General features: G+C 50.6%; 43 protein-coding genes, 1 tRNA gene, 1 rRNA gene and 1 riboswitch (1 of these 46 running past the window's edge). Of the genes, 24 read left to right on the forward strand and 21 right to left on the reverse strand.

The features are described 5' to 3' along the window. Positions 1-114, forward strand: a 23S ribosomal RNA gene (locus tag NDI52_RS18630); the annotation flags it as partial. Between the two features lie 372 nt (positions 115-486). Here the strand turns inward: NDI52_RS18630 and NDI52_RS18635 are convergent. The 7 genes from NDI52_RS18635 to NDI52_RS18665 all read right to left on the reverse strand — a co-directional run bounded on the left by NDI52_RS18635 (position 487) and on the right by NDI52_RS18665 (position 6,725). After that, positions 487-1,122 carry a peroxiredoxin gene (locus NDI52_RS18635; RefSeq protein WP_190772278.1) on the reverse strand — a complete coding sequence of 212 codons (636 nt, stop codon included), beginning with the start codon at positions 1,120-1,122 and terminating at the stop codon, positions 487-489. A 232-nt stretch (positions 1,123-1,354) separates the two neighbouring features. Further along, complete coding sequence (locus NDI52_RS18640; RefSeq protein WP_190772277.1) at positions 1,355-1,576, reverse strand: hypothetical protein; 222 nt, start codon at positions 1,574-1,576, stop codon at positions 1,355-1,357. A 48-nt stretch (positions 1,577-1,624) separates the two neighbouring features. Next, entirely contained in the window at positions 1,625-2,353 is a 729-nt protein-coding gene (sfsA, locus tag NDI52_RS18645; protein WP_190772276.1) for a DNA/RNA nuclease SfsA, read from the reverse strand. Between the two features lie 8 nt (positions 2,354-2,361). Continuing rightward, positions 2,362-3,333, reverse strand: coding sequence for a glutaminase A (glsA, locus tag NDI52_RS18650; RefSeq protein ID WP_347280045.1), 972 nt, complete (start codon positions 3,331-3,333; stop codon positions 2,362-2,364). Positions 3,334-3,514: 181 nt separating this feature from the next. Then, positions 3,515-4,027 (reverse strand): isoprenylcysteine carboxylmethyltransferase family protein, encoded by a 513-nt coding sequence (locus tag NDI52_RS18655; RefSeq protein WP_190772274.1) that lies wholly within the window; start codon positions 4,025-4,027, stop codon positions 3,515-3,517. After that, a complete protein-coding gene (locus tag NDI52_RS18660; protein ID WP_190772273.1) occupies positions 4,011-5,609 on the reverse strand; it encodes a bifunctional pantoate--beta-alanine ligase/(d)CMP kinase in 1,599 nt (532 codons plus the stop codon). Before NDI52_RS18660 ends, NDI52_RS18655 begins: the two co-directional genes overlap by 17 nt. A gap of 165 nt (positions 5,610-5,774) precedes the next feature. Further along, the gene (locus tag NDI52_RS18665) at positions 5,775-6,725 is read right to left on the reverse strand and encodes a pentapeptide repeat-containing protein (RefSeq protein ID WP_190772272.1); all 951 of its coding nucleotides are present in this window, start codon (positions 6,723-6,725) and stop codon (positions 5,775-5,777) included. A gap of 13 nt (positions 6,726-6,738) precedes the next feature. Between NDI52_RS18665 and NDI52_RS18670 the strand changes: the two genes are divergently transcribed. The 4 genes from NDI52_RS18670 (at position 6,739) to NDI52_RS18685 (ending at position 8,793) form a co-directional block, all read left to right on the forward strand. After that, positions 6,739-6,906, forward strand: coding sequence for a hypothetical protein (locus NDI52_RS18670; protein WP_190772271.1), 168 nt, complete (start codon positions 6,739-6,741; stop codon positions 6,904-6,906). A gap of 68 nt (positions 6,907-6,974) precedes the next feature. Next, positions 6,975-7,394: a VOC family protein gene (locus NDI52_RS18675; protein WP_190772270.1), complete on the forward strand. Its 420-nt coding sequence runs from the start codon at positions 6,975-6,977 to the stop codon at positions 7,392-7,394. Positions 7,395-7,678: 284 nt separating this feature from the next. Further along, a complete protein-coding gene (locus NDI52_RS18680) occupies positions 7,679-8,392 on the forward strand; it encodes an NnrU family protein (RefSeq protein WP_190772286.1) in 714 nt (237 codons plus the stop codon). Between the two features lie 41 nt (positions 8,393-8,433). Further along, positions 8,434-8,793, forward strand: a complete 360-nt coding sequence (locus NDI52_RS18685; protein WP_190772269.1) for a thioredoxin domain-containing protein — start codon at positions 8,434-8,436, stop codon at positions 8,791-8,793. A 125-nt stretch (positions 8,794-8,918) separates the two neighbouring features. Here NDI52_RS18685 and NDI52_RS18690 read toward each other — a convergent pair whose 3' ends face one another. Both NDI52_RS18690 and NDI52_RS18695 read right to left on the reverse strand, forming a co-directional pair. Next, positions 8,919-9,323 carry a single-stranded DNA-binding protein gene (locus NDI52_RS18690; protein WP_190772268.1) on the reverse strand — a complete coding sequence of 135 codons (405 nt, stop codon included), beginning with the start codon at positions 9,321-9,323 and terminating at the stop codon, positions 8,919-8,921. Between the two features lie 364 nt (positions 9,324-9,687). Continuing rightward, the gene (locus NDI52_RS18695; RefSeq protein ID WP_242035820.1) at positions 9,688-11,142 is read right to left on the reverse strand and encodes an alpha-amylase; all 1,455 of its coding nucleotides are present in this window, start codon (positions 11,140-11,142) and stop codon (positions 9,688-9,690) included. Positions 11,143-11,620: 478 nt separating this feature from the next. Between NDI52_RS18695 and NDI52_RS18700 the strand changes: the two genes are divergently transcribed. After that, positions 11,621-12,214, forward strand: coding sequence for a cold shock domain-containing protein (locus NDI52_RS18700; protein ID WP_190772266.1), 594 nt, complete (start codon positions 11,621-11,623; stop codon positions 12,212-12,214). A 63-nt stretch (positions 12,215-12,277) separates the two neighbouring features. Here NDI52_RS18700 and plsY read toward each other — a convergent pair whose 3' ends face one another. Genes plsY through NDI52_RS18715 form a run of 3 tightly spaced genes read right to left on the reverse strand, consistent with a single transcriptional unit; the run spans position 12,278 to position 14,616 of the window. Then, entirely contained in the window at positions 12,278-12,910 is a 633-nt protein-coding gene (gene plsY / locus NDI52_RS18705) for a glycerol-3-phosphate 1-O-acyltransferase PlsY (RefSeq protein WP_190772265.1), read from the reverse strand. Positions 12,911-12,921: 11 nt separating this feature from the next. Further along, complete coding sequence (locus tag NDI52_RS18710; protein WP_190772285.1) at positions 12,922-14,214, reverse strand: DUF3086 domain-containing protein; 1,293 nt, start codon at positions 14,212-14,214, stop codon at positions 12,922-12,924. A gap of 12 nt (positions 14,215-14,226) precedes the next feature. Further along, on the reverse strand, positions 14,227-14,616 hold the full coding sequence (locus tag NDI52_RS18715) for a DUF3119 family protein (protein ID WP_190772264.1): 390 nt from the start codon (positions 14,614-14,616) through the stop codon (positions 14,227-14,229). Between the two features lie 205 nt (positions 14,617-14,821). On the opposite strand from NDI52_RS18715, the gene NDI52_RS18720 reads away from it, so the two are divergent. The 4 genes from NDI52_RS18720 (at position 14,822) to NDI52_RS18735 (ending at position 21,881) form a co-directional block, all read left to right on the forward strand. Then, positions 14,822-15,730: a CoB--CoM heterodisulfide reductase iron-sulfur subunit B family protein gene (locus NDI52_RS18720; RefSeq protein ID WP_190772263.1), complete on the forward strand. Its 909-nt coding sequence runs from the start codon at positions 14,822-14,824 to the stop codon at positions 15,728-15,730. 464 nt (positions 15,731-16,194) lie between these two features. Further along, positions 16,195-18,993 (forward strand): EAL domain-containing protein, encoded by a 2,799-nt coding sequence (locus NDI52_RS18725; protein ID WP_190772262.1) that lies wholly within the window; start codon positions 16,195-16,197, stop codon positions 18,991-18,993. A 189-nt stretch (positions 18,994-19,182) separates the two neighbouring features. Next, positions 19,183-19,860 carry a Fe-S cluster assembly protein HesB gene (locus NDI52_RS18730; protein ID WP_190772284.1) on the forward strand — a complete coding sequence of 226 codons (678 nt, stop codon included), beginning with the start codon at positions 19,183-19,185 and terminating at the stop codon, positions 19,858-19,860. An 89-nt stretch (positions 19,861-19,949) separates the two neighbouring features. Further along, a complete protein-coding gene (locus tag NDI52_RS18735) occupies positions 19,950-21,881 on the forward strand; it encodes an EAL domain-containing protein (protein WP_190772261.1) in 1,932 nt (643 codons plus the stop codon). Between the two features lie 338 nt (positions 21,882-22,219). On the opposite strand, the gene crtH is transcribed toward NDI52_RS18735, so the two are convergent. Then, positions 22,220-23,779 carry a carotenoid isomerase gene (gene crtH, locus NDI52_RS18740; RefSeq protein ID WP_190789400.1) on the reverse strand — a complete coding sequence of 520 codons (1,560 nt, stop codon included), beginning with the start codon at positions 23,777-23,779 and terminating at the stop codon, positions 22,220-22,222. 530 nt (positions 23,780-24,309) lie between these two features. On the opposite strand from crtH, the gene NDI52_RS18745 reads away from it, so the two are divergent. Then, positions 24,310-24,391 (forward strand) — tRNA-Leu (locus tag NDI52_RS18745). A gap of 823 nt (positions 24,392-25,214) precedes the next feature. After that, positions 25,215-34,592, forward strand: a complete 9,378-nt coding sequence (locus NDI52_RS18750; RefSeq protein WP_348256490.1) for a cadherin domain-containing protein — start codon at positions 25,215-25,217, stop codon at positions 34,590-34,592. 429 nt (positions 34,593-35,021) lie between these two features. On the opposite strand, the gene NDI52_RS18755 is transcribed toward NDI52_RS18750, so the two are convergent. Beyond that, positions 35,022-36,368: a class I SAM-dependent methyltransferase gene (locus NDI52_RS18755; protein ID WP_190772258.1), complete on the reverse strand. Its 1,347-nt coding sequence runs from the start codon at positions 36,366-36,368 to the stop codon at positions 35,022-35,024. A gap of 101 nt (positions 36,369-36,469) precedes the next feature. On the opposite strand from NDI52_RS18755, the gene NDI52_RS18760 reads away from it, so the two are divergent. The 6 genes from NDI52_RS18760 (at position 36,470) to NDI52_RS18785 (ending at position 42,981) form a co-directional block, all read left to right on the forward strand. Then, a complete protein-coding gene (locus NDI52_RS18760; protein WP_190772257.1) occupies positions 36,470-37,753 on the forward strand; it encodes a pitrilysin family protein in 1,284 nt (427 codons plus the stop codon). A gap of 117 nt (positions 37,754-37,870) precedes the next feature. Further along, the gene (locus NDI52_RS18765; protein ID WP_190772256.1) at positions 37,871-39,154 is read left to right on the forward strand and encodes a pitrilysin family protein; all 1,284 of its coding nucleotides are present in this window, start codon (positions 37,871-37,873) and stop codon (positions 39,152-39,154) included. Between the two features lie 330 nt (positions 39,155-39,484). Beyond that, positions 39,485-40,798, forward strand: coding sequence for an AAA family ATPase (locus NDI52_RS18770; RefSeq protein WP_190772255.1), 1,314 nt, complete (start codon positions 39,485-39,487; stop codon positions 40,796-40,798). Positions 40,799-41,108: 310 nt separating this feature from the next. Further along, positions 41,109-41,309: a hypothetical protein gene (locus tag NDI52_RS18775; RefSeq protein WP_190772254.1), complete on the forward strand. Its 201-nt coding sequence runs from the start codon at positions 41,109-41,111 to the stop codon at positions 41,307-41,309. A 268-nt stretch (positions 41,310-41,577) separates the two neighbouring features. After that, on the forward strand, positions 41,578-42,249 hold the full coding sequence (locus tag NDI52_RS18780; RefSeq protein ID WP_190772253.1) for a Fe2+-dependent dioxygenase: 672 nt from the start codon (positions 41,578-41,580) through the stop codon (positions 42,247-42,249). A gap of 174 nt (positions 42,250-42,423) precedes the next feature. After that, positions 42,424-42,981 carry a PepSY-associated TM helix domain-containing protein gene (locus NDI52_RS18785; protein ID WP_190772252.1) on the forward strand — a complete coding sequence of 186 codons (558 nt, stop codon included), beginning with the start codon at positions 42,424-42,426 and terminating at the stop codon, positions 42,979-42,981. A gap of 92 nt (positions 42,982-43,073) precedes the next feature. On the opposite strand, the gene NDI52_RS18790 is transcribed toward NDI52_RS18785, so the two are convergent. Next, positions 43,074-43,718, reverse strand: coding sequence for a hypothetical protein (locus tag NDI52_RS18790; protein WP_190772251.1), 645 nt, complete (start codon positions 43,716-43,718; stop codon positions 43,074-43,076). 322 nt (positions 43,719-44,040) lie between these two features. Between NDI52_RS18790 and NDI52_RS18795 the strand changes: the two genes are divergently transcribed. Together NDI52_RS18795 and NDI52_RS18800 are read left to right on the forward strand one after the other, a co-directional pair. Next, a complete protein-coding gene (locus NDI52_RS18795) occupies positions 44,041-46,047 on the forward strand; it encodes a sodium:proton antiporter (RefSeq protein WP_242035816.1) in 2,007 nt (668 codons plus the stop codon). A gap of 127 nt (positions 46,048-46,174) precedes the next feature. Further along, positions 46,175-46,492 (forward strand): TMEM14 family protein, encoded by a 318-nt coding sequence (locus NDI52_RS18800; RefSeq protein WP_190772250.1) that lies wholly within the window; start codon positions 46,175-46,177, stop codon positions 46,490-46,492. Positions 46,493-46,641: 149 nt separating this feature from the next. Here the strand turns inward: NDI52_RS18800 and NDI52_RS18805 are convergent, their stop codons facing one another. Next, positions 46,642-47,217 (reverse strand): Npun_F5749 family FMN-dependent PPOX-type flavoprotein, encoded by a 576-nt coding sequence (locus tag NDI52_RS18805; RefSeq protein ID WP_190772249.1) that lies wholly within the window; start codon positions 47,215-47,217, stop codon positions 46,642-46,644. Next, a complete protein-coding gene (locus tag NDI52_RS18810) occupies positions 47,214-47,693 on the reverse strand; it encodes a hypothetical protein (RefSeq protein WP_190772248.1) in 480 nt (159 codons plus the stop codon). Before NDI52_RS18810 ends, NDI52_RS18805 begins: the two co-directional genes overlap by 4 nt. 792 nt (positions 47,694-48,485) lie before the next feature. Here NDI52_RS18810 and NDI52_RS18815 point away from each other — a divergent pair. Further along, positions 48,486-49,454: a calcium-binding protein gene (locus tag NDI52_RS18815; protein ID WP_190772247.1), complete on the forward strand. Its 969-nt coding sequence runs from the start codon at positions 48,486-48,488 to the stop codon at positions 49,452-49,454. Positions 49,455-49,596: 142 nt separating this feature from the next. On the opposite strand, the gene NDI52_RS18820 is transcribed toward NDI52_RS18815, so the two are convergent. Next, entirely contained in the window at positions 49,597-51,000 is a 1,404-nt protein-coding gene (locus tag NDI52_RS18820) for a HAMP domain-containing sensor histidine kinase (protein WP_190772246.1), read from the reverse strand. Between the two features lie 258 nt (positions 51,001-51,258). Between NDI52_RS18820 and NDI52_RS18825 the strand changes: the two genes are divergently transcribed. Further along, on the forward strand, positions 51,259-51,570 hold the full coding sequence (locus NDI52_RS18825; RefSeq protein ID WP_190772245.1) for a DUF3155 domain-containing protein: 312 nt from the start codon (positions 51,259-51,261) through the stop codon (positions 51,568-51,570). Positions 51,571-52,013: 443 nt separating this feature from the next. On the opposite strand, the gene NDI52_RS18830 is transcribed toward NDI52_RS18825, so the two are convergent. After that, positions 52,014-53,522 carry a Na+/proline symporter gene (locus tag NDI52_RS18830; RefSeq protein WP_190772244.1) on the reverse strand — a complete coding sequence of 503 codons (1,509 nt, stop codon included), beginning with the start codon at positions 53,520-53,522 and terminating at the stop codon, positions 52,014-52,016. 241 nt (positions 53,523-53,763) lie between these two features. Further along, positions 53,764-53,885: riboswitch (TPP riboswitch) on the reverse strand. Between the two features lie 354 nt (positions 53,886-54,239). Here NDI52_RS18830 and NDI52_RS18835 point away from each other — a divergent pair. Beyond that, positions 54,240-54,650 (forward strand): hypothetical protein, encoded by a 411-nt coding sequence (locus tag NDI52_RS18835; protein WP_190772242.1) that lies wholly within the window; start codon positions 54,240-54,242, stop codon positions 54,648-54,650. Positions 54,651-54,726: 76 nt separating this feature from the next. Here NDI52_RS18835 and NDI52_RS18840 read toward each other — a convergent pair whose 3' ends face one another. Both NDI52_RS18840 and gntT read right to left on the reverse strand, forming a co-directional pair. After that, entirely contained in the window at positions 54,727-55,647 is a 921-nt protein-coding gene (locus tag NDI52_RS18840; protein WP_190772241.1) for a LysR family transcriptional regulator, read from the reverse strand. A gap of 306 nt (positions 55,648-55,953) precedes the next feature. Next, positions 55,954-57,291 carry a guanitoxin biosynthesis MATE family efflux transporter GntT gene (gntT, locus tag NDI52_RS18845; protein ID WP_347280044.1) on the reverse strand — a complete coding sequence of 446 codons (1,338 nt, stop codon included), beginning with the start codon at positions 57,289-57,291 and terminating at the stop codon, positions 55,954-55,956. Positions 57,292-57,585: 294 nt separating this feature from the next. Here gntT and NDI52_RS18850 point away from each other — a divergent pair, with 294 nt between their 5' ends. After that, positions 57,586-57,671: the beginning of a fasciclin domain-containing protein gene (locus tag NDI52_RS18850; RefSeq protein WP_190772240.1), read on the forward strand. It continues 316 nt past the right edge of the window; only the first 86 of its 402 coding nucleotides appear in the window; its start codon is at positions 57,586-57,588; its stop codon lies beyond the right edge, outside the window.

Consider the following 57,671-nt stretch of genomic DNA (forward strand, 5'->3'; position numbering starts at 1 on the left):
CTCTCATCCCATAAGGGAGTAAGGTCACCCGCAGAACACGGGTTAATAGGTTCTAGATGGAAGTCCAGTAATGGGCGAAGTCGAGGAATACTAACAGACCGAGGGCTTGTCCTAGCTTCAGGTCAGCATGCTGGATAAAAAACAGCAGTTGGTTTTGTTGAAGACTCAAGCCAAGCAGTTACGCAACAACCAAAATTTCTTCCTCTTCACTTGACAGGTTTGAACATCAAATATAGTTAATTCAATAAAAGCTTTCCTGGTGCTAATGGCGGTTTGGCCCCACTCTCATCCATCCCGAACTGAGGTGTGAAACAGACCAGCGGCGAAGATACTTTGGGGGTTGCCCCACGGGAAAATAGCTCAGTGCCAGGATAATATTTAAAGCAAGACTCCTGCCTCGTGTGATGCAGGAGTCTTGCTATTTGTCATGAGTAAAATACTATAAAAAGGTTCAGGTTTCGGACCTGAACCTTTTTAAGGCCTTACTTATTTATTAGGTTGCGGGGTCATGCGCAGATAAGGCTTAATTTCGGTAACGCCTTTGGGGAACTTCTGCTTGGCTTCCTCAGTGGGAATGGAGGGAACCACAACAACGTCTTCACCATCCTTCCAGTTAACGGGGGTTGCAACGCCATAGTTGTCGGTTAGTTGCAGGGAGTCAATAACGCGAAGGATTTCTTCGAAGTTACGTCCGGTGCTGGGGGGGTAAGTGATGGTCAGACGGAGTTTATGTTGAGGGTCAATGACAAAGACGGTCCGAACGGTAACTTTGGCGTTAGCGTTGGGGTGGATCATCCCATATAGGTCAGAAACGCTCTTGTCAGCGTCAGCCAGGATGGGATAGTTGACAGTAGTGTTTTGAGTTTCGTTGATGTCGCTGATCCAGCCCGTGTGGGAATCAGCATCGTCAACACTAAGAGCAATGACTTTGGCGTTGCGCTTCTCAAATTCGGGAACCAGCCGGGAAACTTCACCCAATTCGGTGGTGCAAACGGGCGTGTAATCGGCGGGGTGAGAGAAGAATACAACCCAGCTATCACCAGCCCAATCGTAAAAGTTGATTTCGCCTTGAGAGGACTGTTGAACAAAATTGGGTACGGTGTCCCCAAGTTGAAGTGCCATAGGTGTCGTTCCTGTAGTCAATAGAACAATGTAGGGCTTTAGTGCTATCTTCTCATAAACTACACAATCCCGAGCGGGGTTTAGGTTATTTTTCCCAATCTTTAATGAAGGGATAAGAACAGCTATTCTCCATACCTTGACATTGATAGTCTAAAGGCCCTTCTCATGCATTATTGAATAGTGGGATACAGGTGTAGATTGATGAGATTGGAGGTTCATTCTTCTCTAAAGCTTAGAGATCATTAGGCTGGATGCCACCCTCGGGGAAGACCCATTTAGATCCCTCCATCATTTTGCGACGGCGTGCTGCCTCGGCTATTTCATGCATTTTGTCTAGAGAGGTTTCGTGAATAAAGCGAGATGCCTGGTCACGGTATTCGGTGTTAGGGCATTGATCGCCAAGGACACAGCCGTCTTTACATGCTTCAGCGCAGTTAATTTGGGTTGATTCCATAAGTTCGCTATCCTGATTTGATCTTTATGGTTATGGTATCGCAGGTAGCTAAAGAGACAATTCTGCCAGGCCCAGGTAGGTGATGCCTAAAGGAGTATTTTTGAAACGACAGGGGAGAATTTGAACACCTTTAGCGATCGCCTCCCGAAACAGGCGTCCATATTCAGCATCAGCCACGTCACCCGGCGCAAAGTGGGTGCAATCATCTCGATTGATGTAATAGAGCATGACAGCCTGCTTGTCTGGCAAGAGAGCCGTCAATTCTTGTAAGTGCTTTTGCCCTCGTGTTGTGACGGTGTCAGGGAAAAGGGCAAGAGTTTCCTTCGTCCAAGTAGTGTTTTTAACTTCGACATAGGTTGGTGGGGTTTCAGCATCTGGCGCTGTCAGTAGGAAATCGATGCGGCTTTTGCTATCTTGGCCGTATTTTACTTCGGCACGAATTTCTGTATAGCCGTCCAATTCGGGAATGGCATGGGCTTGGAGAGCTGCTTTGATGACACGGTTGGGGAGAGCTGTATTGGTACCGACCCAGGTTGGAGTTGTGTCGTTGATTTCGATTAATTCCCAAGTGTAGGCCAGTGCACGATTAGGGTTGTCGCTTTTGGAAACAAGAACGCGGTTGCCTGGGATGTTGACGCCGGACATGGGACCGGTATTAGGGCAGTGGGCTGTGATAATTTCCCCTGTTTCTAGTTCGATGTCAGCGAGAAAACGTTTGTAGCGTTTGAGAAGAATGCCGGGGTAGAGGGGAGGGAAAGGATAAAAGAAATCGGGCATGGGAGAGATCAGGCTTTGAGGCTTTGGAGAAAGTGGTTGCAGTTGCGGGAGGAGTCAAAAAGATGGAGCCCAAGAACCTGGGAGAGCGTTTCACAGACTCTGACACCTCGGATACTGTTGCCCCTTTCATCTAAAGGCGGTGAGAAAATGGCAATGCCAATTTGTTCGGGAACGACAGCAATGATACCGCCGCAGACGCCGCTTTTGGCAGGAAGACCCACACGGTAATTCCATTCACCTGCGAAATTGTACATGCCGCAAGAGGCCATGACGCTGAGGATGTCGCGAATATAGCGGGGACTGACGGCGCGATCGCCCGTCAACGGGTTCACACCTCGATTTGCAAGGGTTGCTGCCATGACCGCCAGATCTCGGCAGTTGACCATGACAGAACATTGTTGAAAGTATAGGTCGAGGGCATCTTCCACATTGGCTTCGATCATGCCAAAATGGCGCATCAGGTAGCCCATCGCGCGATTGCGATCGCCTGTAGACCGCTCCGACACATACGTTGCCATGTCGACAAAGATGTCATGGCCAGTGTAGCGCCGGAACATATCTAGCAGGCGATTGAGACGTTCGGTGAGATCGCGGCCTTTGATGAGGCTGGTGGTGGCGATCGCCCCTGCATTCACCATGGGGTTATAGGGCCGCTTCGATTGCTCGTCCAAAACGATGGCATTAAAGGCATCTCCTGTCGGCTCAACTCCGACTCGGCTCAAGAGTACATCTCGCCCATGGTCTTCTAGTGCAAGGCCATGGACGAAGACCTTAGAGATGGATTGGATGGTGAAAAGAGGGTCAGTGTCACCGACTTCGAAAATTTGGCCATCTACGGTGGCGATCGCTATCCCAAACAACTCAGGATTTACCTTGGCAAGTTCGGGAATATAGGACGCCACCTTTCCCTCACGTAAGGTGGAATACCGTTCATGTAAGTCTGCCAAAAATGTTTTGAATTCTTGAGCTGACCGAACCATTTCTGGATGATCGGCAGACGATAAATCGTCAGGGTTCGTCATAGAGTTCTTCAGGGAAGCAGCTTATCCTTAGGCATCTTATATCCTTAAGACTGACGCAAGTCCACTCAAGTCCACTATAGATATGGCAGATATGGCATTTTTGTTGTGGGATCTGCTTCGCACATCCCACAACAAAAATCTAATAGATCCAGGGAATCAGTTTCTTTGCCCGCTGTCGATAATCCGCATAATCAGGATACTTCTCCGTCAGCCAGATTTCTTCGCGGCTGGCTTTAGCATTAAAAAAGAGGATAAAAATAAAGGCCGCAAGCAAGTGAGATAGGCTTTGCTGGGCGATCGCATAACTCAAGATTCCTAGAATTAAGCCACTGTAGATGGGATGGCGCACCAAGCCATACACTCCAGTTTGCACAAGCTGACCGTCTTCCCGGGGAAACGGCAAAGGAGTCAGGCTCTGTCCCAGATCGAGCAGCCCTTTGCCCAGCAAGATTATAGCCAGGAGGGCGATCGCCCCGGCTATGCCCCAAAGACCATAAAGGCCAGGAGGGATAATCGTCAACGAAGGCAATCGGTAAACAGGCAACAGGACAACGCCAAGCAACAGGAAGCCCTGAAGAAGAACCCAGTACTCACCTCGTTGCCCCGTGCGCCAGCCCTCGCGGGTAAACCCCCAATCAGACAGCAGTTTCATGGGCTGGCTGAACGTCTACTTTTTCACAATAGAGCGCAATGATCTGCTCGATAACGGCTTCAGCGGTGAGCTGATCGGTGTTGATCTCGATCGCGTCAGCGGCCTTGCGGAGAGGGGCGATCGCCCGACTACTATCCTTTAGATCTCGTTCGTAAATGCTTTTCTCCAACTCCTCTAGGCTAAACTCTCCCAGGCCCCGTTCCTTCAGCTCAAGTTGACGACGGCGGGCACGCTCTTGAACGGAAGCCGTAAGAAAAATCTTGAGCTCAGCATCGGGGAAGACGTGGGTGCCAATGTCGCGGCCATCCATCACGACACCACCGCGTTGGCCGTACTCCTGCTGCTGTTTCATAAGAGCCTGACGGACGGCTTTTTGGGCAGCGATCGCTGATACCTGCGCTGTCACGTTTGGCGTCCGAATTACTGTTGTGACGTCCACATCATTGATCCAAACCTGGAGAGTGGGAATGCCAGAATCTAAGTCCTGACGTTCCAGGCGAATCTTGCACTGGCTGACGAGTTCAGCGATCGCCGCCTCATCCTCGACTGCTATACCAGAATCCAACACTAGCCAGGTAACTGCGCGGTACATGGCGCCTGTGTCGAGATAAAGCAGACCCAGCTGCTGAGCGACCTTGGGAGTAACCGTACTTTTGCCAGAACCTGCAGGCCCATCAATGGCAATGATCGGTTTACGGGTGCGGAGCAGGACGTTGTCAATCAGGCGGGCAGAACCAAGATGGGCAGCGATCGCCAATAGGCCGGTGTCTTGAATGGATTGCAGGGAAGTCATGGTGATGGGATCAACCAGATCGATATATTGAGGTTTGATAGAGGGGGTTGTAGCCAGAGCCGTTTGTACTGCTGTGAGCAAGGGTTCTCGCTCGACAATGCCAGACCGATATAAGGCTTCTGCTTGCTGGAGACTTTGGTAGATGCGGGGAGCCTGAGCGCGTTCTTCTGCTGAAAGGTAGCGGTTGCGCGAACTCATGGCCAGTCCATCAGATTCCCGTACGGTTGGGCAAGCAACAATATCTACGGGGATGCTCAAGTCTTGTACCATACGCCGCAATATGGCCAGTTGTTGTGCATCTTTCTGGCCAAAGTAAGCACGATCGGGTTGAATCAGGCTAAACAGCTTAGTCACAACCGTAGCGACACCTTCAAAGTGCCCTGGGCGAAACTTCCCACAAAGTTCTGCCATCATACTCGTTGGAGGAATGACCTGAAACAGATGAGCTTCTGTGGTCGGTTGTTCTGTGTGGTATAGCTCTGCTACCGATGGCGCAAAGATGACATCTACGCCTGCCTCTTTGCAAAGAATCTGATCTGCTGCCAGGGTTTTCGGATAGTGGTGAAAATCTTCGTTTGCCCCAAATTGTAAGGGGTTCACAAAAATACTGACGACTACAAGAGCATTTTCCTGGCGGGCGCGCTGGATCAAGCTGAGATGGCCTGCATGCAAAGCCCCCATGGTCGGTACCAGACCCACAGTACCGGGGGGATGAACACAGGGAACCGCCTTTTCCCAGAATTGCTCCAGGTAAGTACGGAGCCCAGCTACGGTTTGAAACAGACGCACGAGATCCTCCGGGCTGCCAAATTATATTGTTTGGAAGCAAGCTAACCTTGATAGTTTACAGAATTCCCATTCCAATCGCAGGCGATCGCTCCCATCTTCCTGATTTGTTGGCCTACATCCTTGGAGGGGAAATCGTGGGTTCAGGATCTAAAAACCTGAAAACTGTCAGCATCCGCTGCTTTCGATGCGGCCATCGGGCATGATCGTATTGCAAAAGAGTGCCCCTTCCATCCGAGCCTCTTGCAAGCTTGCTCCCCGCAGATTCGTATTGGTCAAATTAGCGTTTCGCAGGTTTACTCGCCTCAGAATAGCTTGCTGAAGGTTTGCCCCTGTCAGGTTTGCATGAGTTAAGGAAGCACGCGTCAAACTGGCCCGGGTCAGGTCGCTCTGCTCTAGATTGGCATTGGACAAATCAGCCATGGTGAGATCGGCTTCTCCAAGCTGAGCACCCTTGAAGTTGGCTCCACTAAGGTTCGTGCGAGACAAGTTAGCGCGAAGCAGCATTGCTCTTACTAAGCGAGCATCTTTGAGACTGGCATCACCCAAATACGAACGTCGTAAATCCGCTGCTTCCAAATTGGCTCCGCTCAGGTTTGCTTCAGCCAGATTAGCCCCCAGTAAGATAGCGCCATCCAGGTCTGCCTTGCCCATATCAGCACGGCTCAGCACGGCATCAGCCAGATGTGCTCCTTCTAAGTTGATTCCTCGCAGGCTAGCATCTCCTAAATAAACCTGCCGTAGGTCAGCTCCTTCAAGGTCAGCTTCGTCCATTTTTGCCCGCGTCATAACGGCGTCTACCATGTGAGCCTCTCGCAAATCGGCCTCCGATAGGTTGGCATCATCTAGCCGGGCCCCTACTAAATTGGATTTCCGCATCTGAGCGCTAAACAGATAAGCGTTGCTGAGATTGGCATATTCCAGGTTCACTTCCTCCAGGTTGCTATCCCGCAATCGCACAGATTCTAGCTCACACCCTCCACACTCGCGGGTTGTGAGCAGCTGATTAACGCGGCTCAGCTTCGCGGCGTTAGCAATCCGTACGGCTCCAACCACCATGGTTATGGTGGCCAGGAAAGATGCAATGGTGAATAGGGCTGTAATATCTTTCCGATCCATAGTCTGAAGATGAATGCCTTTAGGAAAGCAGTGCGATCGCCAAATGAGCAGTCTTCAGTTTAGCGAGAAGCTTGCCTCTATTGGTGAAGTAGGGGGTAAGCTAGGACGGGCTGAACCTATGGCCTTTGCCACTAGAACAGAACATGATGGTAGAACAGGGGTACCCTCCACCTTGCCATAATCCTCTACTCTAATGGCCATACTATAGATCAACCTGTACGCTATATCCCTCGGCGCCATTCTGAAATCATGACTGTTCGTCCCTTTCATATTGCTTTTCCTGTTCGTGATTTGGCTGAAACTCGGCACTTTTATGAGATGATTTTGGGATGCTCTGTGGGGCGTACCAGTGATGCCTGGATTGATTTCAACTTTTTTGGTCATCAAATTACGGCCCACCTCAGCCCCGAGGAAGTGAGTGCTGTGGAAACAAACCCGGTTGATGGAAAATCGATTCCGGTAAGGCACTGGGGGGTGATTTTGGAGATGGAATCCTGGGAACGTCTGGCTGATTCGCTAAAAGACCAGGGGATTGTATTTGAGATTGGGCCTTACATTCGGTTTCGAGGAGAGGTGGGAGAGCAGGCAACAATGTTTTTTCGTGATCCTAGTGGCAACGCGTTAGAGTTCAAGGCTTTTCGTGATGATGCCTCGATTTTTGCTGCTTGAGGGCTGAGCAAAGAGATAAAATTCCGGAGAAGGGGGTGCCGGTTTTGCCTGCACCCCTTCTCCAGAATTTTATTCGATAGCAAGTTCTTAAGCCTTGGTTAACCTCAGTTTCGGATAAGCTGATGTGCCCATTTTCGCGTGTGCAAAGTACAGGCAAAAATGCTTATCGCTTAGTATCAGGGATATTGTGTGGAGCCTTCGTGAATCAATGGTTTCAAGCAAAATTAGGTCACGTCTCACGGTAGGCTAGAAGCTGGAATGATTGAAACGGGATCACCATGCCCATGATGACAGAGTGGCTGACTCCCAGCCATGGAATTATGTTTGGCTTGCTAGTTGGGTTTGCGATCGCTCATAGTGGTTTAGCCGCCTTACGCCCCCGAGCAGAGAAATACATCGGCCCACGGCTTTATCGAGTGTTGTTTGCACTGGTCAGTATTCCTTTTGCAACAACGCTAATTATCTACTTCATTAATCACCGCTACGACGGGTTACAACTCTGGAATTTACAGGGAACTCCCGGGATACAGGCAACGGTCTGGATTCTCTCGGCTATTTCGTTTTTGTTTCTCTACCCAGCGACATTCAATTTATTAGAGATTGCTGCTGTCCAAAAGCCTCAGGTTCATCTTTATGAAACTGGGATTATCAGGGTTACGAGACATCCACAGATGGTGGGACAGATTATTTGGTGTGTGGCCCATGCACTTTGGTTGGGAACGAGCTTCATGCTGGTAACCTGTGCAGGGCTAATTTTGCATCATCTGTTTGGTGTGTGGCATGGCGATCGCCGCCTGACCTTACGCTATGGAGCAGCCTTTGAGGCGGTTAAGGCCCGTACCTCCGTGATTCCCTTTCTGGCTATCCTTCAGGGGCGCCAATCCTTAAAACTGCAAGAGTTCCTTCGTCCGGCATATGTTGGGGTCGCTATTTTTGTGGGCATACTTTGGTGGGTACATCCCCTAATGATCCGTGCAACAAGTAACGTTGCCTGGTAAAGTAGTGCCAAATAGAAACTCTCTTCAACGCCTACTATTCAATGATCCCAACCATTAACGAAAGCACCTTTCCACAAGAAGTTTTAGATTCACCTTTTCCCGTCATTGTGAGCTTTTGGGCTCCCTGGTGTGGCCTGTGTCGAATCATCAACCCATTGCTTCATGGTTTACAGAGTGAGCAGGGAGAGCAGGTGAAGTTTGTCAGTGTTAATGCAGATGAAAACTTTAGGCTCGCGAACACCTATCGGCTGACGAATCTGCCCACCCTTCTGCTCATCGATCGGGGTCAAGTTCTCTGCCGCTTTGATCATTTTACATCTCACGATGACGTCAGAGCAGCTTTTGCTACGTTAGGCAAAATTTTGGGTGGTCTTGCTAACACATATAGCTACACAGCTTAATCTCACCTAAATAAGAAGGGAGGGGGGCAAAGCCCCCCTCCCTTCTTATTTAGGTGAGATAACAGGATGTGTTTTTGAAAGCTGTGCTTCGCGCAGTTTTCAAAAACACATGAGTTATTCGAGTATTAAGAGGCTATCAATTCGGGCTGAGCACTGGTCTCAGAAATAAGCTCGTCTGTTTCGGTATCCGAGTTAGGGATGATGTCTAGATCCACATCCAGAACCGTCATGTTTAGCCCAGCACGAGGTTGTTGGTCAACATTGGAAAGATAAGGGCTAGGTTCAAGATTACCTGTGCAGATGACAAGTGCTCCTTTCTTGAGAAAGGAAAGCTTCCGCCATGCAGCAGATCGCTCCCAAATACTCAGGCGCACGGTAAAAGAATCTTTGTAATCCCGTGGCTTTTGAACAAATAGGGTTACTTCGGCTAGTTGAGCCTGCTCACCGTTACGGAGAGTAACAGTTTTTACCTGAGCATCGGCACCTAAGTTACCGCTAACGATCCACTTGTTCAAACCTTTGCTAGACATGAATAGATGCTCCTGATTAGGAATGATGACTTTATAGAAGTAGCATCCCTTGATCTATGAAAACGTCCGTAGTCTTGTGTAAAAATAGACCGGCTCCTATATTCAGTACCGTAATTCTTCTTGGAGCCTAAATTTGACTTCAATACGAACTCTGCTTCATACAGGAACGGTCTGTTTTTCGCTGGAATGTCCGTATAGCGGATATCCCAACGAAAAACAGACTGCTGCTCTATGGGCAGGTTTCGTATTATGTAGCAGTATGCAAGTACGTTCAGTACAGCGCTGTACAAATTTTTCTGAGAAAGCTTTTGGAGATTTTACAGGGGGCTGTACAGCTAGACCCCTGTAAAATCAGCTGCTTGCTTTACTTCTGAACCCAGACAGAAACTGAGCCTCCTTCACAGCGGAATTCTCCCCAGCCGTATTCGTTAGTTTGAACCAGGCTAGAAATATGTCCCGTTACGTCATAGAAGGTGGTGTTGGGCTTGCCAACTTCCATCCACTTGCTGCCACCAGGGCCATCGCTCATGATGACCGCCATCGCTTTGGGGTTGGCTTCCGTACCCAGGCGAGTCCATCCAATCACATCCCAGTGGTCGAAGTAGTCGTACTGGGGGCCATGGGCAAAGTTATGGCGAGCGTAGAGAAGTTTATCGATGATGGAACGGTGGGAATCTAACCAGATTTCGTACTCGTTTCCATCGCGGCCGCGATCGCGATAATGAGCCCCATAATAATCGGCGTAGAAGACACAGGGGTATCCTTCTGCTCGCAACAGGATGACAGCGTAGGCCAGAGGCTTGAACCATCCTTCTACAACAGATTCCAAAGCTTGCAGGGGTTGCGAATCGTGGTTATCAACAAAGGTGACGGCAAAAACGGGTTGTTCCTTCATCAGAGTGCCGTCTAGGATACGGCGCATATCGTAGTTACCACTGGATTTACTGGCACGGTGAAAGTTGTAGTGAAGGGGGACGTCAAATAGAGAGAGGCGTCCGCCTGTGTTGGCAATGTACCAATGTAGAGCAGCTAGATTTTCACTCCAGTACTCGCCAACGGCAAATAGATCCTGTCCCGTTTCATGCTCCAAATAATCCAACCAGCTCGTGAAGAAGTCTCCTTGAATATGCTTAATGGCGTCCAATCGAAAGCCATCAACGCCGATCGTATCCAATAGCCATTTACCCCAGTACTTCAATTCACCCTGAACCTCAGGGTGGTTCATGTCTAAGTCGCAGCCCATGAGGAAGTCATAATTACCGCTGCTTAGATCGACTTTGGTTTCAAAACTTTTATCTTTAAACCGGTAAATGGTATTGTCACCGGACTTGTACATGTTGTGGTTGACGGAATCGAAGTGCCACCAATGCCACTTCATGCTGGAGTGAGTATCACCCCGTCCCGGAAAGGTAAAAGCAGTCCAGGACTTGATTTTTTCGACCCCGCCAGTAATGTGATTGCGATCGTTGACGTCGACAGGGTAGGCCTCAATCTCCTCTTCAGCATCGGCTCCATTCTTATGGTTGAATACGACATCCGCATAAACCTGGATACCGGCATCCTGAGCGGTTTTGATAGCGGCTGCGTATTCGTCTCTCGTCCCGTATTTCGTACGAATAGTCCCCTTCTGATCAAATTCGCCCAGGTCAAACAGGTCGTAGGCTCCGTATCCTACATCCCAGGCCCCCCCACTGGCTTTGTAAGCAGGGGGAAGCCAGAGAGCTGTAATACCCGCTTTCGCTAAATCGCGGGCATTTTTTTGAACGCGGTTCCAGTGATTGCCATCGTTGTCGATGTACCAGTGGAAATATTGCATCATGACGCCATTGACGGGTTCTGTCGGGTGCTTACGGCCGAATTCCTCGGAATATTCGGTCAGCAAACTCGAAATGGTGTCCTTCAGATCATCGAGAGCATTGGGGCCAAGCTCTGCGGCAGCTTTACGAAGACGTTCGATGAGGGCCATACAGTTTCTCGTAGTAATGCATGGTGTGAACGGCTGGGGGAATAGCCGTTCCAGCTTTTTACAAACTATAGAGTGAGGAAATCAAGCTTTGGGTTAATACACATTACAAAGAGACAAAATCGTAAAACTCGATCAATTTGTCCAAGTCGGCCCTGATACTAATTCAATAGAGAATGCGCCTAATGTTCTACGTCTGTGCATTCTCATTGTGAGCTTTATCTGGGAGTTTGTGCCTTACGGCACAAACTCCCAGATAAAACCCGAAAACCACCTTGGAAGAAATGGCTTTGCTTGGGAAAACTATCAATTAAGCATTGCGATAGGTCTATTCATGCAACCTGTTTTGCGTCGGGGGCAGCTTGTTACCTGGAAGGATGAGCGGGGTTTTGGGTTTATCAAATCAGAGGATGGGGGGAAAGAAGTTTTCTTGCACATCACGGCGATTAAGGGAGCCAGTCGCCGTCCCCAAGTTGGTGACACCATTCTGTATGAGTGCGTCATAGAAAGCGGGAAAGTTCGTGCTGCCAACGCCTCTATTCAAGGGCTGGTAAAGAAGTCTGTGGCCGCTAGACCGAAGCCACAACGAACCCCATCACAAAGATCCATTCGCCACTCTGCGCCCAGACGACCTAAAGGCCAACCGCAAGGAGCACTTGGAACGATCGCCACCATTGGATTTGCGATCGCCCTAGCCGTCTTCTTAAATAGGCAAAGTCCATCCCGCTCCCCGTCTCCTATTGCCGCGATTACCCAACCGGAATGTACGATTAAGGGCAATATTTCACAAAGCTCGGGCATCCGGTATTACCATCTGCCTGGCATGGAGGATTACGAAAATACAGTAATTGACCTGGCCGCGGGAGAAAAGTGGTTTTGCTCTGAGCAGGAGGCGATCGCTGCTGGTTGGCGGAGGGCTCCCCAGTAATAGAAAACGGTGTGTCTATCTGGACACACCGTTTTTGAAAAAATATTGTGGAGAATAAAAGGTTTAGGTTTCCTGATGTTTTTGCCCGATGCGTGGTTCTTGACCTGCAAAAAGGCGCTGAATGTTAGCCCGGTGCGTTATGAGGACATAAATCCCGGCCAGCAATCCAAATAAGAAGTAGGGCAAGGGTTGGTGGAAAATCAGCATGAGGATGGGGGCAGCGATCGCCGTCAAAATAGACCCCAACGATACAATCCGCGAAATGCCTAAGGTAATGAGGAACGTTGCCGTAGCTCCCAATCCCACAGGCCACGCCAATGCATACAGCAAACCTAATCCTGTCGCTGCGGATTTTCCACCTTTGAAACCTAGCCAAACCGATTTACTATGACCGACTACGGCTAGTAATGCTGCTAACGTTGCAGCCCAGGGCATTTGAGCTTCTAATCCAGGCTGAGCAAACAACGCACGAGTAATAGCAACGGCCACAACGCCCTTAAAAATGTCTACCAGCAGTACGATAATAGCTGGAACTTTGCCTAACGTACGCAGCACGTTGGTAGCTCCCGTAGAGCGGGAACCCTGTTCACGAATATCAATACCTTTCAGCAGCTTTCCGGCCCAATAGCCCGTGGGGATGGAGCCCAACAAGTAGGCAATGACTGAGGCAATGACCCATACCAACTCAGTATTCATGGCAGTTCACCTCAATACAGATTGGCATTGGGACGGGTGGGATCGGCCGCAAAGGCCAACCACAAGGGGAATTGCAGCAGTGACAGGTCAATCACTCCTTCCGATTCATCAATGATGATCAGGGGTAAATATTTTTGTTTGACCAGGCGATCGGCCCGCTGAGAGAGGGGTTCTGGGGCATCAAACAGGGTTACGCCCTGGTCGGTGCCAAAGTCCATGCGGCCCAGACCCAAGCAATCTTGCAGGCCACGTCGCCACTCGCCCAGACGTTCGGGTGAATCGGAGAGGACAAGGGTGCGGATGCGATCGCCATACATCCGATGCAGAATTGAAATTGCTGCCGAAGCTATCAGAATATTTTGCAGCCGAGAGCCCATGCTGCGAACCGCTCCCCGGCCTCCCTGTTCAAAAAACCAGTTGGAAACGCGTTCTGCATGAATGGGTTCGAACGTACGACGCAATTGCCAGGGCGGACCGTAGTAATCTGGCGAATTGCGGTACTGGTCGAGGGATTTGCGGATCATGCGGGCGGCTTCCTGGAAGCCCTGCTCTGCAAACTGTGGCTTAGGAGCAGCAGTCTCTTCGGCTTCCCGTTGAGGGCGGCGTGAGGGTTCGGGAGCGGGCGGAGGGGCGAGTTTAAGATCTTCAGCAGCGGACACAAGATCCTGTAAGCTACCGACCAAATAATCCTTAAAGCCCTGGATGCGAATGGCTAGCTCTTGAGAGCTGCCAGCAAAGGTACTCCGCATTTCGGCGCGAATACGTTCCTGACGGCGCTCCAATTGCTCTACAGAAATTTGGAGGGTTTGTTTCCGGTGCTCGAGCTCGCTAAGCCCTTCTTTGACGAGATTTCCGAGAGCAACCTGAGCGTCGAGCAGTTGTTGTTGTAGGCTGGCGACCTGTTGGCGAAGCTGCTGTTCTTCTCGTCGCAGGTCACTCACGCGATTTTCGAGATCCTGAGCGGTGCCTGGCTCATCCATCAGGTCTTCAATAATTTCCAACCCTTCAGCCATCAAGGTTTGGGGCGCTTCTGAACGATCGTCGACGTTGGAATCATCTGCTTCCAACGACTCGACTGTTTCCAGGAGCCCATCGACCTCGATTACTTCTGGCTCGTCTGGACTGTCTACCTCAGTTGTCCAGGGATCGGAGACAACGGACCCTGACGGGGGCTCTGTGGATGTGTTTGAGCGCCCAGACAGTACATCCGGCAAGGGTTGAGGTTTGTAGTCGTCGGGTTCAGAACTGGATGGCGGCATGGATGCGTCCATCGGATCTTGATTCAGGGATTCATCCGGATTCATGGTGTCCATCACTTAGCGATCAATCGGGCAGCGTTGCTCCAAGCAAACCTTCAACATTTTCGGATCAAACAGCACTGGAACAAAGTGAATGCTCTTAATTTCCTTGAAGTAGAACAAAATGGGCACGGGGTTCCAGAAAATTTTCCAATTTTGCCAGTCTTGATAGGGGAAACGGCGAATTAAAGTTTCGCCTCGATAAATGTCCAGATCGGTTGGGGTAAACCGCAATCGCAAGGAAACCGCCTGATACATCAGAAATAGGCCAAACAGGGCGATCGCCCCACTGACCCAGATATTGATCCACACCAGGGGTAGGGATAGTCCTACGAGTGCTAGGGGCAAGGCATAGCTGGGGGCCAGTTCTACAGTTTCCAGGGTGGTTGGGGTTGATGATGAGGTCACCGTTTCTCCTCAAAGTTCTGGAGCATGAAAATTAATTCCCATTTTAAGGGGTCAGAGGAAGGCTGAACTCGAATTGATGGTGATGAGCTTTTATTGAGAGAAGTCAAAGATCTCACATCAAAGCCGAATCCCATCGATACACTGGATAAGGATTCGCTAGTTGTATGGGGCGATCGCACGCTCCACTAGTTAAGCTGCTGAACTTATGACGCTGAAATATGCTTATTTTCCGGGATGTGTAGCTCAGGGAGCGTGCCGGGAACTGTACCAATCCACCGCTGCCCTGACCCAGGCATTAGGAATTGAACTGATTGAGCTGAAGAAGGCATCCTGCTGCGGGTCGGGTACGTTCAAAGAAGATTCTCAATTACTCGAAGATACGGTCAACGCCCGCAACATTGCCCTGGCCGAGGAATTGCAACTGCCGTTGCTGACTCATTGCAGTACTTGCCAGGGAGTTATTGGTCATGTCGATGAACGGCTGAAGGACGCTCAAAAGAACGATCCAGCCTATATTGAACAGGTTAATGGTCTGCTCAAAAAGGAGGGCTGTTCCCCTTACAAGGGCAGCACTGAAGTTCGACACTTGCTTTGGGCTTTAGTGGGAGATTACGGCCTGGAAGCCCTAGCGCAGAAGGTAACTCGCAAGCTGAGCGGCCTGAAGTGTGCTGCCTTCTATGGTTGTTACCTGTTACGGGCTCAGGATCACATCCCTTATGACGATCCTTACAATCCACAGTCCATGGAGAACGTATTTCGCACCATTGGGGCAACCCCTGTGTATTATCGGGGGCGAACTCAGTGCTGTGGCTGGCCACTGTCGAGCTATGCCACAGAGCAATCGTTCAAGATGGCGGGTGGGCATATTCAGGAAGCGATCGCCGCGGGAGCTGACTGCATGGTTACCCCGTGCCCATTGTGTCACCTGAATTTGGACTCCCGTCAGCCAGAGGTGGAAGCGGTTATTGACCAGAAATTAGGGCTGCCTGTATTGCACCTGTCGCAATTGGTAGCCCTGGCTCTGGGCGTTAGCCCCAAAGCGTTGGGCCTGGATCGACATATTGTTTCGACGAAATCGGTATTGGATAAGCTAGCTGCGACTGCGGCAATCTAAGTGTTCAGTTGCCTGTATTGGCTGGGGAGAGGGCACCCGCCTCCAGCCACTAAGTATTTTCGAGGGTAGTGCATTGCATCGTTGCATCGCCCTCTAAATACTCATTTTTGCGTGCACTTTTGCATATAAAAGTCGGTACTTCAGCTCATCCTCAGCAATTCTCAGTATGGGCATCAAAGCCAAGAGTTCACGCCCGACGGGCGTGAACTCTTGGCTTTGATGCCCGAAAACCGCGCGCCTTTGGCGCGCGGTTTTCGGGCCTGATTTCAAAATGAGAATTGCTGGCTCATCCTGAAGTGCCCCTTGCAGGGCTTTGTGCTTGAATTAGCCGCGCGGAGCGCAGCTCTCACAAAAACCAGATTTTAAGCGCTTGAAAAGTGCTGTAAGTAATCTCTGGAGTTGGAAGACGTCTCGGCCTGCCTGAATTATCCTGTGAAGAAGAGTCTGCGGTGAACGAACGCAACATGCCACGCATCAAGAAACGCTTGGCGATGAGAATTGCTGTCCTTTACCTATTTTGGGCAGGAGTTTGGATTTTAATTTCTGATCAGATACTTGCCTACCTGATTTCAGATGCTCGTCTCCTGACTGACGTCTCCATTCTAAAGGGGTGGTTGTTTACCCTGGTGACCAGCCTGCTGCTGTTCTGGCTCGTGCGCCGTGGGGAGCGATCGCACCAGGAAAATCTGGATCTCCTATACGACATTGTAGAAGGTACACGCGATGCCATTTTTGTGAAGGACTTGCGTGGCCGTTATGTACTCATTAATAGTGGCGGCGCAGACTTGGCGGGGCAACCGGTGTCGGCCATTCTGGGGCAGGATGACTCGGCCATTTTCCCACCGGATCATGTCCATCGCATCCAGCACGCTGATCAAACCATTATTGAAACAGGGATCGCCCAGCAAACCGAAGAGACGGTTTGGATGCAGGGACGACGCGTTACCCTCCTATCGTTTAAGTATCCTCGACTGGATCGCCAGGGACGTGTTCGGGGAGTGATTGGAATTTCTCGGGATATTAGCAATCGCAAACGCCTTGAAGAAGAACGGGAACAACTTCTGGAAACGCTAAATGCCCGTAATCAAGAATTGGAAGCGCTGAATTTAATCACGGCTAATGCTATCAGCACCCTGCAACTAGATGCGTTATTAAATCTTCTGCTAGATCGGCTCACCTCGGTGTTAAGGGCAGATTTAGGGCTAATTTTTCTGACGCAAGATGATGGAGCTTTACAACTTGCAGCGTGCATGAGTACGGCGCAATTGGAGACAACGCAGGATGAGGGGGCGATCGCCCACAAAATTGCCAATATCATTGCCACGACGGGCAAAATTCTTGATGTGGATGATATTCAGCAGAATCCTAATGAGCCAAAAGAGCTTCAAGTTTCAGCCAACTCGCACCATATTTTAGGCATTCCCCTGCGCCATCAGGGGCAACAGGTTGGGGTTTTACAGGTGCAATGGTTTTCTCCCCACACGTCATCGCAGCGAGAGATTCAACTACTAGAAATTGCGGCTGAACGTTGCGCCCTTGCAATTCTCAATGCTCGTCTATTTGAACGCACACAACATTTACAGCAACGACTTCAGCTGCAGTTTGACTGCAACCCTCTGGGCTGTATCACCAGCGATCCACAGGGCTATATAAAGGACTGGAATCCGGCTGCTGAGCGCATTTTTGGCTATACCAAAGCAGAAGTTTTGGGCCTGCATCCCTCTGACCTGATCATTCCTGCCGGCATTCGCCCTGTTGTAGAAGCAATCTTTAGCCGTCTGGGTCAAGGAGATGTGAGTGTCCAGAGCTGCAATCACAACCTGACCAAAGATAGACACACCATCATCTGTGACTGGTCGAATACGCCATTAAAGCAGGCCGACGGGCAGATCGTTGGCTTCCTATCCATGGTGCAGGATGTTACCGAACGCGTCCGCAATGAAGAACAACTGCGACAGTACGCCTACTATGATTCGTTAACTCAGTTGCCTCTACGCCGCTTTTTGGTAGAACGATTGAACGTATTGCTTTTAGAACCTCCTGAAAAGCGCCCAGTATTTGCGCTACTACACCTGGATTTGGTGCGCTACAAAATGGTGAAGTACATTCTGGGGCACCAACTTGCAGAGCAGTTGTTGATAGGAGTGAGCGATCGCCTTCAAGCCACACTACCCGAGGGTAGTCTCCTGGCTCGTATTGGTACTGATGAATTTGTCATCCTTCTCGAAAACCTGCCCCACTCAGCGGCGGTAGTCGACTTCGTCACACCCGTTCAACAGGTTTTTGCCCATGCCTTTCGGCTGGGTGATAACGAAATTTTTATGCATGTTCGCATTGGTATTGTGCTGAGTAGCGACTGTGAAGGTGATGCTGAGGATTTTCTGCGAGCTGCTGATATCGCTATGCATCAATCCAAAGTAATGGACCAGATCCCTTATGTGCGATACGAGCCGATGATGCAAAATGCGGCTTTACATCGCTTGCAGTTAGATAGCGATATGCGGTGTGCCCTGGAACGACAGGAATTTGCCCTGCATTATCAACCTTTAGTCAGCCTGGTTAATTCACAATTGCTGGGGTTTGAGGCACTGCTGCGCTGGCCACGGGGTACGGAATGGACGCCTCCAGACCAGGTCATTAGCCTGGCAGAAGAGACGGGGTTTATTGTCTCGCTAGGACGTTGGGTGTTAGAACGAGCCTGTCAGGATTTGCAGCGGTGGCGATCGCTCTATCCAGAAGCATCTTCCCTTTTTGTTGCGGTTAATCTCTCGCCTCGTCAATTAATCCAACCGGATTTTGTTGACATGGTAGAAGGCATCCTTCAGTCCACACAACTGCCTCCAACCTGTCTAAAAATGGAAATTACAGAAACGGCGGTTATGGAAAAAGCGGAGACCGTATCCCCTATTCTGGAGCACCTGAAGCAGTGCAATATCACTCTTTCCATTGATGACTTTGGTACAGGATATTCTTCCTTGAGCCAATTGCATGAATTTCCATTCGATACGCTGAAAATCGATCGCTCCTTTGTGCAACGGCTGACAACAGACCTCAAAAGCCGTGAAGTGGTGCGCAGTATTGTCGTCTTAGCTCATACCCTTGGGATGGATCTGGTAGCAGAAGGGGTTGAAACCTCAGAGCAACTATCGGAGTTGCAGGAATTGGGGTGCGATCGCATCCAGGGCTATTTCATCTCCCATCCCTTGCCTTTGGAAGAAGCCGAAATCCTGGTCAATCAGAATAATTGGATGAGAACGCCCTAAAAAGCTTCTCGTTGTTGCGATCGGTATGAACCTGGATGGAAAACCATCGTTTTACATTAAGTTCATCTCGGCCTTAGTAACACTGAAATCTCAGGGTTAACTACCGCTATGCTATCGAATCACCCGGAGCGGACTGAATCCCATCCGTTGCTCTCTGCCTCAACCCCCGAAGCCCTTCACCAGAAGGCAATGTTGATTCATGACCGCCTCTGCCAGGTTTATGGTTGCCCTATCCCCTACTTTCATCATGATTCAGATCCATTAAGCGAGCTGGTTTCAGCCCTGCTTTCCCATCGCACAACGAATCGATCGTCCGGGCAGGCATTTCGCCAACTGCGTCAGCAATTCGAGACCTGGGAAGCGGTGCGGGATGGGGATGTGGCGGCAATTCAGGCCGCGATCGCCCCCTGTACGTGGCCGGAGCAAAAGGCTCCTCGATTAAAGCAAGTGCTTCAGAAAATTACGGAGCGACGAGGAGAGCTTTCCCTGGATTTTCTAGAGGATTTGTCGGTGCCTGCCGCGCGAGCCTGGCTGGAAGAACTCCCAGGGGTTGGGCCCAAAACCAGCGCAGCCGTACTCTGCTTTAGCACCTTGCAGCGCCCTGCTCTACCTGTAGACAGCCACCATCATCGGGTCGCCCAACGACTAGCTCTGATTCCCTCCCATATTGCTGTTGGCCCCTCCCACGTTCTATTGTTCGCCCAATTGCCACCCGATTGGGACGGCCAGCAAGTCTACGACAACCATGAAGTGCTCATGCTTCACGGCCAAAAATGTTGCTACTATCGCAACCCAGCCTGTCAGCGCTGTGCAGTGTTAGATCTCTGTCCCTACGGGCAAAGCCGACTCACACAATCTTCACGGTAAGCACTATCGCCTATCCGTGTTCTCAGGGCTGTAGCTCGTGTAAGGAAAATCTATGCTAATGCTATAGCTAACAGATATTTCAGCCAATCATGGCTTCCCCTTGTGTTTCCCGTTGGTTTCGCATCAGTCCACTCATTGCAACTTATATCCTCGTTACAGGTCTGTGGTTTCCTGCATCTAGCTTTCTCGTGAAGCAGTCCTTCACGCAGGAAATCTGGTTTCTCGTCTGCGATTTCTTACAAAGCTGTGGCTTTGTTCTGTTTAACGCAAGTTTTCTCTGTTTTCTAATAGCGCGTCAAAAGCGGGCGATTACTAATCGTAATGACCTCCTACAAGCGGTTATTGAAAGTACAAAAGATGCCATCTACATCAAAAACCTTCAAGGCCGCTACGTGCTCGTCAATGCTCAGGCTGCTCAACTCCTTCAACACGCTCCAGAGGCAATTCTAGGAAAAACAGATGAGGAGTTGTTTGGAGCAGAAATCGCTGCTCATCATCAGCTAACGGATCAGCAGGTAATCCACATGGGGGTTGCGTGTGATTTTGTAGAACCCGTTCACCCGGCTTTACAGCAACCCCTAATTGCATCAACCAAGCTGCCCTGGTGCACTCGAACTGGGCAAATTCGTGGCTTGATTGGGATCGCTCAGGATGTCACCGAAAAGAAAGAGGTCGAGGATCGACTGCGCCGGCCGGCTTTTTATGATGCACTGACCGGACTTCCGAGACGAGCGTTGCTGCTGCGTCGGTTGCAGGCGTTAATGCCATCACCCCACCGCAGTCATGCTCCCCTGTTTGCTCTGTTGTATTTAGATGTCAGTCGTATTGAAGACATCAAGTACATTTTGGGAGCCGATTTTGCAGATGATTTGGTGGTGGCGATCGCCTATCGGTTGCAGCAAATTCTACCAGAAGCCGCCATCCTCGCACGGACTGGCAGCCTCAGTGAATTCATCATCTTGCTGGAATCCCTGGAGCACTTTAACGAAGCCATCTACTTCGCAGAAAAGGTGCTGGCAGAAATTGCTCAGCCGTTTCACCTGGAGGAGCGAGAAATTTTTGTAAATGCCAACATTGGCATCTTGCTTAGCACTCATATGACAGGTAGTACAGAGACTATGCTGCAAGCGGCTGATTCTGCTATGCACGAGGCCAAACGCCAGGGATACAGTAACTACGTCATCTTTCAGCCTGCTATGCAAGAGGCCGCTTTTCGTCGGCTTGCCTTAGATGGAGAATTGCGTCTTGCTCTAGAACGGCAGGAGTTTTCGCTGCATTACCAGCCTATCGTCTCCCTATCCAATCACCACATTATCGGCTTTGAAGCTCTAGTTCGTTGGGAGCATCCAAACTGGGGTTCTGTGCCTCCTGCTGAATTCATTTCTTTAGCGGAAGAGACAGGGTTTATTATGCCTCTTGGGTTCTGGATTTTACGTCAAGCTTGCCAGCAGTTGAGGCAATGGCAACGACAGTTTCCAGAGCTTGCGGAATTCACCCTGAGTATCAACATTTCTGTGGCTCAGCTCTTCCATCCCAACTTTCTTGAACAAGTTGACCAAATTCTGTTGGAAACTCAGGTTACCCCTCACCGTTTAAAGCTGGAGCTTACAGAAACAGCCATTATGAAGATGGGTAATCGGGTAGCTCAGGTGCTAGAAGCATTAAAATCTCGTCAACTTAGGCTCAGTATTGACGACTTTGGTACGGGCTATTCATCCCTCAGCTACCTGCATTTGTTCCCTTTAGACACGCTGAAGATTGATCAATCCTTTGTGCGCGCTATGACAACGCGGCACGAGGTGCTGGAGATTGTCCGAAGTATCATTTCCCTTTCCCATGCCCTGAACATTCAGGTAACGGCCGAGGGAGTTGAGACATTGCAGCAAATCAATCAGCTCCGTAGCCTTGGTTGTGAATTTGGTCAGGGATTTTTGTTTTCTAAACCAGTTCCAGTTCACCTGGCAGAAAAAATGCTGGTTCGGGAAGCTTCTCGCTTGAAACCTCGCATCTGTTCCGCTTGAAGTGTTGGTTTTGTGGGAGTGTTCTAGCTATAGCCCTACGCGTTCAACCAGACACTTTTTTGAAAAGCCGCGCACTGCATGGCTTTTCAAAAAAGTGCCCTAATCAACCTGAGGTCGGGTTAAGGGCGTTTTCGAGTGCCGCGCAACGCGCGGCACTCGAAAACGCTCATTTTGGCGTGCGCTTTGCGCACGCCAAAATGAGCACTTCAGCTTATCCCGAACTGAGGTTAATCAGGCTGAATGGATATAGGACTTCTAGATGGTCTTTAAGAAATGGGGTAAGGATAGCCCATCTTTCAAAACCACTCTACAAATTGCTTGGGGGTGCTATGGCGGGCTTAAAACCCTAAGTCCACGGCGATCCGGTGAGCGCAGGCAAAGCCAGAAAAGGCTACAGCATTAAGCCCCTGGCCAGGAAATGTGCTGTCTCCCACGCAGTAAAGCCCAGGTACGGCTGTGCGGTTGAAGGGCATGCCTAACAGGCCCAGCAACTTACGACTTGGAATAGGACCGTAAGTGCCATCAATGCGGCCCAGGAAACGACGGTGGGTGCGGGGGGTACCCGCTTCCTGATAATCCAGCCCTGCCCCGACTCCAGGGAAAATCCGCTCCAGGCGTTGCACCAACTGGTCCGCCAGGTCTTCTTTTTTCTGACGATATTCCTGGGTATCAAGCCCCTGCCAATCTTCCATCCAACTGGGGGTAAATACATGGAGGATATGGTGGCCCGGTGGAGCCAAATCAGGGTCGAGGAGCGTGGGAATAGAAACAAAAACGGTACTATGAGGGGCTTCTAGCTGTTCCCAATCGTCCAGAAGAATGTGGTGACATTCGGTGCTGGGGGGTAAGGCATCAGCGCGTACCCCCATATGGAGGCTGAAGAAACTGGGAGATTTTTGGTAGCGCTGTTGCCATCGGGTTTCAGTGGCAGGGCGCTTGCCTTTGGGTAGCAATCCCTCAAACGTGTCCCAACGGGTTGCATTAGAGGCAACCCGCTTGGCGCGGTACTCCTCTCCAGAGGCCAGCCGCACACCGACTGCGCGATCGCCCTCCATCACAATTTCTACTACCCGTGAGCGGTATTGAATATGGCTGCCTGCCTTTTCCAATCCCTCCACGAGCTTTTGGGCAATCTGGCCGACGCCGCCCTTGGGGTAGTTGATGCCGCCATAGTGGCGATCGCTAAACACCATCCCAGCATTAATCATGGGAGTGCGATCGGCAGGAACTACTGACCAGCAGTAGCACTCCATGTCAATAAACCGCAGAAGATCCGGGTCTGTAATGTAGCGACGGGCAATATCCCCTACATTCTGGGGTAAGTATTTCACCAACCCTAAACAGGCGAAGGGATGCTGGAAAAATACCCGTGTCAGGTAGCGAGGTTCTTCCAGGGATAGCAGATCCATCACATTTAAGCAGTTGAAAACGGCCCAGCACTCATCGTAGAACTGACGAATACCCTGGGCTTCATGGGGAAAGTGGGAAATTAACTCTTGCAAGAAATTCTCATAGTCCCGATGGACTTTTAAGTCCAAGTCTCCAGGAAGGTGGTAATGAATTTGCACTGGGTCTGGAATCGTTTCGATGGAAACGTTAACGGCATCTAAAGCACGGGTTAACAGGTTAGTAGTGCCTTGGGTGCCAAACCCAAAAATCATCGAGGCTCCTACATCAAATCGGTAGCCCTGGCGCTCAAAATAACCGGCACTGCCACCGGGAATTAAGTAACGCTCCAAAACCAATACCTGAGCTCCCTTAGCAGCTAGCTGGGTAGCTGTTACCAAGCCACCGATACCTGAGCCGACGACAATGACATCAAACTCGGAGCCTGAGGGGAAACGCGAGGCGGATGATGCATCCGGGCTAGAAAAAGCACGTGTGGAGGAAGCCGTCATTCGATTCGTGGAAAGCCTGTAAGAAATCTCATTATTTAGTGTATCGGAGTGCAGGTAACAATACCTTATCCGTTTTCTGAAAACCCCGATTGTATGGACACCTGGTCAGGTTTCAGCCATGTGGATGGTATGTGGTGAGAGGGGTACAAAGTGCCCCTCTCACCACATACGTCTAGAACACTACTAGCGTGTTACTGCGTGTCAACTCTCTCAGGACAAGACAAAATCTGGTTTTGAGAGGGGTCAAATTTTTGTTCTGTACTGAGGAAAGTAAGAAAAATGGAGTTAGCCCAGAGGCCAACTCCATCTGCCGATCCTTGAGAGGAGAACACTTGAGTAGAATCATAGGCCTTGTTGAAAATCTATGTCAATACTATTGAGACTAATTCTCATTTGTTTGGGCGATCGCTCTCCCCCCTTCCCAGTTTCGTCAGCATTTTTCAACATGTTGAATGAGAATTGCCAATAGAATTTGAGAAAATGCTGGTGAGGGTGAATCACCTCTGCTATTATGGTTAACCGAGTGGCCTGCGGATGTGGCGGAATTGGTAGACGCGCTAGATTTAGGTTCTAGTTTCGTAAGAAGTGTGGGTTCAAGTCCCTCCATCCGCATCAGTTAAAACAAACAGAAGTGGCTAGTTTTGCACAGGCTTTGTCTATGTAAAGTTAGCCACTTCTTGCTGCTTACCGTTCTGTTAGCTGGGATGTTGCTAGAAACCTCGGCTAATAATACTCCGCATAATTACTGATAAGTTTTGTTCGTATTGTGGGTAGGCTCACTGACGAGATGGTCCATTCTTGAGCTCTTGGCCGACAGTTTTCAGAACGTATAGAGTTGTTCTGGTCGGTTGTTGAGGTGGCCCTTGGCCTCTGAAAACTCGCGAAACCAATTTTGGTTGTTTTCAGATTACTTTGATGGTCCTCAGCCCAGCAACGGGCTGTTTTATAGACAGTGGGGATGCATCCTTGAGCAACCACTCCCGAGTAGCGATTTTACCTATGTCTGGCCCGGTGTTTCCTGGCCCAATTTTTAGTTGGATGGGTAGTGTGCTTCAGCTGCGTTTAGGTTGGAGTTCCACATTTGAAACGATGCCCTCCAATCGATTGGTTGTTCAGAAGTCTGGAAGCCGGACCTCCAGGCAAATAAATAAAGATTTTGGCCTGCTCCGCCCCATCGCAGGTATTTACGTTGGCGCCTACGACCTGCAAGCAACTTACCTCCAGATGAAGAGGCACTGCATTTGTGTGATTCCTGTCTTTTTCTCTGGGTTATGCTGTGTCGGCAGTCATGCCTTTAGGGATAATCCTCTCGCCTTGAAGCACAGCACAGACAATCTCCATCCTTTCGGGCTGGCTCCACCTTAGCCACCAGATTTTGGATTCGCCGACTGACTCTTCTCTATCCCGCCCATTCAACGACTAGCGAGAACCTCCCATGTCTGGTAACCCTCAAGGCAGCGAATTTCAGGTTAACATTACCACCGCCCGTAGCCAGCGAACCAATCCTGGGGCAATACCTTCTTATACACCAAGGGCGATCGCGAGCGATCGCTCTGGCAATTACGTTGTCGCTTGGACGAGTAACGGTCAGGATGGTGATGCAAATGGTATCTATGTTCGCCTGTTTGACAGTGCAGGCAATCCTCTCCCTGACGCTCCTGGGGAAATTCGGGTTAACACGACAACTGCGAATGATCAACGGCTGGCATCTGTTGCAATGGATGATAACGGCGATTTTGTCGTCGTTTGGAGAAGCTTTCAGGATGACAATAATACTGCTATTGCTGGGCCTGAGAGTTACGGGATTTATGCTCAGCGGTTCAGCCGAACAGGTGTTCCTCTAGGTACGGAGATCCAAGTAGCCACAACAACTTTCAACGAAGATCAACCCAGCGTAGCTATGGATGCCGATGGCGATTTTGTCATCACATGGACCGGTGGGGGAAGTGGCAACGATATTTATGCGGCCCGTTTTGAAGCAACCAACGGCACCCAGGTTGGGACTAACACCATTCTCAACACCACGACCGATGGCAATCAGCAACTTTCCAGTGTTGCTATGGCTCAGAACGGCAATTATGTCGTGGTTTGGACTAGTAGTGGCCAGGATGATTCCGGTGACGGAGTTTATGGCCAACGGTTTGATGCTTCAGGTGCCCCGGTGGGGGATGAGTTCAGAATTAATGTTGAAACCAACAGCAACCAGCGAAATCCAAGTGTTTCGATGGATCAAGACGGCAACTTTGTTGTAGCTTGGGCCAGCGCAAATCAAGATACTAATGCAAATGGTATCTATTACCGTCGATTTGATAGTAGTGGTAATGCCCTCGATGCAACGGATCAGCGAGCCAACGATACCGTTATTGGAGATCAAAACTACCCAACCGTTTCCTATGAACGGGATGGAGATTCCTTTGTTATTTCCTGGTCCGGTACATCACAGGAAGGCGACGCGAATGGTACGGCCGTTGTTGTGCGTCGCTACAACGAATTTGGGACCGCTCAAGGACCTGAAATCCGAGCCAATACTTACACATTTAATAATCAAGAATACCCATCGGTAGCCATTGACGCAGAATCAGATTTTGTTGTGGTCTGGTCCTCGCTACAAGATAGCAATCCTAGCCTAAGCTATGGGGTTTATGGTCAGCGTTTTGGTCGAGCATCTGCCAACGCTCCTACTGATATTGATTTGGCGCCCGTTGCCCTGATTCAGGGGCTGCCGGCTGTGAATGAAAACGTTGCGGTTGGTACTGTGGTTGGTACGCTAAGCGCAAAAGATCCCAATACTACCGCTGATGGCTTGAGTTTCACCCTGATCAGTGGACTTGGCCTTGATGCAGAGGCATTCACAATTGTCGGAAATGAACTCAGGCTGACAGAAACACCGAATTTTGAGTTTAAGCCTTTCTACAAAGTCAAAGTTCAGGTAACGGATGGGATCGATACCTACGACGAGATTTTTGAAATTCGTGTTGTCAACTCGCCATTTGAAGTTGCTCCCACAGATATTACGCTGTCAAGCCTCACTGTGGATGAGAATGTACCTGGTAACACGGTGGTTGCCCTCCTGGGTGCGGAAGATTCAGAGCCCGGCGATTCCTTCACTTTCTCCCTGGTTCCAGGCGTTGATAGTGATGACAACGCAGCATTTCAAATCGTCAATAATGAGTTAAGAATTCGCACATCACCTGACTTTGAAGCGAAATCCAGTTACAAAATTCGTTTACAAGTCATAGACCAGGGCGGCAATATTTATGAAGAAGCCGTTGTTATTGATGTCAATGATCGATTTGAACTGCCGCCAACGGACATCAATCTAGATTCTCTGAGCGTCAATGAGAATGTCACAGTTGGTACACTAGTGGCGAATGTGACAGGTTCTGACCCTGAAACAGCCTTGGGTGATGTTCTCACTTTCAGTTTGGTGCCCGAGTTTGGGGATAATGCAGCCTTTACTCTCTCGGATGGGCAACTCAAAATTAATACCTCTCCCAATTTTGAGGATAAACAGAGCTATAGCATTCGAGTGCTAGCAACGGACCAGGGTGGGAAAACCTATACCGAAGATTTCACCATCAGTGTTGTTGATGTTCCGTTTGAGATCGCTCCAACAGCAATTAATCTAGACCCCTCGACGGTTGTGGAGAATGTTGCTGCTGGTACTGCTGTAGGAACCATAACGGCAACCGACCCAGAGACGGCGAATGGCGATTCCATCACCTTTACTCTGGTAGATGGGGCTTTGGATAATTCCGCCTTTACGTTGGTCAATGGCCAGTTGAAGATTGTTGCATCTCCTGACTACGAGACTAAAAGTAGCTATCGCATTCTTGTACAGGCGACGGATCGAGGTAACAATAGCTCCGAACAGGAATTGACGATTAACGTTACAGACGTTCCGTTTGAGTCTCGCCCTACGGATCTGCGTCTCGACACAACCAATGTCAACGAGAACGTTCCGGCTAATACGGTTGTCGCAACTATCACTGGCTTTGACCCGGATGCGGGAGAGAGCCTGACCTACAGCCTCGCGCCTGACTTTGGTGATAATACATTATTCAATATCCTCAACGATAAACTTCGAATTAACGATTCACCGGATTTCGAAGTGAGGCCGAGCTATAGCATCCGATTACGGGTTACAGACGCGGCGAGCAACACGTATGACAAAGATTTCACGATTTCGGTAACCGACCTATTTGAAGAGGCTCCAACCAGCATTACGCTGAGTGGGAATACGGTGAATGAGAACGCGGCTCCTAATACATTGATTGGTGCTGTAACGGGTGCTGATCCGGAAACGGCTAAGGGCGATCGCCTGACCTTTAGCTTGCAGTCAGGAGTGGCTGATAACGACCTCTTCACTCTGGTGAATGGAGAACTTCACCTGATTGCATCGCCTGACTTCGAGGTGAAGTCCAGCTACAGCGTCAACATTCTGGCAACGGATCTGGGAGGCAATACCCTTACCCAAACGTTCACCATCAACGTCATCAATACGCCGTTCGAGCTGGCACCGACGGATATTCAGCTAGATAGAACCAGTGTTGTCGAGAATGTAGTAGCAGGGTCGACAGTTGCTACCGTGACAGGAACGGATGTGGAAGTTGGGGATGGAGGAGATGCCCTCACCTTTACCCTGGCCCCCGAATTTGGGGATAACGCTGCCTTTACTCTAGTGAACGGGGAACTCAAAATTGTTAGTTCTCCCAACTACGAGTCGAAGTCCAGCTACAGCATTCGTATTGTGGCGACGGATCGGGGGAACAACACCTACACGGAAGATTTCACCATCAATGTCACCGATGTGCAGTTTGAGGTTGCACCGACGGGACTGTCTCTCGATAAAACCCGTGTGGATGAGAATGTAGCAGCGAATACACCGGTCGCTACTATTACAGGAACGGATCCTGAAACAACAGCGGGAGATACGCTGACCTACAGTCTGGCAGACAACACGGGTGACAACGCCTTTTTCAGCGTCAACGGGAATCAGCTTATCATCACGAGTCGCCCCGACTTTGAAGCGAAGCCGAGCTACAACATCCGTTTGAAAGTAACGGATGCAGGAAACAACACCTACGAACAGAACTTCACCATCTCGGTGAATGATCTGTTTGAGGATGCTCCGACCAGCATTACGCTGAGCGGGAATACGGTGAATGAGAACGCGGCTCCTAATACATTGATTGGTGCTGTAACGGGTGCTGATCCGGAAACGGCTAAGGGCGATCGCCTGACCTTTAGCTTGCAGTCAGGAGTGGCTGATAACGACCTCTTCACTCTGGTGAATGGAGAACTTCACCTGATTGCATCGCCTGACTTCGAGGCGAAGTCCAGCTACAGCGTCAACATTCTGGCAACAGATTTGGGGGGCAATACCCTTACCCAAACGTTCACCATCAACGTCATCAATACGCCGTTCGAGCTGGCACCGACGGATATTCAGCTAGATAGAACCAGTGTTGTCGAGAATGTAGTAGCAGGGTCGACAGTTGCTACCGTGACAGGAACGGATGTGGAAGTTGGGGATGGAGGAGATGCCCTCACCTTTACTCTGGCCCCCGAATTTGGGGATAACGCTGCCTTTACTCTAGTGAACGGGGAACTCAAAATTGTTGGTTCTCCCAACTACGAGTCGAAGTCTAGTTACAGCATTCGTATTGTGGCGACGGATCGGGGGAACAACACCTACACGGAAGATTTCACCATCAATGTTACCGATGTGCAGTTTGAGGTTGCACCGACGGGACTGTCTCTCGATAAAACCCGTGTGGATGAGAATGTGGCAGTAAACACGCCCGTCGCTACCATTACGGGAACGGATCCTGAAACAACAGCGGGAGATACGCTGACCTACAGTCTGGCAGACAACACGGGTGACAATGCCTTTTTCAGCGTCAACGGAAATCAGCTTGTCATCACGACTCGCCCCGACTTTGAAGTAAAGCCGAGCTACAACATCCGTTTGAAAGTAACGGATGCAGGAAACAACACCTACGAACAGAACTTCACCATCTCGGTGAATGACCTGTTTGAGGATGCTCCGACCAGCATTACGCTGAGTGGGACTACCGTGAATGAGAATGCGCCCATCAATACGGTAGTTGGAACGATTACAGGCCTTGACCCAGAGTTGGCAAAGGGCGACGCCTTGACCTTCAGTCTCCCATCGGGCGGTACCAATGATAATGCCAGCTTTGCAGTGGTAGGCAACCAATTGCAAATTCTGGTTTCGCCAGACTATGAAAACAAGACGAGTTACACCATCAACCTGCGGGCAACGGATCGAGGGGGAAATATCTATGATCAGGTATTTACCATTGCCGTCAACGATCGCCTCTCTGAGCAAAGCCCCACTGACATCACCCTAGACTCAACAACGGTGAATGAGAACGTGGGAGCGAATACGGCGATCGCCACCCTCGGTGCTGTTGACCCCGATGTAGGGGATAGCTTCACCTTCAGTCTCGTACCCAATTCTTTGGATAATGCATCCTTTACCGTTGTCGGTAATAAACTGCAAATTAATGCCTCTCCGGACTTTGAGACGAGAAGCAGCTACAGGATTCTCCTGCGGGTAGCCGATGCGGGCAATAACACGTTTGATAAGGAATTCACCATTCAGGTGAATAACTTGTTCGATCTGCGTCCTACAGAGCTGAGATTGGTTGGCACAAGCATCACAGAAAACCAACCCATAGGTAGCTCGGTGGGTACCGTAGAAGGCACGGACCCCGAACCCGGAGACATCCTGACCTATAGCCTGGTGACTAACTTTGGGGACAATGCCGCCTTTACGCTGACAAATGGCAACCTTCAGATTGCTGAGTCTCCTAACTTTGAAACAAAGCCCACGTATAGTATTCGGGTGCGAGCAACGGATAGGGGCGGCAACACCTACGACCAAGACTTCACCGTAACGGTGAATAACTTGTTTGATGTTTCACCAACCGGAATTTCCCTCAGTTCTACGACGATTGCTGAGAATGCAGGTGCAAATGCCGTAGTTGGAACGATTACCGGTACCGACCCTGAACCTGGTGATTCTCTAACATTCAGTTTGGTGTCTGGTTCTTTCGATAACAGAGACTTTAGCATCGTCAATAATCAGCTGGTTATCAATGCCTCTGCTGATTTTGAGATGAAGTCAAGCTATCGTATCCTCCTACGAGCTACGGATATAGGCTCGAATACCTTTGATAAGGAATTCACCATCTCGGTTACCGATAATCCGTTTGATCGGCTACCAACGGATATTCTCTTGAGCTCGACAACGGTTGCTGAAAATGCTGGTGCGAATGCCGTTATTGGGACGATTACGGGTGTCGATCCGGATACGGGGGATACTCTGACTTTTAGTCTCGTACCTGGCGATTTGAACAATGGAGATTTCAACATTGTTAACAACCAGCTTGTTCTCAAGGGTTCTGCTGACTTTGAAACAAGACCCAGCTATAGTATTCGCCTGAGAGCAACCGATCGGGGCAATAACACTTATGAGGAGACGTTTACTATTAACGTCACCAACGTTGCGTATGAGTTGGCTCCAACGAATATTGCCCTGACGCCTACATCTGTATTGGAGAATGTCCCTCCCGGTACCGTCGTTGGCACAGTTTCGGGAGACGATCCAGAAACGAATGCAGGAGACAGTCTCACCTTTAGCTTGCTAACTAGTGTTGGTGACAATGGTGCATTTACCCTGACCGGAACGCAGTTGAAGATTAATGCCTCTCCCAACTTTGAAGCAAAATCTAGCTACAATATCACCTTACGCGCGACCGATCAGGGCGGGAACTTTTTTGATAAGACGTTAACCATCAACGTCACGGATATTGTTTATGAGTTGGCTCCAACGGACATCATCTTAAGTAGTACTGCGGTCAATGAGAATGTTGTCGCAGGTACTGAAGTTGCAACCCTTAGAGGTGTTGATGCTGAACCCAACGACAGCCTCACTTTTTCGTTAGTGCCGGGAGATGGGGACGCAAATAATGGTGCGTTTACGATTGTCGGCAACCGATTGCGGATCAATGCCTCGCCTGACTTCGAAACCAGGTCGAGCTATAGTATTCGCCTGCGCGCTACGGATCAAGGTAACAACACGTACGATGAAGTGGTGACGATAACTGTGAATAACTTATCTGAGGGCTTGCCTCCTAACGATATTGCCTTAAGTGCAAATCGCATTGATGAGAATGTCAATCCTGGTGCTGTGGTCGGTACTTTGAGTGCCACTGACCCCGATGGCAATAATGGATTCACGTTTAGCCTGGTGAATGCTGCGGGCTATGACACTAGTGCCTTCAGCATTGTGGGGAATGAACTGCAGATGGCGGTTCGCCCAGACTATGAAACCAAATCTCTGTACCGCATCAAGGTGCGGGTACAAGATCCAAACGGGCTGACCTACGACGAAGATTTCATCATCTCGGTCAATGACCTACCCGAAAATCGAACTCCGACAGATATTAATCTGACGTCGACGGCGATCGCCGAAAACTCCCCTGCTGGTAGCACGGTTGGCACCCTGATTACCAGCGACCTCGACACAGGTGATACCTTTACCTACACCCTGGTAGACGAGCCCGGATTGGATACGGCGAGTTTTGCCATTGTCAACAACACGCTTCAGATCACTACCATTCCCGACTACGAAACCAAGAACTCCTACACCATCCGTATCCGCACAACGGATAGTGGGAACTTGAGCCGGGAAGAGCTATTTACCATTACGGTGCTCGATCGCCAGGAAACGAGTGCACCCACCAACCTCACCTTAAGCAGCACCAGCATTGCCGAGAACGTACCCGCTGGCAGTGTTGTTGGTACGCTCGTGGCGGCTGACCCAGACCCAGGTGAGTCGATTACCTACACCCTGGTAGATGGGCAAGGGAATGACAACTCAGCCTTCCAAATTGTGGGTAATCAGTTGCGCATTATTGCGTCACCTGATTTTGAAACTAAGGCAAACTACAGTGTCCAGGTGAGGGCGACGGATCTCCAGGGCAATAGCATTGACAACACTTTTACCATCACGGTACTCGATCGCCAAGACAATGCTGGTAATGCCAATGCTCCCGTGCTGGATCTGAATGGTGCTGAAACCGGAGTCAACTATACGGCTCCCTTCACCCCTGGAATACCCGTGCGAGTGGTGTCTGATGCTGCAACCTTGACGGACAGTGATAGTACCAATTTAGTTTCAGCTCTGGTTGCGATCTCCAATCCGCTTAACACGCCAGATGAAGTACTGATGGTTGATGTGAGCGGTACGAATATTCGGGCTACCTATGAAGCAACAGGGGCACTCACATTAACGGGTAATGCCTCTTTGGCAGACTACCTGAAAGTTCTCAAGACGGTTACCTACAACAACACCATTAGTGTTCCTGGCGATGACCCACGCACGCTGGTGTTTGTGTTGGATGACGGGGTAAATACCAATACGTCGGTTACCACGCAGCTAATTCCCTCCTTGACGAATCCTATTCAGGGAACGGCTGGAGATGATCCCTCGCTCATCACTACAGCTCGTACGGATCTGTTGACGGCGTTGGCCGGTGACGACCTGGTGACCTCGACGCTAGAAAACTTGCAACAGGACGATCGCCTGGATGGTGGAGAAGGTGTTGATACGCTACATATCTCCAGCGGGACGGGTAGCCTGGCGGTGAATGTTGGATTGGCGACTAACCAGGTAACAGGCATCGATCCTGAAACCCAGATTTTCAACTTTGAGAACTTTGATTTAACGGGCTTCCAGGGAACCTCCCAGATGCTCGGTAGTAATGTTCGCAATGATGTGTTTGTTGGTGGTGAGGGTAGCGCTAGCCTCAGCGGTTTAGGTGGGGATGATGATCTGACGGGCGGAGCTGGCAGTGACACGTTGGATGGTGGAGCCGGGAATGACACCCTTGGTGGTGAAGCTAGTAACGACACGTTGGATGGCGGCACTGGGGATGACACCCTCGGGGGCGGAGCCGGCAACGACACGTTGAATGGTGGCGCTGGCAACGACACCCTTAGCGGTGAAGTTGGCAACGACACGTTGGATGGCGGCATTGGAAATGACACCCTCAGGGGCGGAGCCGACAACGACACGTTGAATGGTGGCGCTGGCAATGACACCCTCGGGGGCGGGGCTGGCAACGACGTCTATATCGTGGACAGCCTGCTGGATGTGGTGGTCGAGACAGTGAATGAGGGAACCGACCAAATTCAGTCGAGTGTGAATTACAGCCTAATCCCGAACCAGGAAAACCTAATTTTGCTCGGCCCAGCCCGGAATGGTTTTGGCAATGCAGTAACCAACCGTATTACTGGAAATGCCTCTGTTAACCGCCTGGACGGTCGTGGGGGAAATGACATACTGGTGGGTGGTCGTGGCGTTGACACTTTGTTAGGTGGCACCGGCAATGACCAATTAACTGGAGGAATTGGCCGAGATGTGCTGAATGGCGGTGGGGGTAGCGATCGCTTTATACTCTCCGCAGTAACAAACTCACGAGGTGATGTTATTCAAGATTTCAACTCGGCCAAGGATGTCATGCAGATATCGCTGCGGACGCTACAAACCTTGATTCCGGCTTCGGTGACGAATACGTTGCGTGTAGGCCAGCTGCCTACCGCACAACTTACCTTCGGAACCTCTGCCCGCACTGCTCGTCAGCGGTTTATCTACAATCGTTCAACCGGCAATCTATTCTTTGACCCGGATGGCAATGGGGCAACGGCTCAAACGTTCATTGTTCGTTTGCAGGGTGCCGCTGCCATGAACAATACTGATATCTCTATCACCGCTTGATGGGCTATCAACGAGACTCATAACCATTCTGATTAAGACGAAGAGAGGGCAGGTATCAAGCACCTACCCTCTCTTTTTGTCCTATATAGCGCTTTGCGTGTTGATTCAGTACGGTGGTGTAGGGCGCGAAGCGCCCTACACCACCGTTTTTGTACTTAACGCATTTGCACGCCGCTATAACAGTAGATCTTCTGCATAAATCAACGTCAGCTCGGGATAAGCCGAACCGCCCATTATTGCGTGCGCGATGCGCACGCAATAATGGGCTTTTTCGAGTGCCGCGCGAAGCGCGGCACTCGAAAAAGCCCTTAACCCGAACTGAGGTTAAATCAGTTTTTGAAAAGCCGCACGGCGCACGGCTTTTCAAAAATAAACAGCATATGGGAACGTTTGCTGCATAGATATTGAGCGTAGCGGTAACACAGGCGATTACTGGCGTTCTAAAAGGACGTACAGGAATGGTTCCAGGTAGGTGAGCGCATTTTGCACAGCCTGAAATGCTTCAGCATCCGTTAAGGGAACCAAACTCACAGGGTGAACCGGATGAAGTGTCTTATAGCGTTGTACGAGAGCCTGGATTGGCTGGGGGCCATCCCATAGGCTTAGTAGGGTAGCAGCTACTATGCCATCTACAGGGATAGCGCTTCTGGCCGGTAAATCGATTAGTTGAGCGAAATCAAACGGTTGTTGATTTTCTAAGGATTTTAGTAATTCGCCTTTCGCGTCATTGCTGCGCAATTGAGGATGCAGATGCACTCGTGCCGTTTGCCAGTCCTCATCGCTCCATTCTTCAACCGGACGATCGGGATCAGGAGTGTCTGTGGAATAGCACCAAAAGTCAAAGAGCCGATGAACGGGGTTGAGCAATTCGTACAGGCGTAACTGCTCGGCTGGACTAGCCATTGCCAGGGCCATACCAATCATGCCGGGCAACTCGTCGACATTCTGAAACAGCTCTTGCACATCCCACTGTCGCCAGTTCAGCATGCTGAGGAATTCTAAATCGGATTGCTCCAGCATGTCGAACAGCTCAGGAATCGTAAAACCTTGATCGCCAGACAGCAGGAAATTGGCAAAGATCTGCTCTCGCCCATCGTCGTTGTCCTGTTCACAACTGGAAACCCATCCCCGTGCTCGCAGGTCAACGTTCACCTTCAAGTTCTTCATAGTGGCAATGACCGTTTGGCGATGCTCTTCTGTGGGGGCCTCATCCATCAACCCAAACATACGGAACATCTCCTGAGCACGGTAATAAACCAACCGCTGCAATTGGCTATGCAGATTAGCCCGAAGAATGCCACCCGGTGACAACACACGGCGTAATGCCTGAAATGCGCCTAAGGGATCAGGCAGTAAATACAGCACTTCATCGCAGTTGATGTAGTCAAACTTCAGACCTAAATCGGCGATGTCGTAGATCGACATGGCGTGGAATTCAACATTTTCAAATTTGTGGAATTCCAACCGTTTTTTAGCTAAATCGATGGATTTTTCTGACAGATCAATCCCAACGATTTTGGCTCCGGGATTGGCGATCGCCAACACCAATGCCTTGTAACCCGTTCCACATCCAGCATCTAAAATCAGCGTACCTTGGGTATCAACAACCCGGCGATCGCGCAAGTAAAACGGCGTCACGATGTTATTGACAAACAGATCGTTGTACTTGCCTTCGGGGGTGGCTTCGGGCGGAATTCTAGGGTATGGGGCCGCGTCAAACTGCTGCCGCATTTGCTCCAGGGTCAAAGGGTTGGGAGTGGTTGGCTTCGCTGTCATCAGTCGATCTACCCAAGGGATAAAGGCTCTTTCTGTGAGGATGCCCCTCACACTCCAAAAACACGCTACTATTACAAAAATAACCAGAACCAGACCTGGACTTGACACTCGCAGACTTATCAACCCGTCGTTACGTCACTCCGTTTCCCGCAGAAACCTACACCCTGCGAAATGGTCTGACGGTAATTTTTCAACAAACGCCATCCCCTGTGGTGACGGTAGATGTATGGGCCAAAGCCGGGGCGATCGCCGAACCGGATGCCTGGTCTGGCATGGCTCACTTTCTAGAGCATATGATTTTCAAGGGCACCGACCAGATGCCCCCCGGTTATTTTGACTATGTGATTGAGAGCCACGGCGGCGTCACGAACGCGGCCACCAGCCACGACTACGCCCACTTCTTTATTAATACAACAGCCGCTCATTTGCCTGCAACGCTGCCCTGTTTGGCAGAGCTGCTGCTCCACGCGGCTATTCCCGACGATGAGTTTGAGCGGGAACGCGATGTGGTGCTGGAGGAAATTCGCCAGGCAGAAGATGATCCCGACTGGCTAGGTTACCAGGCGCTCTCAGAGTTGGTTTTTCAGTCCCATCCCTACGGGCGATCGGTGCTGGGTACTCCCAATCACCTGCTGCGCATGCTCCCTGAAGAGATGCGAGCTTTTCATCGGGCGCACTATCAGCCTCAAAACCTGACGGTTGTACTGGTGGGAGATGTTCCACGGGATGCCACGCTGGCTTTGCTAGAAGAGGTTTTTGCTGGTTTTGAACCGCCTCAAGCGGTGCCCCAAGCCATAGTCGAAGCTGAGCCTCCGCTCATTGGCGTTCGTCGTAATCATCTGGAATTGCCCCGCCTGGAGTTAGCTCGTTTGATGTTGGGTTGGGTTGGCCCGGGTGTGGATCAACTCTCTGATGCCTATGGTTTGGACTTGTTGTCAGTTTTGCTGGCGGGGGGACGCACGTCTCGCTTAGTGCGGGAGCTGCGGGAAGAGCGGCAATTGGTTCAGGATATTGGCAGTAGCTTCTCGCTTCAAAGGGATTCTAGTCTATTTACAATTACCGCCTGGTTAGAGCCTCAGTATTTAGGACAAGTAGAAGCGTTGATTGGCGATCGTCTCTCCCAACTGAGCAGTACCCTGGTTTCCATTGAAGAACTTCGCCGCATTCAGCGGCAGTTGTGTAATGACTTTGCCTTTTCAACGGAAACTTCCAGTCAACTGGCAGGTTTGTATGGCTACTATGGCACCATAGCCCGGCCTGAATTGTCGATGATTTATCCCGAGCGGATCATGAGTCTGCAACCGGAAACCCTACAGGCCTTGGCTAACCAATATCTCTCGCCCTATCGCTACGGGGCCGTGCTGCTGACCCGTGAGCCTGATTGATGCGTGTGCTTATACCGACTTCAAAACTCGACGGTAAGCTTTAGGTAGGGTGGCTGTAAAGGCTTCCCTGCCTTCTGCAATTTTTGTCTGGATTGTTCTTTTTTCTTCGAGAGGCCCATGTCTTTACCGCTTGCTGGCGATCGCCCCCAACTTCAGGTTCATCGTACCGTTCTGAACAATGGCCTGGTGGTGCTGGCGATGGAAAATCCCAGCGCTGATATTATTGCCGCCCGTATTTTTGTGCGTGTGGGTACCCGTTATGAGGCTCCTGAGCAAGCCGGGATCACCCACTTGCTGACGGCTGTAATGACGAAGGGTACCGATCGCCTGTCGTCTATGGAGATTGCTGAGCGGGTAGAAACGGTGGGGGCCAGTCTAGGGGCTGACTCTGCAACTGATTACAGCATCATGAGCCTGAAGACGGTCTCCTACGACTTTCCAGAAATGCTGGCTCTGGCAGCGGAGTTGTTGCGATCGCCCTCCTTCCCGGAGGCCGAGGTTGATTTGGAGCGTCGCCTCACTTTGCAGGGATTGCGTTCCATGCAGGAGCAACCCTTCAATGTGGCTCAGAAGCAACTGCGCCAGGCGATGTATCGTAACCACCCCTACGCACTCTCCTCCATGGGTACGGAAGAGAGCATCACGACCCTGCAACGGGGTGACCTGCAACGCTATCACCAAACTTACTTCCGCCCCGACAACATTGTAATTAGCATTGCCGGACGGATTACCCCTGAGCAGGCGATCGCCCTGGTAGAGCAAACCTTTGGCGACTGGGTTAATCCTGAGGGTGGAGCGGCTCCTACGGCTGACGGTTTACCTGAGCTTCAACCTCAACCCCAGGTTGTTAAGACGGCTCAGGATACACAGCAGGCAATTGTAATGCTGGGCTATCTAGCGCCATCCATCCATAATCCGGACTATACCAGTCTGCGATTAATTAACACTTATCTGGGTAACGGGCTTTCCAGCCGCCTGTTTGTGGAGCTACGGGAAAAGCAGGGATTGGCCTATGACGTTTCGACGATCTTCCCGACGCGCATTTCGACCTCTCAGTTCATCGCTTACATTGGTACGGCCCCTAGTAATGCGGCGATCGCTCTAGAAGGCTTGCAGCGCGAGATTAACTACCTGCGTGATAACCCCCTCACTTCTGAGGAGCTGGAAGTAGCGAAGAACAAATATTTGGGCCAATACGCTCTGGGTAAACAAACCAATGCTCAGATTGCTCAAGTCTATGGTTGGTACGAAATTTTGGGAGCGGGAATTGACTTCGATCAGCGATTCCAAGTAGCCTTCTCGGCCGTCACTGCTGAGGATGTACAGGAGGTCGCTAATCGTTACTTTGTTGAGCCTTATGTTTCATTAGTGGGTCCTGAGATGGCGATCGCCCAAGCCTAACTCATGCATCTTTAACAGGTTGGGCATATTTACAAACTTGTGGATGGGGTGAAAGGGACACGAAGTGCCCCCCTTCACCCCATCCAGATAGCTAGAACTGGAACGCCAAGCTTATAGTTCGGCATTCCAGTTCATCTTCTTGTTCAGCAGAACGTAGTGTAGCAAACCCAATTAGTTTGATAAATAGTGCAAATCTGAATACTCGATTTCATCTACCTTTTGGCAGTTTTCTGCCCCTTGCTAAGCGGTAGGGATCTGCGGTACGGTAGGCTTTCGGTATCAGGAATAACAGTCTGAAATTCCGCATCCCAAAGAAAAACGGCCTTCGTCATGAGCTACTATATTTCGCCTCACTTTCTTGAAAAACTATCCGTTCATATCACCAAAAACTATCTGAAGTTACCTGGCGTGCGAGTGCCATTGATTTTGGGTGTGCATGGGCGCAAGGGGGAGGGCAAAACCTTCATGTGCGAGTTGGTATACGAACGCATGGGTATAGAAGCCATTCATGTCTCAGCGGGGGAGTTGGAAAGCCCCGATGCGGGTGATCCGGCGCGCCTGATCCGTCTGCGCTATCGCGAAGCGGCAGAACTGGTAAAGGTGCGGGGTCGCATGGCGGTTCTGATGATCAATGACGTGGATGCGGGGATTGGTCGGGTTGATTCTCAGACGCAGTACACGGTCAACACTCAGCTGGTGAACGCCACGTTGATGAATATTGCGGATAACCCTACGAATGTGCAGCTTCCTGGCAGTTATGATGCCGAACCTGTGCAGCGTATTCCCATTATTTTGACGGGGAACGACTTTTCGACGCTGTATGCGCCCCTGGTTCGTGATGGGCGGATGGAGAAGTTTTTCTGGGATCCGGATCGGAGCGATCGCCTTGGCATCATCGGAGGCATCTTCGACAAGGATCTCAGCCCTGGTGAGGTGGAAACCCTGGTGGATACCTTTCCGAATCAGGCAATTGATTTCTTTAGTGCATTGCGAGCGCAACTTTACGATGAACAGGTTCGTAACCTGATTCAAACCATTGGTCTTGAACACATTTCCCAAAAAGTCGTTCACAGTGACGGCAAACCTACTGAGTTTCATCGGCCCGACTTCAGCCTGCCTCATCTTATTGAAATTGGTCGACGCATGGTGCGCGAGCAAGAGCGGATTCGGGAGTTGCGGCTGGTTGAGGAGTATCACTCTGCACTTCAGCCTCGGATGGATGGCGGCGGGCAGCGGGCAGACGGCCAGGGATCGGTCGCAGATAAGCAGGCGGTAGATGGCAAAAAGCGGCCGATTGAGGAAAGGAATAGTGCTCCTGCCAGCCCCCCAAAACCGATAGCCCATTATCCCTCTACCGATCACAACGGTTCCAACGATGCTATTCCTGCAGAGGCGATCGCTGAACTCGAACGCCTCCTGAATACTAACCATCGAGTCGGAATTGAGCATGTGAATGAGCGACGGTTCCGCATTGGGTCGTGGCAATGTTACGGCAGCTTTGAGAGTACGCTGGATGTGGCGATCGCTGGGCTCAAAGCCTGCATGGCTGAGTATCCGCAAGACTACATTCGCCTGGTGGGTGTCAGCCCCGATCGACGACGAGTGGCGGAGTTGATTGTGCAACGTCCTAAAGCAGCCGTTTAGGGGTTATCAAGCAAGCTTGAATGGCACTAGGGCGTGCTTTAAAGCTGCCTGAGAGAGTCATTTTCTCGTGCGCTTCGTGCACGAGAAAATGACTCTCTAGCACTGTGCACGTTGATTAAGTACGGTGGTGTGGGGCACGGAGCGCCCCACACCACTGTTGCTTTACTTAACTCACTTGGACATTGCTATAGATTCTTAGAGAGTTTGAGGATTTAAATTTCTCCAAACATCTACCGCTTGCTTCATGCGCTTTTCATAGGAGTTCTTTAAGATCTGTCTGGATATTTTGTGATTCTCGGGAGCCTAAGTCGTGAAGTCAAAAGCTGTTGCATTGTTTCTTAGCCTTGGTTTAGTAGGCACTCTAACAGCCTGCTTAGGTGCTAACGAACGTGAAGAAGAAGCGGAAGATACTGTTGTTCCCACCGCTCCCAATGTCCAAGATGCAGAAACAGAACAGGAAGAGGCAGAAGAAAGTGAGGGAGGCGAAGAGGGAGAGGGTGGAGAAGGCTAATGTAGCGATCGCCTGACCTAAATGCTGGAACTTATATCCGAGGCATTTTTATAGAATGGGACGCACATTGTGCCGTCCCACTCTTTTTGCCTTAATGAAAATCATTGAATCAGGACTTATGCATTCTTATGGTGTGCAAAGCACACCATAAGAATGCATAAGTCCTAAAAATATGAGTTCCAATTCGCTTTTGGTAGCTATGTACCATTAGGTTGTACACAGATTCTTGTAACGTTAATCTTGCCTCACCTTCTCATGCCCGAAGTTTATGATTATTTGCATTGACAATTTACTGACAACAGATGAATTGGACAGTATCCACCAAACCCTCAGCGACGCAGAATTTATAGACGGAAAACTGACTGCTGGGCAATACGCGCGTACGGTTAAAAATAATCAGCAATTATCTGGGCAAGCCCAGGCAACCCGAACCATTCGGGACGTAGTCGATCAGGCGCTTAAACGTAATGCCCTGTTTCAAGCGGCTGTGCGGCCCCATATCATTCGTCCTGCGCTCATTAGCCGCTATGAACCAGGCATGTCCTATGGTTCTCACACCGATAATGCTCTGATGGGTGAGGCTCCTCTGACCCGCTCAGATGTATCGATGACGATATTTTTGAGTGAACCGGATAGTTACACAGGGGGAGAGCTGATTTTGGATAGCAGCTTGGGGGAGCAATGCTTTAAGCTGTCGGCCGGTTCAGCCATTGTTTATCCTTCTACCACATTGCATCAGGTCAGCGAAGTGACCCAAGGGGTTCGCTTAGCCGTTGTCACGTGGATTCAAAGTGTGATTCGTGATAGCCAGGATCGGGAGTTGCTGTTTGATTTGGATACTGCTCGCCGTTCTATCTTCGAAAAGTATGGCAAGACTGTTGAGTTTGATTTGCTCAGCAAGACTCATGCAAATCTGCTGCGAAAATGGGCTTTTACGTGAGGTCGTTTTTACATGAAGTTGCACAGAATGAGAGTGGCGGCGGGTACCCGCCGCCACTCTCATTCTGTGCAACTTCACATTGATTTGGTATGAGGTCAGTTTGGAGTGTTAGGTTACTCTTGGTCCATCTGATCGGGCGATCGCCCTCCCCCTTTCCCTTCCCCTCTCTGTTATATGAATCTCCGCAAACTCCATCGTCAAGCGGCCCCGCTGGTCTTCTTCCCGCTCTTGCTGGCAGCGTTAACGGGCGTCGCCTACCGCATTGGCAGCAACCTATTGGATATTCCCGATAATGTTGCCAATATCTTTATGGTGCTGCATCAGGGGGAATTCCTAGGTGAACCCCTTATGCCTGTTTATGTCTTGCTGATGGGGCTGGGTTTAGTGGGCATGATTATCACAGGTCTGTCTATGCTTCTTCCCAAAAAAGCATCTAAGGCTCAACCACGTCGAGATCATCGTTGGCTACACCGCATCCTCTCTATCATCGGGCTTTTACCTTTAACCATTAGCGCCCTCACGGGTGTTGCCTACGCCATTGGCACAAGCTGGTTGGGGCTTTCCCCCCGCGATATTGGCTTCCTGCTGCGCTTACACCAGGGTTACTATCTGGGTTCAATTTTGTGGCCGTTATACGTGTTAGTTCTGGGGGTTGGGCTGGTCGCGCTCCTGATTACGGGCATCACTATGACCCCCGTGTTTCGCAAGCGGCGTTCTGCCTCTGGCGGTTAAGGACACTCCAATTTATTTTTGCAAAGCCTTGCTCCGTGAGCCTTTGCAAAAATAAACTTCCTGGTCTGAGGGCGTATTGCTAGAGGCTGAGCTTATTCAGCACGACCGCCTGGACTCCAAATATCACGGCCTGCCAGACTGTTTAGAGTGGCCTCTACTGCCCGTACTGCGGCCAGAATGTCGCGTTCTTCACCGCCCAGGTAAAGCCGCCCAAAGGTACCCACCGCTGAAACCTGAAGAATATTGATCAGGGCGGCTTTTTCGGCTTCATTGGCAGCTAGTGCTGCATAGGCTGCAGGCTCCACTTCCAAAATGTAGAGAGTTTGGCCTGATAAAATCATTTGTCCCCGCCGGTTTCGGTTGATCAGCTGCGTATGGTGGGGATCAATATTACGAATGACCTGGCTGGAAATAATTCGGGGTTTAATGCAATCGCTGGGGGTCATGCCCAATTCTTGCAAAATGGCGCGGCCGGCTGCATGAACTTCTCCCTGGCTGCTGGAATGCACTTCCAATACACCATACAGCCGCTCGATAATCAGTACCCCTGGGCGCACGACGGCGGCTTTTAGGGCTTTATCCATCAGGTGATTAATTTCGACTCCTGGGGAAACTTCGACCCAGAGAGAGGCATCCCCTGGCAGCGGCAAAAAGCCCAGCGCTACCGTGCCCAAATAAGCGGCATGTTGAGCCTGTAAGCGGTCAAGATAAACGTAACTGCGGAGATCAATTCCCAAAATTCAAACAGCCCAGGATGAACAGCTAGAACATAGGGCAGAATGCCCCTTTCAAATCTACCCTAATCCTTGCACATTACTATGGCTTGCCCAGTCATCCTGAAGGCCTGTTCTATACCGCCTGAGCCTTGAGGTCTTGTTTCATGGGTTGCTGTGCTTGGTTGCTGAGAGCTTCTCGCGCAACAACCAAGCCCATGTCTAGAACAGCACTGATTTTGGGATTCATGAAATTTGCAAGGGCTGGGAGTCGTGTTGGTTTCGAAAATTCCCTGAATCCGAGCTGAGGTTCGATACCATAAGCAATGTATAGTTTGCGAGGATCATGCTGGACGACCCAGGTACGATGAACACTGCCCTGGCCATGATGTTGCAGATGATCGTGGCGGTCATGGTCGGCATTGGCGCACAGGTCATCGCTGACTTTTTCAAAGTGCCCAGCATTGTTTTTTTGCTGTCTTTTGGCATTTTGCTGGGCAATGATGGCCTGGATATTGTGCATCCGCAACTATTAGGCAACGGACTGGAAGTCATTGTGGCTCTCTCCGTAGCCCTGATTCTGTTTGAAGGCGGCCTTAATCTTGAGCTGCGGCGGCTGAGTCAGGTGTCGGGTAGCTTGCGTAATCTGGTGACGATTGGGACGCTGATTACCCTCGTCGGTGGTGGGATGGCAGCCCACTGGTTGGGAGAGTTCCCGTGGGCGATCGCCTTTCTCTTTGGTTCTCTGGTGGTTGTCACCGGCCCCACCGTCATTTCCCCCCTGCTCAAGCAAGTGCAGGTTCAACCCCCTGTTGCTGCACTATTAGAGGGGGAAAGCGTGTTGATTGACCCGGTCGGAGCCATCCTGGCCGTGGTGGTACTGGATGTGATTCTCAATGGCGAAACCGATCCCCTATCGGTTGTGGGGGGCCTGTTTGTCCGTCTGAGCATTGGTGGCGGCATTGGAGCGCTGGGTGGCTGGGCATTAGGGCAGGGGCTGAAGCTGAACCGATCGCTCTCTGATGACCTAAAGAATTTGGTGGTGCTGGCGGGAATTTGGGGGCTGTTTGGCGTCGCGCAGCTCATCCGTAGTGAAGCAGGGCTGATGACAGCGGTGGTTGCCGGGGTCGTGCTACGAGCTTCTGGAATCCCGGATGAACGGCCCCTGCGTCGGTTTAAAGGACAACTGACAACCTTGTCGGTATCAGTTCTCTTTGTGCTGTTAGCGGCAGACCTCTCATTAGCCAGCTTGTTCGCTCTGGGGCAGGGAGCGCTGCTCACGGTCGCTGTGCTGATGTTTATTGTCCGTCCCCTGAGTATCTGGCTCTGTACACTCAACAATCAGGAATTGAGTTGGCGGCAGAAGCTTTTCTTGGCCTGGGTCGCACCCCGAGGCATTGTGTCTGCTTCTGTAGCTTCCCTGTTCGCCATTCTGCTGACAGAACGGGGTGTCACGGGGGGAGATGCGATTAAAGCCCTGGTATTTCTCACAATTCTCTCAACGGTATTTCTCCAGGGGTTGACGGCCCGTTGGGTCGCCCAACTGCTGGGTATTACAGCATTGGGTTCTACTGGGATCGTCATTGTGGGTTGCAATCCCCTCAGTTATCTGATTGCTCGCTTGTTTCAGGAGCGAAATGAGGCGGCTGTTTTGATTGATACAGACCTGCAAGCATGTGCCATCGCTGAACGGCAGGGTTTAATGACGATCGCCAGCAGCGCCCTCGACGCTGAGGTGTTGGAACAGGCCGGATTAGAAACCAAGGGAACCTTCCTGGCTGCGACAACCAATGGGGCTATCAACCAGGTGATTGCCCAGCGGGCGGCTGAAGAGTTCAACCCACCTCGGGTTTTGTCTCTGCTTCCCAGTGACTCTGCGGCGAATGCGGATGGTGCCGAAGGTTCTACCAAAATTAAAGCGGCTTTTCTGCCGCAGTTGCCATTAAAGAACTGGAATCGCTATTTAAGCGATCGCGAAATTCGTCTTGGCGAAACGACGCTGAGTGAAGCCAACCGTCCTCGCCAACTGAAACATTTGCGAACGCTGATTGATAACGGCCGCATTCTTCCAGTTCTGCTGCAAACTGACACGCAACTGTTGCTGGTGTCTAATCTGGAGGATGGTAAAGCGGGCGATCGCCTGCTCTACCTCTACCACGATCCCAAACCTCAGCTGATCAAGCTGTTGGGAGGTGGATACACCAGAACTGTGCTGGTGCCGGAAACGATTGCAGACATTGAAAATCTGCCTGAACCCGTTACCGAACCTGTAGAACTGCCTGACGTGAAAGTGCCTGTCATTGCTCAGGTAGAGGAGCGGACAGAGGGGAGCGGGCAGGAAACTCAAGGGTAGGGGCGTAGGGCCTGAGAATGGGGGAGTAAAAGGCTGAGGCTTGGCTTACGTTTTGTGGCAAATCTGGGCTTTTGTGTTTACTGCCGGATAATGTAACGACGGAAGACAAGTTGAGGAAATAACAGCAATGAATCTGGGGGTAGTGGCGGCGATCGCCTATGGAGTGTTGGCTATTGTGGGCGGTGTTCTCGGGTATGCCCAGGCCAAGAGTAAGATCTCGCTTTTAGCGGGCTGTGGATGTGGTGCTTTGTTACTGATTAGTGCCTTGTTGCAAATTCAGGGGCAGTCCTGGGGGCTGATTGTTGCGGCTGTGGTGACGGTTGTCTTGTTGCTGGCCTTTATGATGCGATGGCTCAAAACGCGTAAGTTTATGCCCGCTGGCTTGATGCTAATACTGGGGGTTCCAGCATTAGGTGTCATCATTGGCCAGTTGATTCAAGGCTAATACCGATTCAATATGCTTTCTGTTCTACACACCGTCCAGGAAGGTTACAACAGTAGGCGCTCTTCATATCGAGACAATATTAGAACCTAAATTTAGCCCAAACATGAAATAAACGTGGCATGTCCGCCACGCTTATTTCATGTTTGGGCTTAAGGATTTACAAACTGCGTTTTCCAGGCTTCTTCCATTTGTTCGTAGCGTGTCCGGTTTTGCGGAGTTCCGCGCAGCTCCAGATGGTCAACAACGTGGGGATCGAGCAGAAGTACGACGAAGCAGGGTAGGGGGTTGATGGGGTCAGGGCTTACGTCGAAATCAGTATCGGCTGCACGTTCCTTGCCTGGATAAGGCCATCCAAACTGGCTACGGGCTGCATCTGATAGCTCCTGCCACAAACGCTGTCGCAGGGCTACCAGAGACTCATCGGATGCATCTACCCCGATCGCCTGAATAGGGCCGCTCAAACGAAACTGCTCTCGCGTTTTAGGGAAGTACCAGCAGGCCTCTCCCCAGGGGCGATCGCGCAACTGCTCGACTTTTTCGCTGCGGTCATCGGTGACAAACCGTAGCTGATTGGTATCGTCCCGAAACCCTCGAAATACAACGGTTCGGTTCGCTGGACGACCATCCGCTCGTACCGTTGCCAGTTGCAAATAGCGGGCATAGACCAGGGAGCGGTTCCGGTGGAGGGCGTGGGCCAGGGGCGATCGCCAGGGAGCCAGGGTCATTGACCTACCGTTAGCGTGTAGTTATGGCGAGCACCGGGGTCACTGGTTCCAACCCAGACCTCGTAGCTTCCCGCTGCCCAGTCAGTCCCCTGAAGGCGATCATCGGGGTTGCTGCGCGAGGTATCGTCCCCACAACGCACACCACCGGGACCACGCACAACAAGGGCCGTGTCGTTGCCACCGCTATTAACTTGAAGCGACAGAGTATCAAAACTTTGATCCAGCACCAAAATGTGATCGGGTACTGAACTGCCATAACCCAGGCAGAGGTTGCCGTCGCGATCGCGGGCTGTCACCATTTCGGGCAGGGAGTTACGCCCTCCGGTGTTGCCACGCATGGTTCCTTGAGCCACATTGAACCCGCGTTGTAGGGTAACACTACCAAAATTTGATTGGGCGATCGCAGGCAAGGCGATTAAACCTATTCCCAACAACACCCCAACCACAAGGGGTTTTCTTGAAAACAAATGAGACATGGGACTCCTGATGCGCTTGTTAAATCTATACCAGCTGGTAGATTCTCCTAGTTACTATTGACTATTCCTGGTCCATTGGAGTTCCACACTGGTTCAGGCGTTTTTTAACCCCTTCATTTTCTAGTCGTTCACTACAGGAATCCTGACAGGGTAGATAGGGCAGACCGAGTCTGCCCTGTCTACCCTGCGAAAATTAGTGCAGCCTAATACTAGGGTGCAACGTACACCCAATTCAAAACACTCTCTTAAGTATTGACTTGTGAAGTACAGCGTTTTTCAACCGCTTAAAACCTGGTTGTTTTTGTGAGAGCCGCGCTCCGCGCGGCTCTCACAAAAACAACCGTGTCTGACTCAAGCGCAAGGCGCTGTATTGACTTGTGATGTACAGCGTTTTTCAACCGCTTAAACCCTGGTTGTTTTTGTGAGAGCCGCGCTCCGCGCGGCTCTCACAAAAACAACCGTGTCTGACTCAAGCGCAAGGCGCTGTATTGACTTGTGAATGTTGGCCTCAGTTTGGTTTCAGGAACCTGCGTTCTAAAGATGCGTCCTAACAAATAAGCGGCGCAGAAACGAGCAACTTCTACACTAACTTCACCCGGTTGCTTCACCCGATTGGATAGAACTGTGGCGGGATTTGTGCCTTTTTGGCTGAATGCTACAGTTCTGTTAATTCCAAGGTGCAAGAAGCGATACCAAATTCAAAAACGACCTGGGCTTGAAGTTTGAGCAGGATCTTGTTCAAAGCTAAACGCAACATTTGTTTTCTAAATACCCTCGTGTAGCATTTTTCCTATGGCAATTCGATACGGTACTCCATTGAACGATCGCATCATCGGTACCACCAACGATGATCTAATTTATGGCTATGAAGGTGACGATCGCCTAGAGGGCGGTGGTGGCGAAGATGAGATTTACGGTGATGACGACGAAGATCTAATCTACGGCAATGATGGCGATGACAACCTGGATGGTGGCGATGATGATGACACCATTTATGGTGGGGGTGGCCGCGATGACGTCCTCGGTGGCAGTGGTAATGACACCGTTTATGGTGGCGGTAACGCTGATCGCTTGAACGGCCAGAATGGGCGCGATCGCATTGCTGGTGAAGATGGCGATGACCTGATTCGTGGTGGCAATGATAACGACGAACTCTACGGCGGTGATGATGACGACGTGCTGCTGGGAGACGCCGGAAACGACCTGCTCAAGGGTGAAGATGATCAGGACGAGCTATACGGCGGTATTGGCAACGATAGTGTTTACGGCGATGGCGGTAATGACAGCCTAAACGGGGGTGCTGGAAACGACACCCTGTATGGTGGTATTAGCAATGACCAACTTTATGGCAATGTTGGAACCGATGTATTGCTGGGTGAAAGTGGTGATGACCTATTAGTTGGCGTCAGCTCTGCCAGTACTCGGCCTGGTTTCAATGAACGGGACATCCTCAATGGAGGACAGGACCGGGATACCTATGCTCTGGGTGATGCAACTCGCGTCTACTACGACGATCTGCGGGCAGCTAACGCAGGCCTGAATGATTATGCCGTGATTGCCGGATTCAATACTCAACAAGATGTTCTTCAGTTAAGTGGAAACCGGAATAATTATTTTGTCAGACGTTTGGGAGCGGGTTTTAGTGACCAGGACCTAGGCATCTTCTTCGATAAGCCAGGAACCCAGCGTGATGAACTGATTGGAGTTCTCAAAAACACCACTCGCTTCAATCTGGGTGGAAGCTTTGTGCAATACCTCTAATCACAACTCTGTCGAGAACTAAAAGAAGTGCGTCGTGCAAAGCACGGCGCATTTTCTTTACGTCATGCGATTCGTAAATTGTTGAGTGTGTGTTTCACACGCCACACTCATCACAAGCATTTAGTAGGGGGCTCAGTCTTGCTCAATGACTAGCTTCTGGGAGCCAGACAATAAATGCAGTGCCGCGATCGCCATCCTCCTCGTCGGGCAGTAACCCACTGGCCCCCGCCGGACTGAATGCTTCAACTTCTCCTCGCATCCGCTGGATCAGGTCATGGGTAATGGCTAAACCCAGGCCAGTACCAGGAATATCGGAGGTTGCCTGGATACCTCGAAAGTGCCGCTCAAATAATCGGGTTTGGTCGCCTTGGGGAATTCCTGGACCGTTATCAATGATGGCAAGGCCCTGAAAGTTAATTCCATTCCGTTGACGCCTCAACCCTGCTAAAACTTCGACTTTCCCGCCAGATGGGGTGTATTTTAGAGCGTTATCGATCAAGTTGTTGAAGGCTTCCCGCAACGCTCCTGGATCGGCTTCAATGGCTGGCACGCCTTCGGGTATGAGGATGAGCAGTTGGAGACGACGATCCTGGGCGATCGCCCGAGCCGAATTCAGTAAGGGCTGCAAAATATCGGTTAACTCACAGGCGATCGGTTGCAGTTGTGCTGGGGTCAGGGCATTGACGCCCGGTAAGAGCGGTACTCCAGTAGAACTGGCCAGGGCCTTTGGGTTATTGCGCCAGTTTTCTGGAGGATGGCTCTCCTCTTGACCGGGTAAAAGTTCTACGGGCTGCAGATCAACCACTTGTTCAAATTGCTTGAGCAAGTCTTGTAAATGTTCGCTTTCTCGAACAATACCCTCAGCCAGGTCACGACTCTTGTTATTAGGGGCAAGCCGTTTCAGCAATACTTTTCCAAAGGTTCGCAACGCCATCAGAGGGTTTCGGAACTGATGAAGCAGGTTGTCGAAGAGTTCATGCTGCTGAGCTTGCAATTGTTGTAGCTGATGCAAGCTGTGATCGTTCCAGGCGGCACGACGATCCATGACACAGGCGATCGCCAACGTTCGGGCAACCCGTTCGATCTGATCCTGTTCCACTTCGCCCCACGGACGATCTGAGCGGGCCGTCACCAACAAGCCCAACACAACCCCTTCATGAACGAGCGGCACCATCATTCGCTGAGCCATGGGTAAGGGCATGCCAAAAATAGACGTTTGCTCCTGGGCTTCCACCTCCGGTGCGTTCCCATTGGGAGAACCCGGTAATACAGGCTGCCCCACTTGAGGAAATACCATGGCCTCCCCCTTATGAGAGGGATGAGGATGTAAGCCATCGGATGCATCTAGAGCAAGCAGGGAAAAGACACTGGCCGGATCACGGCTAAAAATGGTGTCTGGATGGGCGGCAATTGGTACCAGATTTGCAGTCGCATCTCCAGCTACCTCTTCCGTTAGGTAGACGACACTCAACGCTGCCCCTAACCCTTGTGTCAGTAGCGCAATCTGGGCCTGGCAAAGGGTGACGAAGTCTGGGCTCGCAAACATCACAACCAAGTTGAACCAAAATGAAGAATCTGTAAGGGATCAAGGCGATCGCATTGAGCTCTAGCCTAGGCTCGCTCTAAACCCGATCCGCCTACTATTAAGCATTAATAATAAAGATAGATAACGGAGTTTGTGTAATGTTTTGTAATGCAAGCTTAAAAGAAGTTGAAATCTCATACCTAAGACGGTATACTAGCGACCGTCAATCTATTTTGTAACCAGAGTTACATCTATCGTAGCAGAGAGGAGGTCAGGAGGTTGGCAAGGAGACGCAAACGTAAGAGCCGTCGTCGTTTGGAAGGCCGTCGGATATTAGAATCCGTACCTCAGTTTAGCATCGAGTGTGGCGAAGATAAGCCTGTAACTGCTGCCCGGAAGTTCATTCACGCTGAAGGAATTGCTCCTCCCGCACTATTGCTTGTAAAGCGTAACGAGCATACCACGGATCGGTACTTCTGGGCCGAGAAGGGTCTGTTTGGAGCGCAGTATGTGGAGGAGAACCATTTCCTATTTCCCAGCCTGCGCACGGATGAAGAGTCTGACATGCTGCCTGTTGCCTTAGGTAGCTAGTAGTCTTCTCTTGCATCGTTGCCTCCCGGTGCCGTGTTTTTCCCTGTTGTAGTCAGGCTGGAGACTCTACTCATCAGTCCCCAGCAGCTTTGTAAACTTCAGATGCCTTTGGTAGTTGTGGTATTTCAATTCTCTTCGAGTTACTGATGAATACAAGTTATTCCTTGGCAATTTCGGAAGATTAGAAAAAATACCGTTGCGGAACTGGAGTGGAATGGGTGGGTGTTACGCTCATCTAGTAAAGCTGTAAGGCTTACGGTTGGTTTATTGTTACCACCTGATTCGACATTGTTACGTAGCTTAAATAACGAAAATAGGGATTGATTCTGTCAATCCCTATTTTTTCAAGATTTTTCTCAGTGAAAGAAAGCGTGGAGCCATAGTTCTCACGCTTTTTTGTTGCCTCTCAGGGTTGGCGATCGCACCACCAGCCCTAAAAGGCTTTACTGAATGTCGCCTGTTGCCTGGGAAATTTCCTCCAGGGGCTCAGGGCTGTAGGAGTGTACCCGCTCCTGAAGGCGGCTAAAGTCAAACGGTTGCTTGTTTTGGGTGCGAGCCAGAGCGATGCCTGCACCCACTATCCCAGTAGAGACCACGAGTGCCGCTGCAAAGCTGACCAGCAAATCACCTCCCATTGGGATAGGTAACCAGGCACTAAAGTCTGGAGCAGGAAAATAGAGGGCCCCCGTGAGGATTCCTAACAGGGCTCCGGCCAGCGCAACTCTTCCCGTCAGATGGCGGGAGTAGAGACCTAGAATTACAGGGGCGAAGGCCCCGGCACAGATGAGATCGGCCAGCAAGAAGAGATACAGCACGTCATAACCCCGAGCCGCGATGAGAATGGCGGGAATGCCTACGGCAACCGTCAGCACCCGAGAGGCCCGTAGTATGCCTTCCCGTTGCATCTGGGGAAACAGTCGCACCAGGTCCACAGTGAAGACGCTGGTGATGCCATTCAATAGAGATGACAGAGTACTCATCACCAGAGCCAGGGCCAGCACCAGTACCAGCATGACAAAGGCTAGGGGCAACCGTAGCTCTTGAATGAGGGAAAAGAAGGCGCGATCATCATTGAAGCCAAAGTGCATCGCTAACAGCCCCAGAGCTCCTGCAACCATGATCATGGGGACAATGACGAGGGCGCTATAGAGAAATGCTTTTTGCACGGTTTTGCCGGTGCGGCTAGCGTAAACTCGCTGCCAGTTACTCTGGTTAAAAGTTTCGGCCGCTGTGATGGCGATGAGCAATGTCAAACCAAACTTAATGCCCGAAATATTAGACCAGGACAATAGTTCTGGAGCCTTTGCCTGAATGGGTTCTAAAGCGGCCTGCCAACCACCCAGATTGCTGGCTGCAACCCAAAGGCTAATCAGTAGCAATGGCACAATAATGACGAACTGTACGGCATCCGTGAAGATTGTGGATTGCAACCCCCCTGCCGTGGTGTAGAGGAAGGTGGCAGTAATTACCACCAACGCTGTCCAGCCCAGGGGAACATTTGCCAGGATTTGAACGGCTTTGGCGATCGCGGTCAACTCAGCACTCAGGTAAATGAACATGTAAAACACGATCACCCCTAAGGTGAGTAGATACATGGCGTTGCCAAACCGCAGCAATACAAACTCATTCAATGAGTGCCCATTCGGCAAAATGCGCCGTATCCGTGGTCCTGCAAAGGCCAGCATGGCAATTGGCATGGCTGAGCCAATGCCATAGCCAATAACTCCAGTAATGCCGTTGGTTGCGCCAACCTGTGGGGGACTAAATAGAATCCATACCCCCATGGCGGAGGCAACGATTGTTGCAAAGGTCATGCCAATCCCGAAACGGTTACGGCTGACCACAAATTCTTCTAAGTTAATGGTCTGGCGGCTGGTGTAGAGAAATCCCATCAGGGCAAATAGCCCTGCCGTAACTAATAACACCAGCACGCTGATAGATTCGATGGACATTACAAGCACCTCATCCAAAATCAAACGCAAATGCTGTGTCCGATTTTCTGAGGGGCGAAGAGCCCCCAAAAATCGGACAGAACGCTAGAGGCGAGGTGTGCCCTGATTACACCGAACGAAAGTTCTACCCCGTCATGTTCTGTAGACATGCATGGGGAGAATGGAGCGATCGCCCGCATCCAAACAACCTTGGGATGGTGGCATCACGTCACAATGGTGCGTTTCGTCGTCGTGGTATCCAAGACCGCAATCAACGCTTCCCTCCGCTGGCATTACCCAGTGGTCTGGCCATTTTACTGACCAGAACGCAGGTTCCAAGGGTATGATCTCAGCCTGCTGTAGCAGGCACCCCTAGCTTGTGCTTGATCATATCACTCCCTTGCAATACCAATTCCATGCGTTGGGTGCTGATTGAAATGAGCAGTGGCTCACCCTTACAGCGCTTGGCGCTTGAATCAGCCACGGTTGTTTTTGTGAGAGCTGTGCGGAGCGCGGCTCTCCCAAAAACAACCAGGTTTTACAGCGCTTTTCAAGCGCTGTAAAACCTCAGTTCGGGATAAGCCCAAATGCCCATAACTCGAACTCAGGCTAGAAAAATGAGAAGTGCTTCAAAAAGTTCTGCAGAATTTGGAAGGATGTAATCTTTGCAACCATCTAATGGATGAGTTCAGGTAACATAATGTAAATGACTGTAATTTTTTATTGCTTACAAACACAATGGCAGGACTTTTTGGTTGGTTCAACGGCAACAAGAACCAGGACGCAAGCGTCCAGACGAATGCAAACAAGCCAGTCGCTTATTTCCTCGAGGCTGATGATGCCAAGACTTTTGGCGACATCGAGTACATGAGAACTGCCAAGGTTGTGAAGCGCACCTTCCCGAAAACCTTCAGTAGTCCTAAGGAGTTTGAGCGGGTTGAATCTGTTTCTGCTCTGGGCAAGATGGCTGTGAACGGCAACCTGGTAGATGTTAGCCAGGTACTAACGCAGAATGGGGCTTCCAGCAACGGAGCCACCAGTAATGGAACCGCTGCTAACGGTGCGTCAGAGCCGCTGACCGATCGCCGCCGTTCTGACACGAGCATGGACATGTTCCGCAGCATGGCTCGTGATATGCGCAAACGCTAAAAAGGGATAAGCTCTCATTTGAAGAGCTAACCCTTTCGGTATTTTTACGCAGACTGGGTCAAAAACCCAGTCTTTTTTATACATTGATGATGCCTGTCTCCATCAACTGAGGGGCAGCCATCAGCAAATATTCGAAAAAGGTTTGGGCGACGACAGAGAGTTGTTTGCCTGCCAGGTTCACGACATACCACTTCCGCTGAATTGGGAAGCCCTGGACATCTAGAACGGCAAACTCTGTGTTGGAGGACTCGGGAGTCAAGGTGTGGCGAGAGAGAACCGAGAGCCCTAAGCCACCGGCGATCGCCTGCTTAATTGCCTCATTGCTACCCAGTTCCAGCCGTACTTTTACCTCCAAATCCTTCTCGTCTAGCATGTGGTGGAAGGCGCGGCGCGTACCAGACCCCGGCTCTCGCATGATAAACGTTTCCTCACATAACCGTTCTAGTGAGATGTCTTTCACTCCAACTAGGGGGTGGTTGCGAGGGGCTACGACAACGAGCGGGTTATCTAGAAAAGGCTGAGCTTTAATATCCAGGTTGTCGGGGAGCTGACTCATGACGTAGAGGTCATCCTGGTTGTTGGCCAGGCGATCAATAACCCGCTCATGGTTGGTGACAATCAGTGAAATATCAACCCCAGGATATTTCTGACAAAACGGCCCCAACAAGCGGGGTAGGAAGTATTTTGCTGTTGTGATAACAGCCAACCGCAGCTTACCCTGCTTCATCCCCTTGAGGTCGGCAACGGTCATCTCTAGCTGCTCAAGTTGGCTAAAAATTTCTTTGCAGGTGTTGAAGAGTTCGCGCCCTGCATCGGTCAGATAAAGCCGCTTGCCTACTTGCTCAAACAAAGGTAAACCGATGGACTTGGTCAACTGCTTGACCTGCATCGAAACCGTTGGCTGAGTAAGGTAAAGTTCTTCGGCGGCACGGGTGAAACTGCCGTGCCGAGCTGTCGCTTCGAAAACTTTGAGCTGGTGCAGAGTAGCGTGAATCAAAGGGGTTCTCCTAGCACTGACATCGTCCTATTGCATAGAAAAAATTCTATCACGGGGATACGAATTAGTGATTTTTTTCTATGGATTTCGGAGCTATTATATCTGCAATGGCAACTATGTTACGTTCCCTTCCAGCAGCACCATGCAATGCGTTTAGCGGTAAACCGATGAAGAGCGGTCGCGCTTCATCGAAGCAGCCCAATGGGGTTGGTTATCGCTTTAACCATGGCATGGTGCTTTTCCCTTGGGGAGGCTTTCAGTAAGAATGCACTAAACAGAGTGAACTTGCACAAGCCCTGTGAAAATTTAAGAATTTGCTTCTGAGGGGGTGTGGAAAGTTGCGGAAAGCTGCGAACCCAAGGTCAGGGTACGGGTTAGCATGAACCCACTTAAGGCCAGCCATAACAGATGTGGGTTATGGAGGAAGCTGGCGATCGCTCCCAATGGCACAAACCCCACCAGAGTTGAAAGCAGAGCCGATTGCCGAAGGGTATGCCCTGCCGTTAACCCGAGAAAATAACCGTCAAGCATGTAGGCCAGGGAGCCAAATCCCAATACGGGTAAGAGCCAACCTACATACTGCTGCACCATCTGCAAGACATCGTTGTGGCGTGTCAGCAGGCCAAAGAGCGGCACAGGAAAGCTAATGAAGACTAAGGCGATCGCCAGCCCCAACCCTAAACAGGTACTTCCAGCCAGTTGGGTGAGCGCTACAAGTTTCTGTCCTTTGCCGCCCCCGCAAAACATACCCGCAAAATTCTCGGTGGCAAAAGCAATACCATCCACAAAGTAAGCAGAAAAGGTAACCACTTGGAGGAGCAAGGTATTAGCAGCCAGGGTGACCGTACCCATAGAGGCGCTGAAGTTGGTGAAGAGGGCGAAGGTACTGATTAATGCAAAGGTACGGATGACGATGTTGCTGTTGAGCCAGAAGTCTGCTAACAAGGTGTCGGAGGTCCGGAGTCGGCGGGCGATCGCCCGAATTCTGGCCCAGTTCCATTCTCGGCTCAGGAGTAAGAATCCGGTCAGCATCATGGCGTACTGGCTAACAGCGGTAGCGGCTCCAGCGCCCTGACTAGCCATCCCCAGGCGAAAGATGAACCAATAGTTCAACACAACGTTCACGCTGTTATTGACCAGGGACATCACCAGAACAGTGCGCCCCCGCTCCCGACCCAGGAACCAGCCCACCAGCACAAAATCCATAAGGGCAGCGGGAGCTCCCCAGATCTGGGCGTTGTAGTAACTTTTTCCGGCTTGCTCTACCTCGGGGGCGGCTTGTAGCAACCAGAATCCGGCCTCTCGGATGGGGTATTGCAGCAGTAGAAGACCGAATCCAACGGTGAGCGCGATCGCCCCATTCCGCAAAAGTGTCAACCAGACGGCTTCGTCGTCACCCCGCCCTACGGCCTGGGCTGTGGTACCAGTGGTACCCATCCTCAGAAACCCAAAGGTCCAGTAAAGATAGCTGAAGAGTACCGCTCCAAGGGCCACGCCACCCAGGTAGCGAATGTCATCTAAATGCCCCAGAAAAGCGGTGTCAACTAACCCTGCTAAGGGCACCATCAGGTTTGACACTATATTGACAAAGGACAAGCGCAGAAAGCGATCGCCAAAGTCAAACCGCTCATTTTTGAATATCACCCAAAATCTCCTGCAATGCTCTCTGACGTACTCATTTTATAAAGTGTGGTTTTGTGTGCTCCAAACCCCTAAAACGCACGATAACTCCTTCTTTTGTGGGTGATAAGGGAATTGTGGGGATCGCTTCTTAGATTGGGTGCATCGCCGGTGTAGACTGGGGTTTGGAAGCTGGAAGGGATTTTTTTGATCGGCTGGTCTGGCTCACCTCCGGTGAGTCAGACGGTCAAGAACGCAAGACATTGGTTGCCATACCGTTTCATAAGTGTTGCGATCGCCCATACAGAGGAGCCTCGAATGCCTGACATTGTTGATATTGCCGTTGGTGCCGATTCCTTTAAAACCCTGGTGGCGGCAGTGCAAGCCGCTGGACTGGTAGAGGC

Source organism: Leptolyngbya sp. PL-A3, assembly GCF_039962325.1.
Lineage (GTDB): Bacteria > Cyanobacteriota > Cyanobacteriia > Elainellales > Elainellaceae > Vacuolonema.

Bases quoted from the DNA above. Each gene is read 5' to 3' on its own strand.
- NDI52_RS18635 (WP_190772278.1), bottom strand. From the start codon at position 1,122: ATGGCACTTCAACTTGGGGACACCGTACCCAATTTTGTTCAACAGTCC.
- NDI52_RS18640 (WP_190772277.1), bottom strand. From the start codon at position 1,576: ATGGAATCAACCCAAATTAACTGCGCTGAAGCATGTAAAGACGGCTGT.
- sfsA (WP_190772276.1), bottom strand. From the start codon at position 2,353: ATGCCCGATTTCTTTTATCCTTTCCCTCCCCTCTACCCCGGCATTCTT.
- glsA (WP_347280045.1), bottom strand. From the start codon at position 3,333: ATGGTTCGGTCAGCTCAAGAATTCAAAACATTTTTGGCAGACTTACAT.
- NDI52_RS18655 (WP_190772274.1), bottom strand. From the start codon at position 4,027: ATGAAACTGCTGTCTGATTGGGGGTTTACCCGCGAGGGCTGGCGCACG.
- NDI52_RS18665 (WP_190772272.1), bottom strand. From the start codon at position 6,725: ATGGATCGGAAAGATATTACAGCCCTATTCACCATTGCATCTTTCCTG.
- NDI52_RS18670 (WP_190772271.1), top strand. From the start codon at position 6,739: ATGCCTTTAGGAAAGCAGTGCGATCGCCAAATGAGCAGTCTTCAGTTT.
- NDI52_RS18675 (WP_190772270.1), top strand. From the start codon at position 6,975: ATGACTGTTCGTCCCTTTCATATTGCTTTTCCTGTTCGTGATTTGGCT.
- NDI52_RS18680 (WP_190772286.1), top strand. From the start codon at position 7,679: ATGATGACAGAGTGGCTGACTCCCAGCCATGGAATTATGTTTGGCTTG.
- NDI52_RS18685 (WP_190772269.1), top strand. From the start codon at position 8,434: ATGATCCCAACCATTAACGAAAGCACCTTTCCACAAGAAGTTTTAGAT.
- NDI52_RS18690 (WP_190772268.1), bottom strand. From the start codon at position 9,323: ATGTCTAGCAAAGGTTTGAACAAGTGGATCGTTAGCGGTAACTTAGGT.
- NDI52_RS18695 (WP_242035820.1), bottom strand. From the start codon at position 11,142: ATGATGCAATATTTCCACTGGTACATCGACAACGATGGCAATCACTGG.
- NDI52_RS18700 (WP_190772266.1), top strand. From the start codon at position 11,621: ATGCAACCTGTTTTGCGTCGGGGGCAGCTTGTTACCTGGAAGGATGAG.
- plsY (WP_190772265.1), bottom strand. From the start codon at position 12,910: ATGAATACTGAGTTGGTATGGGTCATTGCCTCAGTCATTGCCTACTTG.
- NDI52_RS18710 (WP_190772285.1), bottom strand. From the start codon at position 14,214: ATGAATCCGGATGAATCCCTGAATCAAGATCCGATGGACGCATCCATG.
- NDI52_RS18720 (WP_190772263.1), top strand. From the start codon at position 14,822: ATGACGCTGAAATATGCTTATTTTCCGGGATGTGTAGCTCAGGGAGCG.
- NDI52_RS18725 (WP_190772262.1), top strand. From the start codon at position 16,195: ATGCCACGCATCAAGAAACGCTTGGCGATGAGAATTGCTGTCCTTTAC.
- NDI52_RS18730 (WP_190772284.1), top strand. From the start codon at position 19,183: ATGTTGATTCATGACCGCCTCTGCCAGGTTTATGGTTGCCCTATCCCC.
- NDI52_RS18735 (WP_190772261.1), top strand. From the start codon at position 19,950: ATGGCTTCCCCTTGTGTTTCCCGTTGGTTTCGCATCAGTCCACTCATT.
- crtH (WP_190789400.1), bottom strand. From the start codon at position 23,779: ATGACGGCTTCCTCCACACGTGCTTTTTCTAGCCCGGATGCATCATCC.
- NDI52_RS18750 (WP_348256490.1), top strand. From the start codon at position 25,215: ATGTCTGGTAACCCTCAAGGCAGCGAATTTCAGGTTAACATTACCACC.
- NDI52_RS18755 (WP_190772258.1), bottom strand. From the start codon at position 36,368: ATGACAGCGAAGCCAACCACTCCCAACCCTTTGACCCTGGAGCAAATG.
- NDI52_RS18765 (WP_190772256.1), top strand. From the start codon at position 37,871: ATGTCTTTACCGCTTGCTGGCGATCGCCCCCAACTTCAGGTTCATCGT.
- NDI52_RS18770 (WP_190772255.1), top strand. From the start codon at position 39,485: ATGAGCTACTATATTTCGCCTCACTTTCTTGAAAAACTATCCGTTCAT.
- NDI52_RS18780 (WP_190772253.1), top strand. From the start codon at position 41,578: ATGATTATTTGCATTGACAATTTACTGACAACAGATGAATTGGACAGT.
- NDI52_RS18785 (WP_190772252.1), top strand. From the start codon at position 42,424: ATGAATCTCCGCAAACTCCATCGTCAAGCGGCCCCGCTGGTCTTCTTC.
- NDI52_RS18795 (WP_242035816.1), top strand. From the start codon at position 44,041: ATGCTGGACGACCCAGGTACGATGAACACTGCCCTGGCCATGATGTTG.
- NDI52_RS18800 (WP_190772250.1), top strand. From the start codon at position 46,175: ATGAATCTGGGGGTAGTGGCGGCGATCGCCTATGGAGTGTTGGCTATT.
- NDI52_RS18805 (WP_190772249.1), bottom strand. From the start codon at position 47,217: ATGACCCTGGCTCCCTGGCGATCGCCCCTGGCCCACGCCCTCCACCGG.
- NDI52_RS18810 (WP_190772248.1), bottom strand. From the start codon at position 47,693: ATGTCTCATTTGTTTTCAAGAAAACCCCTTGTGGTTGGGGTGTTGTTG.
- NDI52_RS18815 (WP_190772247.1), top strand. From the start codon at position 48,486: ATGGCAATTCGATACGGTACTCCATTGAACGATCGCATCATCGGTACC.
- NDI52_RS18820 (WP_190772246.1), bottom strand. From the start codon at position 51,000: ATGTTTGCGAGCCCAGACTTCGTCACCCTTTGCCAGGCCCAGATTGCG.
- NDI52_RS18830 (WP_190772244.1), bottom strand. From the start codon at position 53,522: ATGTCCATCGAATCTATCAGCGTGCTGGTGTTATTAGTTACGGCAGGG.
- NDI52_RS18835 (WP_190772242.1), top strand. From the start codon at position 54,240: ATGGCAGGACTTTTTGGTTGGTTCAACGGCAACAAGAACCAGGACGCA.